The 46454-nt window shown below is 59.2% G+C and carries 41 protein-coding genes and 1 pseudogene (1 of these 42 cut by a window edge); 20 read left to right on the top strand and 22 right to left on the bottom strand.

Going from position 1 to position 46454, the window contains the following annotated elements:
* The 4 genes and pseudogenes from ACM6J5_RS11950 to ACM6J5_RS11935 form a co-directional block, all read left to right on the top strand.
* Nucleotides 1-96 (top strand): annotated as a pseudogene (locus tag ACM6J5_RS11950) (restriction endonuclease); the annotation flags it as partial.
* 140 nt (nucleotides 97-236) lie between these two features.
* Nucleotides 237-818 (top strand): DarT ssDNA thymidine ADP-ribosyltransferase family protein, encoded by a 582-nt coding sequence (locus ACM6J5_RS11945; protein WP_095941957.1) that lies wholly within the window; start codon nucleotides 237-239, stop codon nucleotides 816-818.
* On the top strand, nucleotides 815-1459 hold the full coding sequence (locus ACM6J5_RS11940) for a DUF4433 domain-containing protein (RefSeq protein ID WP_095941956.1): 645 nt from the start codon (nucleotides 815-817) through the stop codon (nucleotides 1457-1459). The genes ACM6J5_RS11945 and ACM6J5_RS11940 overlap by 4 nt, the downstream gene beginning before the upstream one ends.
* A complete protein-coding gene (locus ACM6J5_RS11935; RefSeq protein WP_095941955.1) occupies nucleotides 1456-2544 on the top strand; it encodes a macro domain-containing protein in 1089 nt (362 codons plus the stop codon). The genes ACM6J5_RS11940 and ACM6J5_RS11935 overlap by 4 nt, the downstream gene beginning before the upstream one ends.
* Nucleotides 2545-2606: 62 nt before the next feature.
* Here the strand turns inward: ACM6J5_RS11935 and ACM6J5_RS11930 are convergent, their stop codons facing one another.
* The 8 genes from ACM6J5_RS11930 to ACM6J5_RS11895 form a co-directional block, all read right to left on the bottom strand.
* Nucleotides 2607-3713, bottom strand: a complete 1107-nt coding sequence (locus tag ACM6J5_RS11930) for a DUF4236 domain-containing protein (RefSeq protein WP_095941954.1) — start codon at nucleotides 3711-3713, stop codon at nucleotides 2607-2609.
* A gap of 37 nt (nucleotides 3714-3750) precedes the next feature.
* The gene (hhe, locus tag ACM6J5_RS11925) at nucleotides 3751-9522 is read right to left on the bottom strand and encodes a DUF4011 domain-containing anti-phage protein Hhe (RefSeq protein ID WP_256588929.1); all 5772 of its coding nucleotides are present in this window, start codon (nucleotides 9520-9522) and stop codon (nucleotides 3751-3753) included.
* 310 nt (nucleotides 9523-9832) lie between these two features.
* Nucleotides 9833-10645 (bottom strand): YfaP family protein, encoded by an 813-nt coding sequence (locus tag ACM6J5_RS11920; protein WP_414928564.1) that lies wholly within the window; start codon nucleotides 10643-10645, stop codon nucleotides 9833-9835.
* A gap of 3 nt (nucleotides 10646-10648) precedes the next feature.
* Nucleotides 10649-12292: a DUF2300 domain-containing protein gene (locus ACM6J5_RS11915; protein ID WP_371918207.1), complete on the bottom strand. Its 1644-nt coding sequence runs from the start codon at nucleotides 12290-12292 to the stop codon at nucleotides 10649-10651.
* The gene (locus ACM6J5_RS11910) at nucleotides 12270-16829 is read right to left on the bottom strand and encodes an alpha-2-macroglobulin family protein (protein WP_414928563.1); all 4560 of its coding nucleotides are present in this window, start codon (nucleotides 16827-16829) and stop codon (nucleotides 12270-12272) included. Before ACM6J5_RS11910 ends, ACM6J5_RS11915 begins: the two co-directional genes overlap by 23 nt.
* Nucleotides 16826-17464: a DUF1175 domain-containing protein gene (locus tag ACM6J5_RS11905; RefSeq protein ID WP_057713137.1), complete on the bottom strand. Its 639-nt coding sequence runs from the start codon at nucleotides 17462-17464 to the stop codon at nucleotides 16826-16828. Before ACM6J5_RS11905 ends, ACM6J5_RS11910 begins: the two co-directional genes overlap by 4 nt.
* On the bottom strand, nucleotides 17461-19173 hold the full coding sequence (locus ACM6J5_RS11900) for a DUF2138 domain-containing protein (RefSeq protein ID WP_414928562.1): 1713 nt from the start codon (nucleotides 19171-19173) through the stop codon (nucleotides 17461-17463). The genes ACM6J5_RS11905 and ACM6J5_RS11900 overlap by 4 nt, the downstream gene beginning before the upstream one ends.
* A 39-nt stretch (nucleotides 19174-19212) precedes the next feature.
* Nucleotides 19213-20004, bottom strand: a complete 792-nt coding sequence (locus ACM6J5_RS11895; protein WP_414928561.1) for a YfaP family protein — start codon at nucleotides 20002-20004, stop codon at nucleotides 19213-19215.
* A 279-nt stretch (nucleotides 20005-20283) separates the two neighbouring features.
* Here ACM6J5_RS11895 and ACM6J5_RS11890 point away from each other — a divergent pair, with 279 nt between their 5' ends.
* From ACM6J5_RS11890 to ACM6J5_RS11860, 7 genes are all read left to right on the top strand, one after another.
* A complete protein-coding gene (locus tag ACM6J5_RS11890; RefSeq protein WP_414928565.1) occupies nucleotides 20284-21414 on the top strand; it encodes a Fic family protein in 1131 nt (376 codons plus the stop codon).
* Between the two features lie 122 nt (nucleotides 21415-21536).
* A complete protein-coding gene (locus tag ACM6J5_RS11885; RefSeq protein WP_414928560.1) occupies nucleotides 21537-22844 on the top strand; it encodes an AAA family ATPase in 1308 nt (435 codons plus the stop codon).
* Nucleotides 22837-23427 carry a retron system putative HNH endonuclease gene (locus ACM6J5_RS11880; protein ID WP_414928559.1) on the top strand — a complete coding sequence of 197 codons (591 nt, stop codon included), beginning with the start codon at nucleotides 22837-22839 and terminating at the stop codon, nucleotides 23425-23427. The genes ACM6J5_RS11885 and ACM6J5_RS11880 overlap by 8 nt, the downstream gene beginning before the upstream one ends.
* Nucleotides 23428-23528: 101 nt before the next feature.
* Entirely contained in the window at nucleotides 23529-23771 is a 243-nt protein-coding gene (locus tag ACM6J5_RS11875) for an exodeoxyribonuclease VII small subunit (RefSeq protein WP_007970180.1), read from the top strand.
* A complete protein-coding gene (locus ACM6J5_RS11870; RefSeq protein WP_095941948.1) occupies nucleotides 23768-24655 on the top strand; it encodes a polyprenyl synthetase family protein in 888 nt (295 codons plus the stop codon). The genes ACM6J5_RS11875 and ACM6J5_RS11870 overlap by 4 nt, the downstream gene beginning before the upstream one ends.
* A gap of 91 nt (nucleotides 24656-24746) precedes the next feature.
* Complete coding sequence (gene dxs / locus ACM6J5_RS11865) at nucleotides 24747-26645, top strand: 1-deoxy-D-xylulose-5-phosphate synthase (protein ID WP_095941947.1); 1899 nt, start codon at nucleotides 24747-24749, stop codon at nucleotides 26643-26645.
* Between the two features lie 152 nt (nucleotides 26646-26797).
* Nucleotides 26798-28681, top strand: coding sequence for a TonB-dependent receptor domain-containing protein (locus tag ACM6J5_RS11860; protein ID WP_414928558.1), 1884 nt, complete (start codon nucleotides 26798-26800; stop codon nucleotides 28679-28681).
* 136 nt (nucleotides 28682-28817) lie between these two features.
* Here ACM6J5_RS11860 and ACM6J5_RS11855 read toward each other — a convergent pair whose 3' ends face one another.
* The 11 genes from ACM6J5_RS11855 to nrdR form a co-directional block, all read right to left on the bottom strand.
* On the bottom strand, nucleotides 28818-29618 hold the full coding sequence (locus tag ACM6J5_RS11855; RefSeq protein ID WP_150673791.1) for a cobalamin-binding protein: 801 nt from the start codon (nucleotides 29616-29618) through the stop codon (nucleotides 28818-28820).
* Nucleotides 29618-30037 (bottom strand): MFS transporter, encoded by a 420-nt coding sequence (locus tag ACM6J5_RS11850; protein WP_095941944.1) that lies wholly within the window; start codon nucleotides 30035-30037, stop codon nucleotides 29618-29620. The genes ACM6J5_RS11855 and ACM6J5_RS11850 overlap by 1 nt, the downstream gene beginning before the upstream one ends.
* A complete protein-coding gene (gene ribA / locus ACM6J5_RS11845; RefSeq protein ID WP_056728926.1) occupies nucleotides 30034-30651 on the bottom strand; it encodes a GTP cyclohydrolase II in 618 nt (205 codons plus the stop codon). Before ribA ends, ACM6J5_RS11850 begins: the two co-directional genes overlap by 4 nt.
* Before the next feature lie 161 nt (nucleotides 30652-30812).
* Nucleotides 30813-31316, bottom strand: coding sequence for a phosphatidylglycerophosphatase A (locus tag ACM6J5_RS11840; protein WP_007970166.1), 504 nt, complete (start codon nucleotides 31314-31316; stop codon nucleotides 30813-30815).
* Complete coding sequence (thiL, locus tag ACM6J5_RS11835; protein WP_095941943.1) at nucleotides 31313-32278, bottom strand: thiamine-phosphate kinase; 966 nt, start codon at nucleotides 32276-32278, stop codon at nucleotides 31313-31315. Before thiL ends, ACM6J5_RS11840 begins: the two co-directional genes overlap by 4 nt.
* A gap of 28 nt (nucleotides 32279-32306) precedes the next feature.
* Nucleotides 32307-32807, bottom strand: coding sequence for a transcription antitermination factor NusB (gene nusB / locus ACM6J5_RS11830; RefSeq protein WP_003185935.1), 501 nt, complete (start codon nucleotides 32805-32807; stop codon nucleotides 32307-32309).
* Nucleotides 32804-33280, bottom strand: coding sequence for a 6,7-dimethyl-8-ribityllumazine synthase (gene ribE, locus ACM6J5_RS11825; RefSeq protein WP_003228649.1), 477 nt, complete (start codon nucleotides 33278-33280; stop codon nucleotides 32804-32806). Before ribE ends, nusB begins: the two co-directional genes overlap by 4 nt.
* A 91-nt stretch (nucleotides 33281-33371) precedes the next feature.
* A complete protein-coding gene (gene ribBA / locus ACM6J5_RS11820) occupies nucleotides 33372-34463 on the bottom strand; it encodes a bifunctional 3,4-dihydroxy-2-butanone-4-phosphate synthase/GTP cyclohydrolase II (protein WP_095941942.1) in 1092 nt (363 codons plus the stop codon).
* A gap of 16 nt (nucleotides 34464-34479) precedes the next feature.
* Entirely contained in the window at nucleotides 34480-35142 is a 663-nt protein-coding gene (locus ACM6J5_RS11815) for a riboflavin synthase (protein WP_414928557.1), read from the bottom strand.
* A gap of 47 nt (nucleotides 35143-35189) precedes the next feature.
* Complete coding sequence (gene ribD, locus ACM6J5_RS11810) at nucleotides 35190-36323, bottom strand: bifunctional diaminohydroxyphosphoribosylaminopyrimidine deaminase/5-amino-6-(5-phosphoribosylamino)uracil reductase RibD (RefSeq protein ID WP_414928556.1); 1134 nt, start codon at nucleotides 36321-36323, stop codon at nucleotides 35190-35192.
* The gene (gene nrdR / locus ACM6J5_RS11805; RefSeq protein ID WP_003228656.1) at nucleotides 36320-36784 is read right to left on the bottom strand and encodes a transcriptional regulator NrdR; all 465 of its coding nucleotides are present in this window, start codon (nucleotides 36782-36784) and stop codon (nucleotides 36320-36322) included. The genes ribD and nrdR overlap by 4 nt, the downstream gene beginning before the upstream one ends.
* 127 nt (nucleotides 36785-36911) lie before the next feature.
* Here nrdR and ACM6J5_RS11800 point away from each other — a divergent pair, with 127 nt between their 5' ends.
* The 3 genes from ACM6J5_RS11800 to trxA all read left to right on the top strand — a co-directional run bounded on the left by ACM6J5_RS11800 (nucleotide 36912) and on the right by trxA (nucleotide 39098).
* The gene (locus ACM6J5_RS11800) at nucleotides 36912-37376 is read left to right on the top strand and encodes a YbaY family lipoprotein (RefSeq protein ID WP_095941939.1); all 465 of its coding nucleotides are present in this window, start codon (nucleotides 36912-36914) and stop codon (nucleotides 37374-37376) included.
* Entirely contained in the window at nucleotides 37373-38026 is a 654-nt protein-coding gene (locus tag ACM6J5_RS11795) for a class I SAM-dependent methyltransferase (protein ID WP_095941938.1), read from the top strand. The genes ACM6J5_RS11800 and ACM6J5_RS11795 overlap by 4 nt, the downstream gene beginning before the upstream one ends.
* A gap of 199 nt (nucleotides 38027-38225) precedes the next feature.
* The gene (gene trxA / locus ACM6J5_RS11790; RefSeq protein ID WP_008053844.1) at nucleotides 38226-39098 is read left to right on the top strand and encodes a thioredoxin; all 873 of its coding nucleotides are present in this window, start codon (nucleotides 38226-38228) and stop codon (nucleotides 39096-39098) included.
* Between the two features lie 104 nt (nucleotides 39099-39202).
* Here trxA and ACM6J5_RS11785 read toward each other — a convergent pair whose 3' ends face one another.
* Nucleotides 39203-39541, bottom strand: coding sequence for a hypothetical protein (locus ACM6J5_RS11785; RefSeq protein WP_095941937.1), 339 nt, complete (start codon nucleotides 39539-39541; stop codon nucleotides 39203-39205).
* Nucleotides 39542-39676: 135 nt separating this feature from the next.
* Between ACM6J5_RS11785 and ACM6J5_RS11780 the strand changes: the two genes are divergently transcribed.
* From ACM6J5_RS11780 to ACM6J5_RS11760, 5 genes are all read left to right on the top strand, one after another.
* Nucleotides 39677-40267, top strand: coding sequence for a DUF2796 domain-containing protein (locus tag ACM6J5_RS11780; RefSeq protein ID WP_414928555.1), 591 nt, complete (start codon nucleotides 39677-39679; stop codon nucleotides 40265-40267).
* 129 nt (nucleotides 40268-40396) lie between these two features.
* Nucleotides 40397-41107, top strand: coding sequence for an ABC transporter ATP-binding protein (locus ACM6J5_RS11775; RefSeq protein WP_057713120.1), 711 nt, complete (start codon nucleotides 40397-40399; stop codon nucleotides 41105-41107).
* 1 nt (nucleotide 41108) lies between these two features.
* Nucleotides 41109-42374 (top strand): ABC transporter permease, encoded by a 1266-nt coding sequence (locus ACM6J5_RS11770; RefSeq protein ID WP_095941935.1) that lies wholly within the window; start codon nucleotides 41109-41111, stop codon nucleotides 42372-42374.
* Nucleotides 42375-42385: 11 nt separating this feature from the next.
* Complete coding sequence (locus ACM6J5_RS11765; protein WP_095941934.1) at nucleotides 42386-42904, top strand: DUF3299 domain-containing protein; 519 nt, start codon at nucleotides 42386-42388, stop codon at nucleotides 42902-42904.
* 220 nt (nucleotides 42905-43124) lie between these two features.
* On the top strand, nucleotides 43125-43823 hold the full coding sequence (locus tag ACM6J5_RS11760) for an OmpW/AlkL family protein (RefSeq protein WP_095941933.1): 699 nt from the start codon (nucleotides 43125-43127) through the stop codon (nucleotides 43821-43823).
* A gap of 183 nt (nucleotides 43824-44006) precedes the next feature.
* On the opposite strand, the gene ACM6J5_RS11755 is transcribed toward ACM6J5_RS11760, so the two are convergent.
* Together ACM6J5_RS11755 and ACM6J5_RS11750 are read right to left on the bottom strand one after the other, a co-directional pair.
* Nucleotides 44007-44936, bottom strand: coding sequence for an NAD-dependent epimerase/dehydratase family protein (locus ACM6J5_RS11755; RefSeq protein ID WP_150673788.1), 930 nt, complete (start codon nucleotides 44934-44936; stop codon nucleotides 44007-44009).
* Entirely contained in the window at nucleotides 44929-45813 is an 885-nt protein-coding gene (locus ACM6J5_RS11750) for a sugar nucleotide-binding protein (protein WP_095941931.1), read from the bottom strand. The genes ACM6J5_RS11755 and ACM6J5_RS11750 overlap by 8 nt, the downstream gene beginning before the upstream one ends.
* A gap of 306 nt (nucleotides 45814-46119) precedes the next feature.
* On the opposite strand from ACM6J5_RS11750, the gene ACM6J5_RS11745 reads away from it, so the two are divergent.
* A protein-coding gene (locus tag ACM6J5_RS11745) for a DEAD/DEAH box helicase (protein WP_414928554.1) crosses the window boundary here: on the top strand, nucleotides 46120-46454 show its 5' portion. Its footprint extends 3973 nt past the window's final position; 335 of the gene's 4308 nt are visible here — the first part of the coding sequence; its start codon is at nucleotides 46120-46122; the stop codon falls past the right edge of the window.

Genomic DNA, 46454 nt, shown 5'->3' with positions numbered 1-46454 from the left:
CGTCTGGTACATCTGATGATGGATTATGAGGTCGGTGTTACGTCGCGGTTGTTGCGGCTGCCTGCGCTAGATCGCGATTATTTTGATGAGGAGTGAAGAGTCGTTTTCTGTACATTGAGCTCAACTCGCAAAGGCAAAATAGTGGCACACTAAATCTCTCGCCCAGAGTGATCATTGTTGAAACGGAGAGGGCTCAGGGCTGAGCCAGACAAACGCAGAGGTCAAGGAGACTGAATATGCCGGACGTCAAAAACATCAAGGATCAAAAGCTTCTGTACCACCTGACCTCGGTAGAAAACCTGAGTGGCATTTTCAAGGAAGGCTTGAAGCCTCGCGCTGATCTCGCTGCCTTCAAAGACGTGGCAGACGGTGAAATCCTGAAAAAGCGACAAGCCCTTGAGCTTGACCGCTATGTGCCCTTTCACTGGTTTGCTGCAAATCCATTTGATGGAAGCGTGCAACGCAGCAGACCTGGCTCCAAATTCGTTCTGATCTCGGTTTATCGAACCGTTGCTAAACAAAACGGCTGGAAAATCATTCCACGCCACCCACTGGCCAGTGATTCGATCCAATTATTGGATTACGACGAGGGTTTCGAAGCCATCGAGTGGGAAGTCATGAGCACACGCGAGTATCAGGATCCTCATTGCAAAAGCATCTGCATGGCGGAATGCCTTGCGCCGGGTGTTGTTAAACCAGATACCTTCTTCAAAGTTTTCACTCCTGATGCAGAGGTGGAAGCACTCTGCGCGACTAAAATGCGCGAAGCCGGTGTTACTGTACTCATCGGCGTGAATCAGAGAATGTTTTATCAATGAATTACAGCAGACTGAATCCAGGGAAAGCTCTGATTTGGCGTATCGTCCATCGCGATAACCTGCCCTGGATTCTGGACAACGGTCTGCATTGCGCAAACTCGGATGTTCAGGCACCGCAGTACGTGAATATCGGCAACGTCGACTTGATCGACAAGCGCCGAACCCGCCGTGTGCCTATTGCTCCAGAAGGGGTTCTAGCCGACTACGTGCCCTTCTATTTCACGCCCTTCTCTGTGATGATGAAAAACATTCAGTCCGGACGGAGTGTTCAGCAGCGCAATAATGACGAAATCGTGATTCTCGTCTCCAGCCTTTATCGCGTTGAAGAGCTAGGCTTACCGTTTGTCTTCACAAATGCACATGCCTATCCGGATTGGACAGACTATTACAGCGATCTGGCGCGTCTGGGCGAAATCGATTGGCCGATCCTTCAACGGCGCGACTTCAAACGCGACCCTGATGACCCTCGAAAAATGGAGCGTTATCAGGCCGAAGCGCTGGTTCACAATCATCTACCGATTACAGGACTCCTGGGCATCATGTGCTACACCGATGCAATGAAAGAACGCATAGAACAAGAGGTGGCCGCCAGAGGCTTGGCCCTTTCCGTTCATGCACGTCCGGGATGGTACTTCCAATGATCCGATTTACCCAAGGCAACCTGCTGGAAGCCAGGACCGAAGCCCTCGTCAACACAGTGAATACTGTGGGTGTCATGGGCAAAGGCATCGCACTGATGTTCAAGGAGCGCTTTGCGGAGAACTACCGTCTGTACGCGGCGGCTTGCAAAGCAGGTGAAGTCGTTACCGGTAAGGTCCACGTCACTGCAGTTAATGAGCTGGACGGCCCTCGCTGGATCGTCAACTTCCCTACCAAACGTCATTGGCGATCTCCTTCGCAGATGGAGTGGGTGACGGAAGGTTTGCATGACTTACGTCGTTTCTTGATCGAAAACCATGTGAAGTCTGTAGCAGTCCCACCGCTAGGCGCGGGTAATGGGGGATTGAAGTGGCCTGACGTCCGGGAACAGATCGTTGATGTTTTGAGTGATCTGGATGTCGATGTATTGGTATTCGAACCTTCAAATCAATATTTGAATGTCGCTAAACGTAGCGGTGTAGAAAAGCTCACGCCTGCTCGTGCGCTCATTGCAGAATTAGTTAGACGCTACTGGATTCTAGGCATGGAATGTAGTCTGCTCGAGATTCAGAAGCTGGCTTGGTTCTTGGAGCGAGCAATAGAGAGGTTGCCGGGAACTGAGAACCCGTTGAACCTAAAGTTTGTGGCTCATAAATATGGACCGTATGCCAATCGATTGGAGCACCTGCTCAACAACCTTGATGGCAGCTACCTGCATTGCGATAAACGTATTAGCGATGCAGGCATCAGTGATGTGATTTGGTTTGATCAAGAGCGCAAGACCTTCCTGCAGACCTATCTCAATACAGAGGCCAAAGAGTACTCCGATGCCTTGGAGCGTACCGCCGAATTGATCGATGGCTTTGAATCACCTTTTGGTATGGAACTGCTCGCTACAGTGGACTGGCTGCTGAGTCAGGAAGGGGTACCACCGACTGTTCCTGCAGTGCACGATGCATTGAAACATTGGGATGGTGGAGCGGGTGCCGCGGCTCGCAAAAGCAAACTGTTTGACAATCAAGCGCTCGACATCGCAATCAAACGCCTTACCTCCAGTAGCTTCAGACCTGAAATGACTGCCCGTTAAGGAGTGTCACTTTCTATGCTGCCCGGTAACAGCCGGCCATGATAGAGATGCTCTTGCGTCTACTAACATGGCTCGGTCTTATCAGACTTCCGTTCAGTTGGCATCACTCGTGCAAGATTGAAAATAGCCTTGGCAAATGCCTCTCCAACACCGCTTCGTGAAACTTGCACAACCTCATTCAGGCCTGTCTCGCTAGATAGTTTCAACTCGTCGTAAAGACAAATAGGGAGTTCGCGATTGTTTTTGAATCTACGATCAGGTCCGCCCTTCTTGTTAACAAACTGCCATGTCCTGTCGACTACCGTGGCGTCCCTGGGAGGCGAAGCGCTCTCAATGAACCGTGTCGCATTAACCTGCAACTGCAGCTCTCGATAGCTAACCGAACCCACACCTTTCTCGTCATAAACCAGCACACGATCAGGGAAGAAATGCAGTGTCTGCCGCCCAACAACCACGGAAATTGTTTCGATATTGGTCTTTACATAGGGTGGCGAAGACCGGGCGATAGTGGTTTTTTTCCGACGCACAAGATTGCTTGCGCCAGCATGATACTTACGATCATAAACGGCACCCTCGGCCTCGATATGCCATGCCACATCCGCTGTGGAAACCCGCTGACCGCTACTGTGCAACGCCTCGTAAGCCTCCTCCATGTCGGCGTCAAAGTCGTAAAAAAGCACTACTGTCTTTGCAATCGAATCCCGAACCGCGGCGGCAATCGTCAGGACTAAGCCAAGGATAAATGCTCCCCCCACAACCCAACCGGGCAAACCATTACCCATAGTAAGAAAGACAATAACGATCCCCAAAGCACCAATCCACGGCCAAAGTCGCTTACGTGCCTGTTTTGCGCTCATTTCTTCAAGCAAATCTCGTGAAGATGAATCTACAATTTCCGACGCGTTCGCAGACTCGATCTCAACTAAAGGTGCGTGAGTCCCCTCGGGTATTACCCCATGCTCATCCCGGGGTAAAACCGGAGACTCATCACGCAACTTAGCTACGGTAGCGCGGTAGTACACGCCTCCTCGTCCCATATGAACATAATTTCCGCGCGGCCCAGTGCCGATGCGCAGGCCTTTCATCCCCACCGACACGCCCACACCCTGCTGGGACAAATTGAAACGAAACGGTCCGACCCTGACACTTTTGCGAATATAAAATCCCATCACTGTTCCTTGATATGGTTTTTCAACAGCCTGTCAATCACTGCTCACCAATCACAAGCAATACATCGTCGATATATCGCCCCTCTGCGCCGTGGGTGCCGTTACGCAAATAGCCAGGAATCATTTGCTGAAATTCAACGCGGTCGGCTGGAAGGAACTCAAGCAGTGCCTCCAACATCGCAGGCCTCAACAACCGTTGATTAGCTGGGATTTCTGGCAAGTTCGGCCGAATTACGTTTTCCTCCAACCAAATCAACTTCTCTCGCAGGCTGAAATTACCTTCAAGGGTAATTCGCTCAGCGTGTTCGCTCTGCTCATCGGCCACTTGTTGGATCGAAACTTCTTCAGATTCCGAGTTTATCTCCTTAATTTCCTCAACCGGCTCGGTTCGCAACCGCGCAAGTTCCTGAAGAATCGGCTCGATCTGCACGCGCGCATTACGGAACCAGTCCACCGACCAAATGCGGCGAATATTCCAGCCCAATTGCTCCAACACGCTTTGGCGTAAGCGATCACGGTCACGCGCCGACTTTGCCGAATGGTACGCAGCTCCGTCGCACTCGATCCCCATCAGGTAGCGGCCAGGTTGTCCAGGATCACGGACGGCCAGATCGATGAAGAAACCAGCCACGCCGACCTGGGGCTCGCACTGATAGCCATGGCGCGCCAACATCTCAATGACCGCTACCTCGAAGTCACTGTCCGGGGCTCGATCATTTTCTTTGATGTGAGGCATCCGGCCAGACTCGGCGAAGTGCAGAAAGTCGCGCAGTGCCTGCACGCCTCTGCTGGAGGTTCCGGTAACCAGGACATCGGTCGAACCAAACGAGGAGAAAACCTGCATACGTTTCTTCGAACGGGTATAGAGCACGTTCAAACGCCGCCATCCGCTGGCACCGTTGATGGGGCCGAAACGTTGAGGAACGCTACCACCCACCTCCATAGGACCGTAGGTCCCGGAGATGTAAATAACATCCCGCTCATCACCCTGGACATTTTCCAGGTTCTTGATGAACAACGGCTCGTCCTGACTTTGATTACGATCCAGCGCGACTTGTAGCTGCGGGCTCTGTTTAGCCAGATGCTCAAGCATCCGCTCGATCTGGTCAGCCTGTTTGACGTTCATAGCCACTACACCCAGCGATTCATCAGGACGATGAATAACGTGGTGTTCAATGGCTTTCGCGACAACTTCTGCCTCTTCCAGGTTGCGCTGTTCGACAAAACGCCCGCGCGGCACTCTGACAAACTTGACGCCGAACTCTGCGGACTCACGGTGCGGTGACGGGTACACCACCAGATTGCTTTCATAGAAGGCTTTGTTGGAGAAGGCGATCAGGCTCTCGTGGCGAGAACGGTAGTGCCAACGCAGTCGGCGCAGTTTGAACAGCGGCATGGCAGCTTCCAAAATGCTTTCCGAGTCCTCAGCTAACGAAGCATCGGTTTCGTCGGTATCCGAATCGCCGCCATTGCGGGAGAAGAAGTTCGTAGGTGGCAGCTGTTTCGGGTCTCCCACGACCACTAGCTGCTTGCCCCGGGCGATGCTCCCCAATGCTTCTTCCGGGCGCATTTGAGAAGCTTCGTCCATCACAATCAAATCGAAGTCGACGTGCCCTGCTGGCAAATATTGAGCGACGGCCATTGGTGACATCATGAAGCAGGGCTTGAGGCCCTGCAGGGCTTCAGCTGCACGATTCATCAAGCTACGGATCGGTACATGGCGTGTCTTTTTCTCGGCCTCACGCTGCAGTAGGGCCAATTGAGTGAAGTCTCTAACCGCTCCATGGCTATTTCCGACAGGGATATTGTTTTGACTGATACGTGAAGAAACCTGTTCGCGCTGAAGACGCTTGAGCTGCTCATCGATTTCTGCAAAACGAGCACGGATGGCCTCTTGCTCTTTGCCCGAAAACTGGCCCAGGGCGGGATCTAGCTCAAGGACTTTCAATGCCCAGCTATCAAGAAGTCCTAGCAGGCAGGCATCGACGCAGCGCTCAGACTCCAGTTTTTGCGTCTCGATTGCTTCGATGACTGTCTCAAACCCCAACTCAACCAGATGCAATCGCAAGCGACGGTACTCGAACCAATGGTCGAGCAAATCAGGATTTTGAGCTGCCCAGGCCAGACGGCCAGCCATTGGCTCGAAATCTTGTTTCTCAATGGACTGCCACCATTGACCAGCAATAACTGCAGCACTGTGGAAGAATGATGCGATCGACTGTTCCCAAGTCTCAACAGCGAGCGCGAGCGTTTTAGCGTGTTGATGCCAATGAAGAATTAGGGACTCGGCTTCTTTTGACGTGCATGCGGTCAATTGCGGAATGAGAATATCTCGAATCGGCAATGCCAGAATGGGCTGAACGAAGGCAACGGTATGCCGCCAACTCGTCAAACGAGGTCGTGCCGCGGAAAGATTGTCTATCCGAGGAAGCTCTTCACCTTGCAAGCACGTTTGTAGTACAGAGTCGTTCTGCAAGGCTGCCGAGCGGGCCTGCCAACTTTCCACCGACTGAATCAGCTGAAGCATTTGCCCCATGGTCGGCTGCTCTTCGCTGATTACGGGTAGCAAAGAACGCAGCGCAGTTCCAACGTCCTTGATCAAGCGAGCATATAAACCCTCTGAGGAGAGCAAGTCTTCTGAACGCAAATCATGACTGTCAAAAGGTAACAGCTCTTCCAGATTCAGCCGATGATCCAGAACATCCAGCAAGTAAGGTTCAAGCTGCGCACTATCAGTCGCAACTTTGACCAGATACTCGCTATCGGCCTTGAGCAGGTACTCCGCGATCCAAACCTTTGCACCAAATCCTCGTCCGCATTCGGCCCGCAGGAGCTTGTACCACCCCCGAATACGCTTGAGCGCATCGATGGGAGTATCAAGCCCTTTGAAGTGCTCACCCAGCTTTTCGGCGAACACTTTGCTTTCATTGAGTTGATTGTATTTTTTCAGATAAGCGATGACATCTGGCAAGTTCACCAGAAGCTGATTCAGCTTGAGCCCTGGTCGCGCCATCGTCAGAATTTCGGCCTTCGCAGAGCGCCATTGCCCCTTGAACCAACGGAACAGTGATTTGTCCGCCAGAACCCGGCTCAAATCTTCGAGCCGCGTATGGGTGGGCAATCGATCCAGTGTGAAATGATTCGCTGCCTGCTCCTGCAACTGTTTGATGGCCGGAATGTCGCTATCCAGCTCTGCGACCAACTCGTCCAAGCTCTCATCTTCGAAGCGTTTGTGGCGAAGAGGTGCCAAATCCTCGGGCATCGCCGCGAGCATTTGCAGAAATAACACCACTTGCTCAATACCGACAAAATCGCTTCGCAAACCCTGAACCGCAGACTCTTCCGATAACAGCCTGATCAGTATTTGGGCGCGCGGTGCCAGCTCCAGTAACTCCTCAGCCTCTTCGATCACATCGAGCAAAGCATTTAGGGACAGGCCCTCATCGCCGTTATGTAAACGAATGGCCGTGCAGGATTTTTTGATTGAAGCTATCGCTTGGCCAGAGCCAATGACATCAGCGCGCAGCGATCGAGCCAGGACAACTTGCTCGTCCAACAAGGAGTCCATACCTTGCAGCCAGAGCTTTAATGCCTCGCAAGACTCGATATCCAGTCGCCCCAACAGATCCCAATCCTCGTCACCTTTAGGTAACGCAAGCACCGGAATTGAAGCGGCCAAACCTCTTAGCTGATCTGGGTCGTAGGTTTTAAGAACGGCCACCTGCAACTGTTCCGCTAATTGAGGTCGAATAGCGGCAAGACGATTCAGTGCCTTCTTAGCAAGAGAAAGACTCTCTAGAAGTGCAGAACGCTCAGCGCCCGTCACGCGAGTTTTGGTGCTACCAAACCATGGGTGCGTCTCAAGCTTTCCAGCGTGGCCAGCTTCTTCAGCCGTCTTGCGATAGATGTGTGCATAGAAGCCGGCCTGTTCTTGCAGATGCCCTTTATCGATTCGCACTTCTGACTGCGGATGGAAATCCGCAGGTTTAATCGACAATGCTTCACGCAATCGAGTTGCTTGCATTAGCACTTCGTGAATGCTCATACCCGACTCTTCGAACTGGGCATGCAAGTGATGTACGTGCTTATTGAGTTGCTGCTTCAATCGCTCATAGTTGGCGATCAGATCCGACAACTGCTTGGGCGAGCGATAGCCGCCACTGTTCTGAATCCGCTGACGAATGCTATCGACAACAGCGCTTTTTTGACTCTTGTGGCTGTGCAACTCCAGACAAAAATCGCCCAGCCCTGCTCTCGTCAGTCGGGTCTTGACCACCTCAAGCGCCGCACGCTTTTCGGCAACGAACAATACTTTTTTACCTTGGGCAAGCGCGGCTGCAATCATGTTGGTGATGGTCTGAGACTTACCCGTGCCTGGTGGGCCCTCGATCACAAGATCATCACCGCGAATGACATCTATCAAGGCACTGTGCTGTGAGCTATCAGCATCATCGATCAGAGGAAACTGCAGATGCACCTGGTCGATATCGTCAATTGAATGCTCGACACAAAAAGCGCCTTGCTTTCCTGACGAGTCGGCCGGTAAGCCGTCCATCCCTGTAAGCCGTTTGACCAGGCCATGATCCAGTAACGATTGGTCTTTCCAACGACCGGGATCAAGGTCGAGATACATCATCAACTTACCAAATTCGAACAAGCCAAGCGAAGCGAAGCGATGAACCTTCCAGTCAGGTTTGACCTCCAGCACCGTTTCGACAATACGCTCGAAATACTCCTCCGGCGTGCTGTCGTCGGTTATGCGTGGGAGCGCGATTCCAAAATCGACACGAAGCTTTTCTCGCAATGACAGGTTGGTAAGAATGTCTTCGCCAGTAGGATGAACGCGGTATTCGAAAGTCGCGGTTTGAGGGTTGAGCTTGCCTTTCTCCAGGTTCACTGGCACCAACATCAGGGGCGCGAGACGGGTGCTGTCTTTCCCCGCGACTGACTCATCCCACTCCAGAAACCCGAGCGCAAGATAAAGAATGTTCGCCCCCGTCTCTTCAAGGGCTGATCGCGATTGGGTATACAAAACCTGTAACCGCGACTCCATCTCAGCGGGGTAATAAAGTGTCTGAATCGCATCGTCAGAGTGCTTGGCGGGTTGTCCGCTTTCAGGGGCGCGCGGCAGCTCATAGCTGGTCGCCATACCAAGTATCTGTGCCCAAACCTCCGCTGTAGGTTGTTTCTTTAACTCGACGACTGCACCAGTCTTCTCGTCCAGCTTTAAAAAACCATGGGTAAGAAGCTGCCTTTCCGTTGGCTCAGGTACGGCAGCAAACCGCATAGCTTTTTCGTCTGCCAGAGACTCGAACAAGTGGTCAGGCAGTTCATCAATGATCCGTACGAACCGCTTGGAGCGTGCGTGTGAAAAATTTAGCAGACGGTTGCGGGCACTGAGGTCAAGAAGCCTGCTTCTCAGTTTTTCCAGGCTATCCGGTATTTCGCTTGGAGGTGTATCAAGATCATCCCAATCGGTAAGCGGCTGAGGTTCAACGGACTTCGAATGTTTCTTGGCCTCTGTATCGAACCGATAAACCGATCCGCCACGACCAGCCCCTTTGTTGAGTAGACCCTGGATAATGAGCTCGTCGCGAAGGTTCCAGTACTCTTCCTCAGAAATGGAAAAACTCCGAAGCTCAGCTCGACGGTCAATCCTGTCACGGAGTGTTTTGTTGCCGACAGCAGTCCCGTCTGCCGGGACCAATTCCAGTATCCATTGCTGAACAAGTTGATATCGTTGGATAGCCAATGATTCAGGGCCTGAGTTCACGTCAATCACCGCTAATTTTTTTGGGGCATCTGCCAATTGAGGTTTCTGGGCACGATAAACCCATGCTCAGCTTCAGCTAGCCGCGACAAGAAGGGCTTTAAAGGAACGCTGCCGATACTTCGGTGCGCCAGATGCCATCCTTGGGAAACAGCGGCCTGCCTGGAATTTGATGGATATCACAATATCCAGCACACAGAGCCAGGTAAAGGCAAAGTGCCTTTACACTGCTTAAATCCATAGCCTTGTCGACAATTGGTCAATTAGCTGCTGACAAAATCGAATTGTCGCAGCACTGCTGCGACAACTAAAAAACGATTTGTGTCAGCACCGCTGTCACATTTATCCCTCACGGATAACTAAATGACTTCACCAGCGTCAGCTCCCCCACCGCACGCATCGGCACCAGGAACGTCTCCATCTTTTCGCTCGGCGTGCCTTCCTCGGTAATCACCGTCACTTGCGCCGTGGTCAGCGCTTGCACCGCGTCTTCCTGCCCCTCTTCATCACTGCTGTAGCCGCCACCGAAGTAGTTCACATACACCAGATATTGCCCCTTGATCGGTGCGGGCATGGCGAAGATTTCCGGGCCGTAGCCGGTGGTGACGTCGACGTCGAGCGCGGCGCCGTTGGGGGTGACGCGGTCGCCGTACCAGATGTGCGCGCCGTCGGGGGTGATCAGGTGCAGGTCGAGGTCGGTGTTGTCGCTGTCCCAGGACAACAAAACGCGCAATTTGGCCGGGGTCGCACCGCCGCTGCTGTTGAGAAATTGCGTGCGCTGACGTTGCTGGCCATCGGGGCTGCGAACCTCGACGCTGTTGCTGCCGTTGGGGAATGAGAACGGACGATCGAAGCGGCCAACCGGGTCGATTTTCAGCGGCATGCTGACCCCGTTGACGATCAGACGGCCGGGCTCTGTGGATTTGGCTGTGGCTTTGATCTGCCCGCTGATGCGCGCGGTGTTGGCCTGCCCTGCCGGGGTATTCACCGACGAGGCCGGGTAGTTGACGGTCTGCCGGAAGTTTTCCCCTTCGCCCTCGGGCGCGCCGGTGCGCCAGCCGCCTGCGGGGGTATCGAGTTTTACGCTGTCAGCCGCCATCACCGACGGCAACGCCAGCAGCGAGCAGAGCAACAGCAAGACCTGTGGATAACGGAGTTTCATGGACTATTCCAGCAAGAGGTGGCGGGCGAGCCCTTCGATGTAGGTTTCATCCTGGCCATTAGGGTGTGCTTCGAAGGCCAGGTGCAGGTATTCGTGGGTCAGGTCGAGGCGGTCTTGCAGTGTCTGCGCGCCACGCACGTAGATACGCTGACGTTCGCGGTCGACATAGGGGCGGCCGAAGGCCAGGCGGCACACGGCGAAGGTGCTGACTTCGTTGTAGCCGGTTTCGCTTTCAAGTTTCTGGCGCCAACCGCGCCGTTGTTTCTGCAGCCATTCGTGCGCGGCGGGCAACGCTTCGCAGGATGCGACCGGGTTGTCCCAGCGACTGAGACTGGCGCGTGGGTAGGCGTGCAGCAGGATGGCGTCGTAGCGCTGGCCGGCACGGGCCTGTTCGACGGCTTGCTGCCAGGACAGTTTGTCCGGGCCGGGTTGATCGGAATGGTAGGTGACGGTGCTGCCGGCCAGCACCAGGTCGCTGGTCCAGGCGGCGATGTCGCGAGCCTCGGACGACGCCGGACGCGGTGCGACCCGCTGACGGCTGCTGCTGTCATCGATGCTCAGGCAGTCACCGCTGCGCGTGGCGTTTTGCAGCAGGTACGTGCGGATGGCCACGGCCAGGGCTTTGGCGGCCTCGACCGGTTCGGCGCTGGCTTCGCGCTGGAGAACACGGGCAACGTATTCTTCGCGATCCAGACGCGCCACGAGTTTGTCGTTCAGCAGAAACAGTTCGCCGTCGCTGTGAATATCCAGCACATTGCCGTTGGCGAATTCGACACGGTAATCACCCTGCAATGCCCCGGAAGTAACTGCGGTGTCCCCTGCCAGCACGCGCCGAAGTGGATAGCGGGAGAACAGGTCGACCTCTACGCACTGCCCTGCATCCACAGGCCATGCAACAGGAGTCACCGTAGACAGTGCCTGCGCGTGATCTCGAAGAACCCGTTGACTGGTGCCGCGCCCGCCGGCCCAGACCGGTGTACCATCCGCTGTCCAACCGGCAAACCCGCCCTGTCGCGATGTTGCGTCCTGATCCGCCAACCAGCTCCAGGTCTTCACCCGCAGGCGGCTTCCGAGTTCGCCAACGACTTGGCCATCGGCGGCATTGAGCACCACATCGAGCAACACTCGCCGGGCTTGACCTTGCGCCGGCAGCACGGCCAACACCGTCAATAATTCCGCCACCGAAACCCGGGTAGCCGGTTGCAACGAAGGCAAATCCAGTAACCATTGCGGCGCCTGTCGCACCTGCCAATAGGCTCGCCAGTCGGCATCGCCGATGCCCAGCCGCGCGGGTTCGAAATACAGACCGCATGACCTGACCAACGCCTGATCACGCTCGATCTTGCCGCCCGCCGTGCAGCAATAAACTTCCTCCTTCGACTGGCCGCGGCATTCATAAGCCGGCTCACGCGCGCCGGTGTCCACCAGCCAGGCGTAGACGAACAACTTCCACACACTGCCCAGCGGCGTCTGCAAGGTCTGCGGCAACGGCTCGCGGGTGATCACCTGCGTTCGGCTGAGCGACAACAGATCGCCCTTGAAGGCCAGGCGCAAAGGTTCGTCCTGCGCCGTTGCCAGCACAGGGATCAAACACAGCAACCCACCTATCAGCAGCCTGTGCACGTCAGTGAACCGTGACCTGGCCAAGGGCTGCCTTTTGTTCCATCGCCTGATGCTGCGGTGCATAAACCTGAGTGAAACGCACCGGCGGCAAGTTGAACTGCCCCTTTTGCGAGAAACGCACCAAGTGCCGCAAGCGCAACTCGCCACTCAAGGCATCGACCGGAACGGCATAAGCCATTTGTCCCGATTCGAAACGCGCCTTTTCCAGCGATGTCGGTTCGGTGCCGGCCTTGCCCATGAGCTTGATGCCCCAGGTGGTGCGCTCGACATCGGCGCCCGGTGGCAGCGGCACCTCCAGCATGCCGTAACGCAACGGTTTGGCAGCTTTGCTGGTGACGATCACTTCATCGAGATAGAGGTTGTCGCTGGACAGCGGCGCGTTGCCGACCGCTTCGAGTTTGAAGGTGAAAGCCTCATCCCCCGGCGCCAGTCGCGACAGGCGACGGGTAATGGTCACGGTCATCGGATCGACCGCCGGCTGTTGGCTGCGGTAGCTCAATGCCGCGCGCAACGGACGCTCTTGCGCGCCGGTCAGCGTCAATACCGCCGGTACTGGCGCAGGCCCCTGCCACGTCCAATACATCTCACCAGAAACCCCGTACCGCTTCTTCCAGCCTTCACCCGGCGCCAACGCAATGGTGGGCGATGCCTGCTCGATGCTGCGTTGCAGCCAGGTCAACGCCAACGCACGTTCCAGGGTCGATTGCTGTGGCAGCAAACGTTGCAGCAAGGCCTGGGCGTGAGCCTGATCGAAGGGTTGCAGCGACAGGTTCAGCGCTTCGGCAAACGGCTGGGAACTGACCGCCAGACGTTGCTGCGCGTCGGCCAGTTGCCGATTGAACGCGTCCGGCAAAGCGACCTTCACCTGCCTGGCCAGCGATGCTGTCAGCACTCGCGCGGCAGCCAGCCCCAAGGCTGAATCCGGATCGCTCATGACGAGGCTGTCTTCGCCGTTCTCCATCAAGTTCGCGGCAGTGCCCTCACCCGCTTTCGCCAGGTCGTCCATCAAGCCACCGAGCAAGGTATTGACCGGTAACTGCATCTGTTTGGCGAACGACAGGATCAGCGCCCGCTGCAACAGCGGTGTGTTCTTCGCCTGCTTGGCGTAGACCTCCAGCACCCGCTGCCAATGTTCCGGCGGCAGGCTCAGTTCCAGCACCTGGCTGGCGTGCCAGTCGGCGTAATAGGCGTAGGCGGTGAGGAACGCATCCGGCTCGCCGTCCATGCCCCACCAGGTGAAGCTCGCCGAAGGGCCGGCCATTTGCACCAGGCGCAAGCGACTGTTTTGCATGATCAGGCGCAGGCTGTCGCGGATCTGCGGATTCGTCGCCAGCACCGGGTAGGCGATGCTCAACGGCAGCAGGCGGCTGGCGGTCTGCTCGACGCCACCGTAGGGATAGCTCAACAGATCGTCGAGTGCAGAACGGAACAACGCTTGCGGACTGTCGTCCAGGCGCAGGCGGATATCACTGGCGTCTGTCGGCAGCGTCAGCGGCGTATCGCCCTCAGCCACATCAAGGCTCTGGGTTTGAGTCACCTGCCAGCCTTCACCGGTCGCGCTCAGGCGCACCGCCAAGGCGTCAGCGGCTTTGCCATCCTGCACCAGCTCGGCGCTCCACTCGCCATTGACCAGCTCAAAGGCCGGCAACGGGATGTAGTTGATGCCGCTGTTCAGGGTCACAGGCATGCGCTGTTCGTTGCCCGCGTAACGGGTCACCAGTTCGGCCTTGACTGGTTTCTCGGCCTGACTAAAAGCAAATACGCCAAGGTCCGGTTTGTCGCCGGCGCGGAATCGAGTCGGGCCGCTCCACTTCAGGTACAGCGGTTTTTCCGAGCGCACGAATTGCTTCTTCTGCCCGACCTGCCCGCCATCGGCAATGGCCCTGGCGGTAATACGCCAGCGGGTCAGGGAGTCGGGCATCTTGAAGGTGAAGCGGGTTTTGCCATTGGCATCGGTCAGCAACTCAGGTTGCCACGCCGCTGTGTCGACGTCCTCGCGACGCGGTCGCTCCAGCACCTTCACGCCGCGCTCACTGCGATTGGCTTTGCCCGGCGCACCGGGGCTGCCCGGCAAGGCGACGTCATAACTGATGAACGACAAACTGGCGCTGGTGCGCACATTATTGCGCCGTGGGTGATAGAAGAACTGGTCGATGCTCGGCGCGACTTCCGGTTGCAGGGCGTAGACCATTTCATCGACCACACTGACCGTCAGGTGCGCGGGAATCGCTTTGCCGGCGAACTGGGTGGTCAGGTCCACCGAGACGGTTTCTCCCGGCTGATAGGTTTCCTTATCCGTGGTGATGGCCACGTCGATCTGTGGCGTGACCACCTTGATGCCGGCGTTCTGGAAACTGTACTGGCCACCCTTGGTGTACAGCACCGAGAAGGTCAGGTTCGGCGCGAAACCGTCCTTCACCGGGATGCGCGCGCGGTATTGGGTATCGCTGAGTTTTTCCATCTTCAGCCAGTCGCCGCCCCTGGACAGCAGCGCGGTCGCTTCGACCTTATCGCGCTCCAGAGAAAGCAGCGCATCGCTCACTGGCTCGGGGAAAGTGATCAGCGCCAGCGCTTCATCGCCTGCGATGTACTCGGACTTGTCGAGGACGATTTCCACGGTGCCGGGTACGGCTTTGACACCTTCGCCGGTAACCGAATGGCCGGTGGCGCCGACCACCCGGCCATGATCATCCTTGAGCGTCAGGTTGTAGGTGCCCGGCCGATCGAAGGCCAGGATGAACCCCTTGTCGGTTGCCGCAAGTTTGCCTTCGCCGGTGCTCTGGTCCTCCAAACGCACCCAGCCATAGCTGCCCGGCGTAACGGCGTCGACCTGCTCGCCTTCGCGGGCGTAGCTGAAGGCAACCTTGTCACCCACCGCGCTGAAGCGTTGAGGCGCGCTCAAGCGGAAATTCGCCGCGCCACGATCGATGAGGATTTCCTTGGTGGTCTTGACCCGATACGCCGCACCGTCGCTGGCAAACACCGTGAGCATGTAGCGACTCGGTTTGTCCGCTGCCGGCAAGTCGAGGGACGCGTTGCCCTTGGCGTCGGTGGTCAATTCGGTGCTGGTCAGCTCCACCGGAAATTGCCCGAGGTATTGCAGTTCGTTGTCGACCATCGACAGTTGTTGGGCGCGCAGGCTCAGGCTCAATTTCGCATTGGCCACCGGTTTTCCGTCCGGGTACAGCAGCACCAGGTTGCCCTTCACCGGCTCGCCAGTACGGTAATCCTGCTTGGCCAGACTGAGCGAAATCTCGAAGTGCGGCTTGATGTATTCAGCGACGCGAAAGGCGCTGCTGTAGGCCTGATCCTTGTAGTTGAAACGCAGTTCATATCCACCGGCCACGGCGTTATCGGGCAACTGGAATCGGCCCTGGGTGCCGGCCCTGGAATCGAGTTTCAACGCCAGACTTTGCAGTGCCGTTCCCGTCGCATCCAGCACGGTCACATTGACGTCGGCCGCGCTTGGCTGCACCGAGTCCCGCGCGTTCTTGAATTCACGCCCGACGATTTTCAGCGACACCCAATCCCCCGGCCGATACAGCGGCCGGTCGGTGAAGGCATAGAGTTTGGTGTCGTAGATTTCGCTGTCGTAGTAGAAATTCTCGGAGACGAACACCCCGCCCTCTTCGTCCTCGCCGATCACGAACGAACGCTCGGGGCTGACGTGTTTCAGGCGCAGCAAGCCGTCGGTGTCGGTGGCGCCGCTGCTCATGACGCCGAGGCCATCGGTCCACAACACGTTGACCTTCGGCACCGAACTGCCTTCGTGTTTGCGCGCGGCCCACACCAGCAATTCGTCACCGGCGATCTTGCTCACCGCCACGGTGTTGGAGACGAACACCATGGTGGTCGCGCGGTACTTGCCGATCAGCGCTTCCACCAGATACAGACCCGGCTTGAGATTACCCAACGGGATGTAGACGTTGCCCGGCGCGACGCTGACGAACTCGCTGGAAGACCCGGCCAGGTTCACCCCGGCTGGTGGCTGGATCGGCTTGGCCTGCCACAACGGATAACGGAACTGGCTGACTACCGGCAAACCCGGTATCAGTGCGAATTGCGGCTGCGCGTCGTAGGGCGTTGGCGCGGCCATCGCGTTACCCATCTTCAGTTCCGGCACTTCCTCGGTGACTTGTTTACGCGACTCGTAGGAAAACGCCCGCTGCATCACCCGACGGGATTTGCGATACCAGTTGTCCCACAGGTAAGCGAGGGTGTTGGACAGGCCTTCACCCTTGAACTGGCCACTGCTGACCACTCGATGCAGGTTCTTCTGGCGCTTGAGGAAATCCAGCGGTTTGTCGATGCGATACACACGAATATCGGCGCCGCCGTAGGGTTCCATGCGAAACCGGCGATAGTCGCGACCCGGCGCTTCGAGGCGCACCATCGCCGGTTCATCGCTGGCAAAACTGCTGTCGGCCAGCAGGAAAAAACTCTCGCCGGCCATCGGCGCATAACCGCTGGACGGGACCGAGTCTTCGGCGCAAGCCGCCGAGAACGGCAGCACCAATACCAACATCAGAGACAGAAAACGCAGCATGCGGGCACCGGTCATTGGGAAAGAAAATTCAGTCGATAGACGCCGATGAAGTTGGGGTTGGCTGCGTCGGGTATCCATCGGGTGTCCTTCCATGTCATGAGTTGCTGCAGGCTTGCCGAACGCATGCCGTTGTCGGTGGGTGTGCTGGTGCCGGTGTGATAGGCGATGTAGCGGCCCATCCAGATCATCAGGTGCTGGTCGTCGCCCTGATCGAAAAACATCAGGTCGCCAGGGCGTGCCTGAGACACATCGCGGCTGACCAGATGGCTGTTGAACTGGATCAATTTGATCGCATTGACGTATGGCCCGACCTTGCCGCCGCCCTGCTGCCATTGCTGGGCAAGACCGCGCTGGGCGTCGCTCAGTTGCAGCTCCGGCGGCAGGTAACGATTGGACAGGCCATTGCTGCGCAGCCATTTGTCGTCATGGACTTTCAGCGCTTCATTGGCGGCGAAGCGCACCAGTCCGGCGCAGTCTTGCTGATACCAACGAGGGCTCGGGCCCTGGCTCAGTTGCTCTTGGGCGATGCGCACGAACCAGGCGCGAAACACCTGGGATTGCTGTGGATCGAGCGATGGCGCCTCGACAGCCCGGGCACCCGCGCTCAGCAACAAGGCTAGCAGGCCGAGACTTCGGATCAATGCCGTCACAGGGCTTTCCACTCCAGCGGCAGCCACTGCCAGTGGCCGTCCGGCTCGCTGCCTTCGGGCAAGGTCAGGGCGTATTTGCCGTAGCCGCCGAGCTTGCGCAGTTTCGGGATCAGGTAGGTTTGCGCGGCGTTGTAGAACACCGGTTCCATGTCCTGGGGCAGGCTGTCGAGGGTTTCCTGCTGCATCAGTTGGGCCATGGAATCGGGGCCGAAATAGACCGGCATCAGCAGGTCCTTGGGCACCACGTCGGCCATCGGCGGGAAGCGTTTGTCGAGGGTGCCGAGGGCCTTATCGACGAGTTTGTCATCGAGGGAAAACAGCAAGGTTGAACCGTGCCGCGCCAGGCTCACACGCATGAACGCCTTGCCGCTGATCGCCTCCGGATTCTCGGCGTCCTTGGCTTTGTACGGGCCGAAACTGGAACTGACTTGCCGCTGCCACTGATGGCTCTGCCCTTCCTGTTTCTCCACCACCGGGAATGCGTGCTCGGCGACATTGCTTTCATAAGCGCCGACCATCGAGCCGAACAGCTTGCCCAGATCGTCATCGAGCGTGCCGCCATCCTCGTCGTTCAGACCGGCCACCAGCAACGGCGTGTACAGACGCGAATCAGCGTACCAGCAGAGCCCCGCCGCGCCGGCCATGTGTTCGGTCAACGCTTGTGCCACGCTATCTTCGGCACCGAGTTTCACCAGCAGCGGTGTCTGCTGTTCGGCAGCCAGCGGCAACGCCACGCAAGCGCTGGCGCCCATGGGCATGGCTTGCCAGATCGGCTTGAAATCGAAATCCGACTGATTCTCCAGTTCATCCATGGCCAGGAAGCTGTGCCAGCCCTTGTCGTCCATCTCGAAGCGCAGGCCGGCGAAGTTCGGGATGAAACGCTGGTAACCCATGGCCAGCACGCTGGCATTCACCGACAGGCGTTGTTTCACCTCTGGCGCACGAGGCGGCAGGCCGAAGGCTTCGGGAAACAGTTTGTCGCCGTTGAGCAGCGCGGCAATGGCTGTGGTCGACACGCTGCCCGACTCTTCCGTTGCGCCACTTTGCGGATCGTAGAGTTTCGCCGGATTGGACAGCACCACCAGTTTGTCGCCACGGGACGCGAACAGCAGCGCCTTGCTCGCGTTGTAACTGAGTTGATAGAGCGCCACGTCGTCGGTGCCGACCTTCACGTCAGCGACCTTGCTCAGCTGTGAGTCGTCCAGCGCCACTTTGGCCAGCGGTTCCAGCACCTTCGCCAGCCCGCCGCGATCCATTACCAGCAGGAAATCCTTGAGCCGCCCATCCGCCCCGCGCCACAACGCTACGTCGGCCGGTTGATCGAACAACTGCTCGATCAAGCTGTCCTGCAGTTTCAGGTCATGTTCGTAGATGATCCGCCGCAAGCTGCCGATCAACCCCAGGCGATCGGCGTGGGTTTCGTAATAGAAGACGAAATCTTCGGTCAGGGTTTCCTTGAGGAACGGCACCGCCAGCAAGTCCTTGGGCAACTGGCTCAGGGAATGGGTTTCCAGCAGGCCATCCGAGCGGCTCATGCCCAGTTTGTCACTGGCCAGCACAGGCGCCGGGGCCCTGGGCTTGTGCATGAACCACCCCAATCCGCCAGCCACGCCAACGACCAGGCAAATCCCGATCAGCAGCGTCGGCCAATGCAGGGGAGATTTGGCCGCTGGTGCGCCAGCGGCCGGAGTAACAGTGCTATCACTCATGTTCACAAAACCCGATGTTCATCCGTGGAGCGGGGATGCTTAGTAGTTGAAAGTCTTGACCAGCAGCAGGTCGCCGATTGCGCGCAGAGGCACGATGAACGTCTCGCGTTTTTCATCGACGGTGTTTTCGTTGAGCACCAGGTTGATCTGCGAAGTAATCACCTCGTTCTGGTTGCCGGACTCATCGAAGTTATAGCCGCCGCTGCCGAAGTTGCCCCAATAGTTCACGTAAACCAGATAAGTGCCACGCAGCGGCGCGGTCATGGTGAACATTTCCGGACCCGGGCCATCGACGCCGTCAGGGTCGAGGCCACCGCCATTGGTCAAGGCCGGGTGTGCCCAGAAAGCATGCTGGCCATCGGGCGTGACAATATGCAGGTCGAGTTCGGCCTTCGGATCATCCCAACCCAGCACCACGCGAATCCGCGCCGGAGTGCGCAAGTCGTTGGCTTCATAGAATTGAACACGCTTGAGGGACTGGCCTTCGGCGCTGCGCACTTCGACGCTGTTGGAGCCGGCACCAAACGCATAGGGCCGGGCAAAACGCCCTTGCTCGTCGGTATAGAGATTCAATGGATTGCCGTTGACCGCCAAGGTGTGCGGCCCGCGCTGGGTGCCGAGGGCCTTCAGTTGGCCTTCGATCATCGTGCGATTGCGCTGCACACCCCGGTCAATCGGCGGCGTGGGATAGGCGACTTGCGGGTTTTCGCTACGGTCCAGCAGACCGTTGTAACGCCAGCCGCCCACCGGTTCCGATAACTCGGCATTCGGCGCGGCCAGAATCACGGGCGCGAAAACCAGCCCTATCAGCAGCAAAAGAAATGAGCGCATGCGACGCCTCCTGCCATGCACGACGAAACCTTGCGCCTGATCCTGGGCGCGTTACAGATATGAGTACTGCGTTTCGTCTGAAAGACCCGTGAGAATCGGATCGTAGATGGGGGCGAAGATTAGCGATTGGGATGTTTTTTAACAATCGGCTGCATGTGAAAATGCGGTGGGATTCACCGTAGTGGCTGGACGATGAGCCGAATAGGCGTCATATTCGGCTCACTAAATGAGCCGAATATGTTTTCTAATCGGCTCACTCAATCCAAGAGCAGCGAATTCATGGCACCTCACTGGATCTGGCAACAGCCTGATTGGCCGAACTTCAGCTGGCATGTCGAACGCTTGACGCCGTTACTGCGCGAATGCGTTCAAGCGCAAGGGCGATTGATGGGCATGGCCAGTTCCGTGGGCAGCTCACTAAGTGCACGAAGTGAACTGGATGCATTGCTGCAGAACATCGTCACCTCGTCGGCGATTGAAGGCGAACAGCTGAATGTCGGCTCAGTTCGTTCTTCATTGGCGCGGCGATTGGGGTTGGAGCTCAATGATGGCGACTACGTCAGCAAGCGCAGTGAAGGGCTCGCGCAATTAATGCTCGATGCGACCCAGCACTTCGCCGAGCCGCTGACACTTGAACGATTGTTGAATTGGCATGAATGGCTGTTTCCGGCACAGGAAATCGGCTTGGCCGCGCAAAGCATTCGTGTAGGTGCTTTGCGTGGCGATGATCCAATGCAAGTGGTTTCCGGTCGTCTCGACAAACCGACCGTGCACTTCGAAGCACCACCTCGCCTGGGCCTTGAGCGCCAACTCGATACCTTCCTCGAATGGTTTGAAGTCAGCCGGAATCAGTCCGAGCTTGATCCTTTGCTACGAGCTGGCATCGCACACTTCTGGTTTGTCACGCTCCACCCGTTTGACGATGGCAACGGTCGCCTGACCAGGACGATCACCGACCTGGCATTGGCTCAAGGCGAGGCTCAGGCGATCCGTTTTTATGCCATGTCGGCGAGTATTCTTGAGGATCGATCTGGTTATTACCGGGTGTTGGAAACCTGCCAGAAATCCAACACGGACATTACGGTTTGGCTTGAATGGTTCCTGCAAACTCTATTGCGCAGCCTGCAACAGGCCATGGCACGGATCGAATCCGTGCTGGGCAAAGCGCGCTTCTGGCAGGCGCACCGGGAGTCCGGCTTGTCAGTCGAACAAACCAAGGTATTGAATCGTTTACTTGATGGTGGGGAGAGTGGATTTGAGAATGGGATCAGTGCCGCGCATTACCAAGCTGCGGCGAAAGTATCCAAAGCGACCGCGACCCGTCATCTGGCTGAGTTAATGATGAAGGGCTACCTGAAACGCTTGCCCGGTGGCGGGCGCAGTACTCGTTATCAAATTGATGATTCATAATTGACTTAATGGCCAGCAATCACTCAGCTCAACAAAGATTTTGACTGGAGATCAATGTCATCTCATGGTCAACTACGGCCAGAAAAACCGTCGGCAAGGACGGCAAATACAGAGGTAAGCCTGTGATACTGCGCAAACTGAAACTCAAGGATTTCCGTCGATTTGAAGACATTGAAGTCGACTTCCATCCTGAACTGACGGTAATTGCCGCACGTAACGGGCAAGGAAAAACCACAATTCTGGAAGCTATTGCCACCGCTCTCGGCCCCTTTGTAGGCGCATTCGACATGGGGAAATCCAAGCATATTGAGCGCACCGACGCTCGATACGTTCGATTGGGCAGCAGCTTTGAAAATGAACAAAAATTTCCTGTCATCATCGATGCCGCTCTGGATGTCCCGGACATCAAATGGCAACGGGCATTACATGGCCCAAAAAGTCGCACCACAATCAAAGAAGCGGCGCCATTGGCTGATTGGGGCAAGGCGCTTCAAGAGGCACTTCGCTCCCAGGTAGAAACAGCCTTGCCGCTAGTCAGCTATTACCCTGCTGGGCGACTCTGGATCACCCACAACAACAGCTCGCGAAAAGCTGTTGTGAGCGCCAGCCGCACCATGGGGTATGAAGACTGCTTATCCTCCGCATCCAATTTTGTGCAAATGCAGCAATGGATGAGAAAAGCGACTATGGCTCTGCTCCAGCAACAAGAGATGCCGGGTTATGAGCAATCAGATCTCAAACCTAGAATCGCCGGAATTCAAAACGCCGTAAATCTGGTGCTGGAGGATGAAGGCTGGAGTAACTTCCATTACAGCCTGAGTTATGAAGAGCTTGCGATGTCACATCCTGATCATGGGCTGCTCCCCATTAGCCTGCTGAGCGATGGTGTTCGAGCAATGATTTCGCTCACTGCCGACATGGCATTTCGTTGTGCGCGTTTGAATGGCCAGTTCCAGGAGCTAGCCTCATTGCGAACAAAAGGAATAGTTCTGATAGACGAAGTGGATCTGCACTTGCATCCCGCCTGGCAGCAACAAGTATTAGCCGCATTGCGCAAAGCATTTCCCAAGATCCAATTCATCGTCAGTACACATAGTCCACAAGTGTTAACCACTGTGAATCGTGAGCAGATCCGCGTGATTCACAAAGATGAGCAGGGCTGGATTTCTGAACAACCAGCGATAAGCCCTTTGGCACAAGAGTCAGGAGACGCGCTGGCAGGGGTAATGAATGTGAGCACCCGCCCCCCTATGGATATAGTCGAAACAGCTCACGCCTATGAACAATTAGTCCGGGACGGGTCGGGTACTAGCCTCCAAGCGCAAAAACTGAAAAAAGAAATGGACGATGCAGGCTATGAAATTTCAGAAGCCGACATGACGCTTTGGACATTTCTCGCAGCGCAGGTTAGGAAGACGCGTAATGATTGAACTGGTTCATAACCCGGTAACGCCACAAGCACTTTTGGATTTCGTCGCAGCCCATCCACACGCGGGGCCGAATGACTTTGATAGCGAAACCTTCCGTCCCGTAAAAAAACTCGTCAAGACAAGTCTCCATCATGATCAAGGGGGGTTGTGCGCTTATTGTGAAACACCACTTGAGGCTAATGCAGGACAGATTGACCATATCAAACCCAAAGGTGGGGCAGAAGCCCATCCTCAACTGACTTTCTCCTACACAAACTATGCACATGGATGCATCCGATCAAAAGGTTGCGGGCAGAGAAAGGGTGACCGACTCCTGCCAATTGAACCCGCTCCGGGTTGCAATGAGCGATTCTCACTGTCGCTGGATGGATCACTGGAAGCCATGCCCATGCTTTCCAGAGGAGAAAAACATGTAGTTCGCCAAACCAGAGATATGCTCGGCCTACAAAACCCCGCGCTCGTCCGTGAACGCGAAAAGTGGATCAAGGTATTAATCAGCCTGGTGAAGGAAAAACCTCTGATCGTGAATGACTTCCTGAAAGAAGCACCCTTTCGCCATATTTTGCTTCGCTTACTGAGCTAGCCCGGGTCGCATCCGAGAGTTCTTCCACACCCGCTCATTTGCCCATGCCCCCCCTATCTGCTAGTGTCGCGCCGGTTTAACGTCAACCGGAAATCGCCGCCATGGCCCGCAAAAAAGCTGCACTGGATTTCGAACAGTCCCTCGCTGACCTGCAAACGCTGGTAGAGCGTCTGGAGAATGGCGAATTGTCGCTGGAGGACTCGCTGGCTGCTTTCGAGCAAGGCATAGGTCTGACCCGCGATTGCCAGGCGGCGCTGGCCCAGGCCGAGCAAAAGGTTCAGGTGCTGCTCGAGCGTGATGGCGAGTTGGCCGAGGAACCCTTCGACGCAGATCAGCCAGAATGATTGCAGCGTACTCGGCAACCAGCCAGGCCCGCGTCAATGCGGCCCTGGAAACCCTGTTCACTGCACCAAGCCCCGAGCTGGCGCGACTGTACGAAGCCATGCGCTACAGCGTGATGAATGGCGGCAAACGCGTGCGTCCACTGTTGGCCTACGCCGCGTGCGAAGCGTTGGGCGGCAAGCCCGAGCAAGCCAACGGCGCAGCCTGTGCCGTGGAGTTGATCCACGCCTATTCGCTGGTGCATGACGATTTGCCGGCGATGGACGATGACGATCTGCGTCGCGGCCAGCCCACCACCCACAAGAAATTCGATGAAGCCTGCGCGATCCTCGCCGGCGACGGCTTGCAGAGTCTGGCCTTCAGCGCCCTGCTCGACCCGCGCCTGAGCACTTTGGACGCAGGGATCCACCTGCAAATGGTCAGCGCCCTGGCACTGGCCGCAGGCCCGGCGGGCATGGTCGGCGGTCAGGCCATCGACCTCGGCTCGGTCGGTCTGAAACTCGATCAGAAAGCCCTCGAATACATGCACCGGCACAAGACCGGCGCGTTGATCGAGGTCAGCGTCAAGCTCGGCGCCCTGGCCAGCGGCCGTGCCGAGAAAGACGAACTCAAGTCCCTGCAGACTTATGCACAGGCCATCGGCCTGGCATTCCAGGTGCAGGACGACATTCTCGACGTCGAAAGCGATACGGAAACCCTCGGCAAACGCCAGGGCGCCGACATTGCCCGGGACAAACCGACCTACCCGGCCCTGCTCGGCCTCGACGCCGCCAAGGCCTATGCTCTGGAGCTGCGCGACCAGGCCCTGCACGCACTGCGACCGTTTGACGCGGCGGCCGAGCCGTTGCGTGATCTGGCCCGGTATATCGTCGATCGCCGCAGCTGACGGCGATTGCGCCAAAAAAGACCAACGCGTGGGCAGGGGGCGATGCATCAGGTAAACTGCCGCATCTTTTATACCTATAACGATTCGCCTGATGCCCACGACGTTTCATGAGATTCCCCGCAAGCGCCCGACCACGCCCCTGCTCGACCGCGCGAACACGCCGGACGGCCTGCGCCGGTTAGGCGAAGCCGAGCTGGAAACCCTGGCCGATGAGTTGCGCCTGGAATTGCTCTACACGGTCGGCCAGACCGGTGGGCATTTCGGTGCCGGCCTGGGCGTGATCGAGCTGACCATCGCGCTGCATTACGTCTTCGACACCCCGGACGACCGGCTGGTGTGGGACGTGGGTCATCAGGCTTATCCACACAAGATCCTCACCGGTCGTCGCGAGCGCATGGGCACCCTGCGCCAGAAGGACGGCGTCGCTGCGTTCCCGCGCCGCTCCGAGAGTGAGTACGACACCTTTGGCGTCGGCCACTCGAGTACCTCGATCAGTGCCGCGCTGGGCATGGCGATTGCCGCCCGCCTGCAAAACAGCGAGCGCAAGGCGATCGCGGTGATCGGCGACGGCGCGTTGACCGCGGGCATGGCATTCGAGGCGTTGAACCATGCGCCGGAAGTGGACGCCAACATGCTGGTGATCCTCAACGACAACGACATGTCGATCTCGCGCAACGTCGGTGGCTTGTCGAACTATCTGGCGAAGATCCTTTCCAGCCGCACCTATGCGAGCATGCGCGAAGGCAGCAAGAAAGTGCTGTCGCGCCTGCCCGGGGCCTGGGAAATCGCTCGCCGGACCGAAGAGTATGCCAAAGGCATGCTGGTTCCCGGCACGCTGTTCGAAGAACTGGGCTGGAACTACATCGGCCCGATCGATGGCCACGACCTGCCGACCCTGATCGCCACCCTGCGCAACATGCGCGATCTGAAAGGCCCGCAGTTCCTGCACGTCGTCACCAAGAAAGGCAAAGGCTTCGCCCCGGCGGAAGTCGACCCGATCGGTTACCACGCCATCACCAAACTCGAACCGCTGGACGCCCCGGCCGCCGCGCCGAAGAAGGCCAGCGGGCCGAAGTACTCCGGTGTCTTCGGCGAATGGCTGTGCGACATGGCGGCTGCCGATCCGCGTCTGGTCGGAATTACCCCGGCGATGAAGGAAGGCTCGGACCTGGTCGCGTTCAGCGAACGCTTCCCGCTGCGCTACTTCGACGTCGCCATTGCCGAGCAGCACGCCGTCACCCTCGCGGCCGGCATGGCCTGCGAAGGCGCCAAACCGGTGGTGGCCATCTATTCGACCTTCCTGCAGCGCGGCTACGACCAGTTGGTGCATGACGTCGCGGTGCAGAATCTCGATGTACTGTTCGCTATCGACCGCGCAGGCCTGGTGGGCGAAGACGGCCCGACGCACGCCGGCAGCTTCGATCTGTCGTTCCTGCGCTGCATTCCCGGCATGCTGGTGATGACCCCGAGCGATGAAAACGAGCTGCGCAAGATGCTCACCACCGGCCACCTGTACGAAGGCCCGGCGGCGGTGCGTTACCCACGCGGTAACGGCCCGAACGCGACCATCGAGAAAGACCTCGAACCGATCGAGATCGGCAAGGGTGTGATTCGCCGCCAGGGCAGCAAAGTCGCCCTGCTGGTGTTCGGCGTGCAACTGGCCGAAGCCCTGAAAGTCGCCCAGACACTGGACGCGACCGTGGTCGACATGCGTTTCGTCAAACCGCTGGATGAAGCGCTGGTTCGCGAAATCGCCGGCAGCCACGAGCTGCTGGTGACCGTCGAAGAGAACGCGATCATGGGCGGCGCCGGTGGCGCGGTCAGCGAATTCCTCGCTCGCGAGAACATCCTCAAGTCGATGCTGCACCTGGGCTTGCCGGACATTTACGTCGAACACGCCAAACCTGCGCAAATGCTGGCTGAGTGTGGGCTGGATGAGGCCGGGATCGAGGCTTCGATCCGCGAGCGCCTGCAACTGCTCAACATCTAAATCCCTGGATACATGCAACACCCTGTGGGAGCGAGCCTGCTCGCGATAGCGGACTGTCAGTCGACTCAAATGTTGACTGATACACCGTCATCGCGAGCAGGCTCGCTCCCACATTTGATTTGTGTGCGTCACGAAATACCAACGGAATACCAATGAAGTTCTCCCGCCTCGCCCTGCCTCTGTTTCTGCTGCCCACCGCCAACGCCTATGCCGACACCTTCGAACGCGACCAGGCCTTGAAGCTGCCCGACGTGTTGATCAGCGCCAACCGCCAGATCGAAGCGCGCAACGACAGCAGCGCCGCCAACACCGTATTCACCCGCGACGACATAGATCGCCTGCAACCCGATAGCGTCACTGATCTGCTGCGGCGGGTGCCGGGTGTGCAAGTCTCGCAGGCCGGCGGGCGCGGAAGCATTCCGGGGGTCTACATCCGTGGCACCCAGTCAGCCCAGAGCCTGGTGCTGGTGGACGGCCAACGCATCGGCAGTTCAACCTCCGGCGACAGCAACCTGCAACACATCAATATCGAGCAGGTCGAGCGCGTGGAAGTGCTGCGCGGCTCCCGCTCGGTGATTTATGGCAGCGATGCGATTGGCGGGGTGATCCAGATCTTCACCCGTCGTAGTGGCAAACAGGGCCTGCAACCGCGCTTGCACATGGGGTTTGGCAGCAACCAGACCTGGGAGCGCAGCCTTGGCCTGTCCGGTGGTGATGAGCGAACCCGCTTCAACCTTGGCGCCAGCCTCGACGAAACCGCCGGGATCAATCGTACCCACGAGTCGTATCCTAGCGACGGCGACCATGACGAATACCGCAACAAGTCGTTCAGCCTGAGTATGAGTCACGCCCTGACGGAAGACATCGAGGTCGGCGCCAACGTGCTGGATAACCGCGGCAAGAGCGAGTTTGACAACCCGTTCGGGCGCTTCGACATGAATACGTTCGAGTCAGTTCAACAGCAGCCCTACAACGAATTCGATGTGAGCGGTGTCAGCAGTTACATCGACGCGCGCGTCAATGATCTGTGGAAAACCCGCATCGAGTTCGGCCACAGCGAAAACCGCGAGAAGACCCTGGACAAGCTCAGCGATGAGCGCAACGTGTTCAACACCTATCGCGATTCGGTGAACTGGCAGAACGACCTGACGCTCAACGAGCGCAACAGTTTGCTGCTCGGCGGTGACTGGTATGAAGACCGCATCAACAGCAGTACCGCGTTCGATGAGGACAGTCGCTGGAACCGAGCGGCGTACGTCCAGCACCGCTATCAGGCCGACAGCTTCTCCACGGAGTTGGGTCTGCGTCACGACGATAACCAACAGTTCGGCAGTCAGAACACCTGGAGCGGTACCTTTACCCTGCCGCTGAACCCGGACAACGAAGTGCTGCTGACCTACAGCGAAGGCTTCCGCGCGCCGACGTTCAACGACCTGTACTACCCCGACTTCAGCAACCCGGACCTGAAGCCTGAAACCTCGAAAAGCTATGAGCTGCAATGGCGCAGTCAACTGACCGAGAACAGTCGCCTGGAGACGTCGTTGTATCGCACCGACCTCGAAGACGCGATCATCTTCGGCAGCAACTCGCGCCCCGAGAACGTTGCCTCGGCCCGAATCAACGGCTTCGAAGCCGCACTGAAACAGGAACTGTTCGGCTGGCAGAGCAACCTTGGCGTGGCGATCATCGACCCGCGAGACCGTGACACGGGCCACACCCTGGCCCGTCGTGCGCGGCGCACTTTGAGCTGGGATCTGGACCGACAGTTCGATCGCCTGGGGCTCGGCGCCAGTTGGCAAGCGGTGAGCAGCAGCTATGACGACTTGAAAAATCAACAGCCGTTGGGTGGTTATGCCCTGTTGGGATTACGCAGCAGCTGGGAGCTCAATCGTGAAATCCAGCTGGAACTGAAGATCGATAACCTGCTGGACAAGGGTTACAGCCGGGCGCTGTACAGCTTTCAAGGTAGTCAGTACGGATATCGCGAGGAAGGTCGGGCGTGGATGTTCGGGGTGACGTGGACGCCGGAGATCTGATCTGAGGTTTGCAGTGCCTGGAAGGGCCTCATCGCGAGCAGGCTCGCTCCCACAGTTGATCGCGGCGGCCTACATTTTGTAAACAACATAGATCCATTGTGGGAGCGAGCTTGCTCGCGATGAAGGCACCTCGGTCTCAGCGGTCTGGCGCAATCAATTGGCAAAGCTTTGCAGTTGCCTCAATCATCTGCCCGCTCGGTCGCTCCAGGCCTTTATCTGTCACCAAACGCAATTGGCCCTGCTCCACCGCCGCCACCTGCGGCCAGGCTCTCCACGCATCAAGCTGCGCCTGATCGCTGGCCAGAATCACCTCGGGATTACGCTGCAACACGGCTTCCACGCTGACTTGTGGTGCCGGCAGTTTCAGGTCGGCAAACACGTTTTTCGCACCACAGACTTCCAGCGCATCGCTGATAATCTGCTCGCCGCCGACCGTATACAGCGGCCGATCCCAGACCTGATAAAACACTCGTAACGGCTTGTCCCGGCGATAGCGCAGGCGCAATTCATCCAGCCGCCGGCGTAAATCGCCGGCCAATGAAACTCCGCGTTCAGGCCGACCGAGCTGGGCGGCAATGGTCTCGATCTGTGCGGCGAGCTGGTTCAGGCTGTGGGGTTCGGCGACGTAGGTGGGAATATTCAGGCGCTTGAGCTGGTCACGCTGGGCCGGGCCAACACTACCGGGCCATAGCAGCAACAGATCGGGATTCAGGCTGAGCAACCGCTCCATGTCCAGCTGGCCATAGCGGCCAACGGAGGGCAGGCCCTTGAGTTCGGCAGGCCGTTCACCGGCGTCCAGCACACCGACCAGGAGGTCGGCGGAACCCAGTTCAACGACGATTTCAGAGAGCGACGGGGCGAGGCTGACAACCCGTTCGACCGCGACGGCCGAGCCACTGGCGACCGGCAGCAACACCGCCAGCCAGAGCGCGCGCATCAACCGAGTTGACGTGGAATACGGTAGAGGTAGAACAGCACCGCGGTCGACAGTGCCAGCAGCATCAGCGGCACGGCTTCGAGGCCGACGAACACCGCCAGGGCAGCGATCCAGGCCGGCAGCCCGGCGGCCAGGAATGCCGTGCGCCGCTTGGCTGCCAGACTGATCCAGGCGCCAGGTTCTTCAGGAGTATCGAGGGCTTTCTGGGTAGCGATCAGCGCGTGTTTGTAGGCGCCGAAAAACTTCAGGCTGACAAACATCGAGGCGACTCCGGCGATGAACAACGGCATCGCCAGCACCGGCAGAATGGCTTCGCTCTGGCCGAACAGCGCGTTGATCACAAACAATGGCAACAAGGCCAGTGCCAGATATTGCCACCAGTTGAAGGACAGTCGCCGCCGCACCTGACCGCGGGTCACGCCCGGTCTACCTCGCCCTGATGCTCATTGCCCATCATGTGGTCGAGCTTGCTGGCCTTGGTCGCCAGGTAGAGTCGGTTATGCGGGTTGTGGCCGGTGTGCAGCGGCACGCGCTCGGCGACCACGATACCCATGTCGGTCAAGGCCTTGACCTTGCGCGGGTTGTTGGTCATCAGGCGCAGGGACTTCACGCCCAGGTGCTCCAGCATTGGCAGGCACATGGCGTAGTCACGCTGGTCGGCGGCAAAACCCAGGCGTTCGTTGGCTTCGACGGTATCGGCGCCACCGTCCTGCAGCTCATAGGCTCGGATCTTGTTCAGCAGGCCAATGCCCCGGCCTTCCTGGCGCAGGTAGAGCAAGACGCCACGACCTTCGCGGGCGATGGCCTGCAAGGCGGCCTCCAGTTGCGAGCCACAGTCGCAACGCTGACTGAACAAGGCATCGCCCGTCAGGCATTCGGAGTGCAGCCGGCCGAGTACCGGGGCACCGTCGGCAATCTCACCCAGGCTCAGCACAACGTGCTCGCGGCCGGTGGCTTCATCGAGAAAGCCATGCATGGTGAATTGCGCAAAAGGCGTTGGCAGCTTGGAAGCGGCGACAAAAACGACAGGCACCGGTGTGCTCCTGATCTAAAAGTCTGAAGATTCGCAGAGCCGGCATTGTAACAGCAGGTTCCGGAGGACGCTTAGGCTGAATTATCGGCGATAACTATCAAAATGTTTGATATTCGCCCGCAAGACACTATCCCACAGGGTGACGTCGGCGTCCCTCCCGGTCAGGCGAAAAACCACACCAGTCCCTGCATCGCCAACCAGGCGAACACCCCGGCCAGGACATCATCGAGCATGATGCCGACACCGCCATGTACGTGCCGGTCAATCCAGCGGATCGGCCATGGCTTGAGAATGTCGAAGAAACGGAACATCAAGAAACCCGCCAGCAGCCACTGCCAGCCTTCCGGCACCAGCCACAGGGTGATCCACATCCCGACCATTTCGTCCCAGACGATGCCTTCATGGTCGTGTACCCGCAAATCGTCGGCCACTTTGCCGCACAGCCAGAAGCCGAACAGCATGGTGATGCCCAGCATCAGCCAGTAACCCCAGTCGGGCAGCATTTGCCACAACGGAATAAAGGGCAGCGCAACCAACGACCCCCAAGTGCCGGGCGCCTTTGGCAAGGTGCCCGAGCCGAAGCCGAACGCCAGGAAATGCCATGGATTGCGCCAGACCGACGGCGGTACGAATTCCGCCGGGACCTGTTTGGGATGATCTGTCACGGTGACTCCCGAAAATGTTGATAACCCCGGGTTTGCGGGGTGATGTCTTTGCCATCGGCGTCCAGCAGCCTCACGCCCTGCCCCGTCACCACCTGCCCGATTACATGGATCGGCCAGCCATCGGCCAGCAACAGCGGCAACTCGACGGACGGTAACGTGAAGGCCAGGACGTAATCGTCGCCGCCGCTCAGGGCCGCAACCTGTGCGTCCGATTGACCGAGAAAGTCGACCAGGCTCCGCGACAGCGGCAAACGATCCCGCTCGACTTCGACACCGACCTTCGAAGCCAGCGCGATATGCCCGCAATCAGCGAGCAGTCCGTCAGAGATATCCATCGCCGAAGTGGCCCTGCCCCGCAGCGCCTGACCCAAGCCGAGCTGCGGTTGCGGCGACCAGTAATGCGCCAGCAACGGCTCGGCGATGCTCGCTGGGGCCGTGCGCTGACCGAGCACCAATGGCAGGGCACCGGCGGCATTGCCCAGGTCACCGCCGACACACAGCAGGTCGCCCGGTTGTGCACCGCTGCGGGTCAACGCCTGGCCACCGGGTACGCGACCGAACACAGTCATGGTCATGCTTAGCGGCCCACGGGTGGTATCGCCCCCGACCAACGCCACACCGCAGCTTTGCGCCATGGCATTCAAACCACGGGCATAGTCCTGCAGCCAATCGGCAGTCACCGTCGGCAAGGTCAGGGCAAGGGTAAAGGCAACGGGGGTGGCGCCCATGGCAGCCAGGTCGCTGACGGCCACGGCCAACGAGCGCTGACCGAGCAGAAACGGATCGCAGGGATCGGCGAAGTGCACGCCGGCCACCAACGTATCGGTAGAAATTGCCAACTGCTCCCCGGGAGGAACAGCCAGCAAGGCGCAGTCATCGCCAATCCCGAGGGCAACGCCTTCGCCGCCCTGCGCACAAGGCGCGGCGGCGAAGAAATTGCGGATCAGCTCAAACTCGCCCATGACTTCGTGTCGACATTCCAAGCGCCAATCAGCGCTTGAACGCCTTCACTTCAGCTTCACGCAGACGCGGGGCCAGCTTGTCGAGCACACCGTTGACGAACTTGTGGCCGTCGGTGGAACCGAAGACCTTGGCCAGTTCGATACCCTCGTTGATCACAACGCGGTACGGCACGTCGACGCGCTTGAGCAGTTCCCAGGTGGACAGGCGCAGAACCGCCAGTTCAACCGGGTCCAGCTCTTCGATGGTCAAATCCAGGCATGGCGTGAGCGCGGTGTCGATTTCGGTCTTGAACTGCGGAACCCCGTGCAGGATTTCTCGGAAGTACGCGCCGTCGACATCGCTGAAATCGTTATCGACCCGGAACTGCGCTTCGATCTCGTTCAGCGATTGCTTGGCCATGTGCCATTGGTACAGCGCCTGGGTCGCGAGCTGACGGGCTTCGCGACGCTTGACGCTTTTCGATGGCTTGCCGGCATCCGCAGGCTTTGGATCGCGCGGGTTGAAACGATCGCTTTCGTCGCTAATCACTTGGCCTCCAACTGCGCCAGCAGGCTGACCATTTCCAGAGCGGACAGGGCAGCTTCAGCACCTTTGTTACCGGCCTTGGTGCCGGAACGTTCAATGGCTTGTTCGATGGAATCAACGGTCAGGACGCCGAAAGCGACCGGAACGCCAAACTCCATGGACACCTGGGCCAGGCCCTTGGTGCATTCGCCAGCCACGTATTCGAAGTGCGGAGTGCCGCCACGAATGACCGCGCCCAGGGCGATGATTGCCGCGAATTCGCCTTTCTGGGCGACTTTCTGCGCAACCAGCGGAATTTCGAAGGCGCCAGGCGCGCGGATGATGGTGATGTCGCTTTCGCTCACGCCGTGGCGAACCAGGGCATCAACTGCACCGCTGACCAGGCTTTCAACGACGAAGCTGTTGAAACGGCCCACTACCAGAGCGTAGCGGCCTTTAGGGGCGATGAAGGTACCTTCGATGGTCTTCAGGGTCATTCGATAGATCTCTTAAAGAGCCGGGACGCGTCTCGTACGCATCCCTCGGTGATATTTGAACCGCGAATTCAAGGCCGGAAACAACCGGTCATTATTCGGAGGGCACGTATTCTACAACTTCCAGATCGAAACCGGATATCGCATTAAATTTCATGGGTGCCGACATCAGGCGCATTTTGCGTACGCCCAGGTCACGCAGGATCTGCGAACCGGCACCGACAGTGCTGTAGGTGGTCGGTTTTTTCACCGCGGCGTGATCGGCGGTTTCGCGGATGTGCGCCAGCAACACATCGCCATCGAGCGGGTGACCGAGCAACAGCACCACGCCGCTGCCGGCCTCGGCAACCTTGGCCATGGCGGCGCGCAGGCTCCAGCGGCCCGGTTGCTTGACCATCAGCAGGTCGCGCAGCGGGTCCATGTTGTGCACGCGAACCAGGGTCGGTTCTTCGGCACACACGTTGCCCAGGGTCAGCGCCATGTGCACGTCGCCTTCCACGGAATCACGATAGGTCACCAGGTTGAATTGGCCCAGTTCGCTGTCCAGCGGCTGCTCGGCAATCCGCTGAACGGTACGTTCGTGGATCATCCGGTAGTGAATCAGGTCGGCAATGGTGCCGATCTTGATGTCGTGTTCGGCGGCAAAAGCTTCCAGTTCGGCGCGACGGGACATGGTGCCGTCGTCGTTCATCACTTCGCAGATCACGCCGCTCGGCTCGAAACCGGCCATGCGCGCCAGGTCGCACGCCGCTTCGGTGTGGCCGGCACGGGCCAGGGTACCGCCGGCCTGGGCCATCAGCGGGAAGATGTGGCCGGGGCTGACGATATCTTCAGCCTTGGCATCACGGGCGGCGGCAGCCTGCACGGTGCGCGCACGGTCGGCGGCGGAAATGCCGGTGGTCACGCCGGTGGCCGCTTCGATCGATACGGTGAACTTGGTGCCGAAACCGGAACCGTTGCGCGGCGCCATCAACGGCAGCTTGAGCAGTTCGCAGCGCTCGCGGCTCATCGGCATGCAGATCAGGCCCCGGGCATGCTTGGCCATAAAGTTGATGTGCTCGGGCTTGCAGCATTCGGCGGCCATGATCAGGTCGCCTTCGTTCTCGCGATCTTCGTCATCCATGAGGATGACCATCTTGCCTTGGCGGATGTCTTCAACCAGTTCTTCGATGCTATTGAGCGCCACAAGGCACCCCCTTGAGTCAGGATTTGAGGTAGCCGTTGGCGGCCAGAAAGCTTTCGGTGATGTTACTGGAGGCTGGCTCTGCGGCCTTGTCGCCCAGCAGCAAACGCTCCAGGTAACGGGCCAGCAAATCGACCTCAAGATTCACCCGGCGACCTGGCTGATACGACGCCATGATGGTTTCGCTCAGGGTGTGGGGAATGATGGTCAGCAGGAACTCGGCGCCATCGACTGAGTTCACGGTCAGGCTGGTGCCGTCGACGGTGATCGAGCCTTTATGGGCGATGTACCTGGCCAGGTCCTTCGGCGCACGGATGCGGAACTCCACGGCACGCGCGTTTTCGGTACGGGCAACCACTTCGCCCACGCCGTCGACGTGACCGCTGACCAGGTGCCCGCCGAGGCGAGTGGTCGGGGTCAGGGCTTTTTCCAGATTGACCGGGCTGCCGCTTTTCAGGTCATTCATGGCGGTGCAGTCAAGGGTTTCGCGACTGACGTCCGCCGCAAAGCCATTGCCCGGCAACTCGACGGCGGTCAGGCACACGCCGTTGACCGCGATGCTGTCGCCCAGTTTGACGTCGCTCAGGTCGAGCTTGCCGGTTTCGACATGAACCCGCACATCACCGCCCTTTGGGGTCAATGCACGAATACTGCCGATGGATTCGATGATGCCGGTAAACATGAGGTTCTCCTCGAGAACAAAGCCCGCGCTTGCGCGATGGCCGGAAATTATACGCCTGCTGCTGGCAAAGGAATGGCGATGACTCGCCAGTCATCGCCGATCGCACGAATTTCGATGATTTTAAGCTCGGGCGCATCCTTCATTTGCGCGAGCGGCCAGTCCAGCAGCGGCCGCGCCGAGGAACCCAAAAACTTGCCGGCAATGAAGATGTGGAACTCATCCACCAGACCGAGTTGGGCAAAGGCACCCGTCAGACGCGGGCCGGCCTCGACCAAAACCTCGTTGACGCCACGGACGGCGAGTTCAACCAGCAGCTGACGCAGATCGACCTGGCCATCGTAGCCCGGCACGATCAGGCATTCCGGACCGTTGGCGTATTGCTCTTCCACCGCCACGCAGGTGGCGACCAGCGCCGGGCCAGCCTTGAAGAACGGTGCATCCAGCGGTACCCGCAGGCGACCGTCAACCAGCACCCGCAGCGGCGGACGGCTCATGGCCAAGGCCGTTTGCTCTGCATCCAGCCCCAGCTCATCGGCGCGCACGGTCAACCGCGCGTTGTCCGCCAGCACTGTGTCGGCACCGGTCAATACCACACTGGCTTGCGCGCGCAGACGCTGAACGGCCGAGCGCGCCGCTGTACCTGTGATCCACTGGCTTTCGCCGCTTTCCATCGCCGTGCGCCCGTCCAGGCTCATGGCCAACTTGACCCGCACGAACGGCAAACCGTGCTCCATGCGTTTCAGAAAGCCCTGATTGAGCTTGCGCGCCTCGCCTTCCAGCACGCCGCTTTCGGTGGCGATGCCGGCTTGGGCCAAGCGTTGCAGACCGCGACCGGCGACTTCCGGGTTCGGGTCCTGCATCGCTGCGACCACGCGGGTCACACCGGCATTGACCAGTGCATCGGCGCAAGGTGGTGTGCGGCCGTGGTGGCTGCAAGGTTCAAGCGTCACATAAGCGGTGGCGCCACGAGCCTGCTCGCCGGCCGCGCGCAGGGCGTGGACTTCAGCGTGGGGCTCGCCGGCGCGCTCGTGCCAGCCTTCACCGACAATCTGCCCGCCCTGCACAATCACGCAACCGACCCGCGGATTGGGGTGCGTCGTGTAATGCCCCTTGCGCGCCAGTTCCAGGGCGCGGGCCATGAAATGAGCATCGAGGATGGCTTGTTCTGCGGGCGTGGTCATTCTTTCACCGGTTCACGGGCCAGGCGATCGATCTCTTCGCGGAACTCGTTGAGGTCCTGGAAGCGGCGATATACCGAAGCGAAGCGGATGTAGGCGACTTCGTCGAGCTTCTGCAGCTCGGCCATCACCAGTTCGCCGACCACGAGGGATTTGACCTCGCGTTCGCCGGTGGCGCGCAGCTTGTGTTTGATATGCACCAGCGACGACTCGAGGCGCTCGACACTCACCGGGCGCTTCTCCAGCGCTCGCTGCATGCCGGCGCGGAGTTTTTCTTCGTCGAACGGCTGGCGACTGCCGTCGGTTTTGATCAGGCGCGGCAACACCAGTTCAGCCGTCTCGAACGTCGTGAAGCGCTCGCCGCAGGCCAGGCATTCACGCCGGCGGCGCACCTGTTCGCCCTCGGCGACCAGACGCGAGTCGATGACCTTGGTGTCGTTGGCACCGCAGAAGGGACAGTGCATGGTGGCAGGCAACAAAAAAAGGGAGGGCCATGGTAGCGCATCCCCGTGGCAAGACAAGCCATAGGCTTTGCGGTATACAGACGGGATGATCACTTGATCCATGGAATTCAGGTTTACGGAGCCACCAATGTCGTTACGTCCACTCATTTTGCTCAGTGTTTTCAGCCTGCTGGTGGCTTGCGGCAGCGATGCTCCCAAGCCTCAGCCGCCAACGCCTGGCCCGGCGCCACAGCAAGCGCAGAAGAAAGCCCGCGAGGCTGCTGAACTCGGCCCGCTACCCGCCCATCAACGCGAACTGAGCGGCACCTTGCAAGGCGTTCCAGCCGGCGCTGAAGTCGAACTGGCGCTGCTGGTGATCGACGATAAGGACCGCCCGCAACAATTGCTCGCCAGTTCCAGCCTGATCGGCAACAACCAGGTGCTGGCGTTTCACCTGCGCTTCAATCCGCAATCCTTCCCGACCGGGGCCCGCGTTGAACTGCGAGGCCGTGCCAGTCAGTCCGGGCAGTTGATCCTGCACTTGCCGTCGCAGTTGATTACCCAGCCGACCACCCAGGCCCTGGGCCAACTGCAATTCGTCAAAGCCCCATGAGTGCACCGCTCGACCTGCAACGGGCCTTGGCTGAATTGCTCGGTGATGCGCAACTGGTGGCCTGCCCGCTGCCGGAAACCGACTTGCAGCTGTGGCTGATCGACGGCGACAACATGGACCGCGCCTTCAGCCCGGAAGAAACCCGGCGCATCCTGCATGAGCCGCCGTACTGGAGTTTCTGCTGGGCCAGCGGCCTGGCCGTGGCCCGTTATCTGGCCGCAAACCCGCATTGGGTCAAAGGTAAGCGGGTGCTGGATTTCGGTGCCGGTTCCGGGGTGGCGGGGATTGCCGCGGCCAAGGCCGGCGCGCTGGAGGTGCTGGCCTGCGACCTCGACCCGCTGGCGATTGCCGCGTGTCGGGCCAATGCCGAGCTCAATGACGTACAGCTCAATTACTCCACTGATTTTTTCGCCGAGGCCGATCGCTTCGATCTGATCCTGGTGGCGGATGTACTGTACGACCGGGCCAACCTGCCGCTGCTCGACCAGTTCCTCAGCCGCGGCCGAGAGGCACTGGTGGCGGATTCCCGAGTACGGGATTTTCGCCATCCGTTGTACCGGCGCATAGAGATGTTGGAGGCCATGACCCTGCCGGATCTGGCCGAGCCCCACGAGTTTCGGCATGTGAGCCTCTACCACGCACAACGCTAGATAAAAGCATCGCGAGCAGGCTCGCTCCTACAGTGGTTAGTGTGAACCACAAGTCTTGTGGCCGACTTCAATCCCTGTGGGAGCGAGCTTGCTCGCGATGACGTCTTGTCAGACGAAACATCTCTAACGGCCACCCCGCTTCCGGCGCGCCCCCACCAAGCCGTATAGTTGCCCCATTCACGCTTTTACGAGATTGCCCATGAGTCAGGAAACGCCGTACATCTTCGACGCCACGACTGCCGATTTCGACCAGTCGGTGATCGAGAACTCTTTCCACAAGCCGGTGCTGGTGGATTTCTGGGCCGAATGGTGCGCGCCCTGCAAAGTCCTGATGCCAATGTTGCAGAGCATTGCCGAGAGCTATCAGGGTGAATTGCTGTTGGCCAAGGTCAATTGCGACCTAGAACAAGACATCGTCGCCCGCTTCGGCATTCGCAGCCTGCCGACCGTGGTGCTGTTCAAGGACGGCCAGCCGGTAGACGGCTTTGCCGGTGCCCAGCCGGAATCCGCTGTGCGCGCCCTGCTCGAACCCCATGTGCAGATGCCGCCACCGGCCGCCGCCGACCCGTTCGAACAGGCCCAGGCGCTGTTCGATGACAGCCGCTTTGCCGATGCCGAAGCGCTGCTCAAAGTGATCCTGGGTGAAGACAACACCAACGCCAAGGCACTGATCCTCTACGCCCGCTGCTTGACCGAGCGCGGTGAACTGGGTGAAGCGCAAGCCGTGCTGGATGCGGTCAAGAGTGACGAGCACAAGGCCGCGCTGGCCGGCGCCAAGGCACAGATCAAGTTTCTCGGTTTGGCCAAGGACTTGCCGGATGCCGCCGACCTGAAAGCCCGACTGGCGAAAGACCCGCTGGACGATGAGGCGGTCTATCAACTGGCGATCCAGCAACTGGCCCGTCAGCAATACGACGCCGCGCTGGATGCATTGCTCAAGCTGTTCACCCGTAACCGCAGCTACAGCGAAGGCTTGCCGCACAAGACCTTGCTGCAGGTGTTCGAGTTGCTGGGCAATGATCATCCGCTGGTGAGCACCTACCGCCGCAAGTTGTTTGCGGCACTGTACTGATCACGCCCTTGTAGGAGCGAGCTTGCTCGCGATGGACGCCAACGATAACGATGGCTAGCTGTGTAACCGCGGCGCTTTGGCATCTCTCGCGAGCAAGCTCGCTCCTACAACCAGCTATAGATCGGTGTATCCCCGCCGCTCACCACCTTCACCTCGGGACTATGGCGCAAACGCACCAGCAGGCGCTTGCCCGCCGCCGCACTGCCGGTCAGGCCTTCGAGTTGATCGAGCAGGTCCGGCCCGCTGAGCTGCCCGGCCTTGCGCAGCAGATCCCTGGCGATCTGCCACAGCGCATCATCCTGATTCAGCGGTTTTGCCGCCGGCACGTTGGCCGGGGACTTTTCCACCTGCAACTGCGCCCCCAGTCGCGCCCAGTCCGCGTCGTCCATCTCCAGGGTCAGATCCACCGGCCAGTCGCCGATGCTTCCGCGAATTCGCAACATAGCTCTGCTCCCGCACATTTCTTCCCGACATGCTCCCATGGGACTTGTGCAACGCCAAGCAGGCAGTCAAACTCTCCACACTTACGTTATAAGATTACATAACATTTTCTTCATTTTACTTTTCGGAGACTCGCCATGCGTCGTCTGCTTCTCGCCCTGCCGTTTGCCATGTTGCCATTGGCTGTCGCCCATGCCGCCGACGAACACGATCATGAGCATGGCAGCCTGGATGCCCATGAACATGGCGTGGGACGCCTCAATGCGGCGCTGGACGGCAAGACCCTGGAGCTGGAGCTGGAAAGCCCGGCCATGAATCTGGTGGGTTTCGAGCACGTCGCCACCAGCGACGCAGACAAAGCCAAAGTCGCCGCCGCCCGCGCTCTGCTCGAGCAACCACTGGCCTTGTTCAACCTGCCGAAAGCCGCCGGTTGCGTGGTGGAGAACCAGGAACTGGAAAGCCCGCTGTTCGGCGACAAGCCCGATGCCGACGATGATCACGATGAAGACGCCAAAGACGAAGACGGCCACGAACATCACGATGATCACAGCGAAATCCACGCCCGCTATCAGTTCACCTGCGCCACGCCGGCGGCACTGAAGTCGCTGGACCTGGCGAATATTTTCACCCGCTTCCCGGCCACCCAGAAAATTCAGGTACAACTGATCGGCCCGAGCGGGCAGCAAGGGGTTGATGTGACGGCCAAGGCTGCCGCCCTGAAATTCTGAATCCACCGATGATCCCCTGTAGGAGCGAGCCTGCTCGCGAAGGAGTGTCAGATACATTGGTATCGACTGATACACCATCGCGAGCAGGCTCGCTCCCACAGGGTTCACCACCAACCAGACCGGTTTCACATGACCCAAGCACTCATCGAACTGTCCGACCTGGGCTTCAGTTGGCCCGGTCACCCGCCGCTGCTGGACATCCCGGCGTTTCGCCTGGAGCGCGGGGAAACCCTGTTCCTCAAAGGCCCCAGCGGCAGCGGCAAAACCACACTGCTCGGCCTGCTCGGCGGCGTGCAAAAGCCTGATCGCGGCAGCATCCGCCTGCTCGGCCAGGAACTGACGCAACTCTCGGCCGGTGCCCGCGACCACTTCCGCGTCGATCACACCGGCTACATCTTTCAGCAGTTCAACCTGCTGCCGTTTCTGTCGGTGCGTGAAAACGTCGAACTGCCCTGCCACTTCTCGAAACTGCGCGCCGAACGGGCGAAACAACGCCACGGCAGCGTCGACAAAGCCGCCGCCACGCTGCTCGCCCACCTGGGTTTGAAGGATGAAAACATCCTCGGTCGCCGCGCCGACTCGCTGTCCATCGGCCAGCAGCAACGGGTCGCCGCCGCCCGCGCGCTGATCGGTCAACCGGAACTGGTGATTGCCGACGAGCCGACCTCGGCCCTCGATTACGACGCCCGCGAGAACTTCATTCGCCTGCTGTTCGCCGAGTGCCGCGAAGCCGGGTCGAGCCTGTTGTTCGTCAGCCACGACCAGAGCCTGGCGCCGCTGTTCGACCACAACCTGTCGCTGGCCGAACTCAATCGCGCCGCTACCCCGTCCGAGGTCTGAGATGTATCTGTTTCGTCTAGCCATCGCCAGCCTGGCTAACCGCCGCTTCACCGCGATCCTCACCGCATTCGCCATTGCCCTGTCGGTGTGCCTGTTGCTGGCAGTGGAGCGCGTGCGCACCGAAGCCAAGGCCAGTTTCGCCAGCACCATCAGCGGCACCGACCTGATCGTCGGTGCCCGCTCAGGCTCGGTGAATCTGTTGCTGTACTCGGTGTTCCGCATCGGCAACGCCACCAACAACATCCGCTGGGACAGCTTCGAACACTTCGCCAGCAACCCGAAAGTGAAGTGGGCGATCCCGATGTCCCTTGGTGACTCCCATCGCGGTTACCGGGTGATGGGCACCACCGAAGCCTACTTCGAGCACTACCAGTACGGCCGCCAGCAACACCTGCAATTGAGCGATGGCCGCGCCTTCGAAACCGACCCGTTCGAAGTGGTGCTCGGTGCCGAAGTGGCCGATGCACTGCACTACAAACTCGGCGACAAACTGGTGCTGGCCCACGGCGTGGCGGCGATCAGCCTGGTCAAGCATGACGACAAACCGTTCACCGTGGTCGGCATTCTCAAGCGCACCGGCACGCCGGTGGACCGCACGCTGCACATCAGCCTCGGTGGCATGGAAGCGATTCACATCGACTGGCACAACGGCGTGCCGGCCCGGGGTGAGGGGCGCATCACCGCCGACCAGGCGCGCAACATGGACCTCACGCCGCAAGCGATCACCGCGTTCATGCTCGGCCTCAACAACAAGATTTCGACCTTTGCCCTGCAACGGGAAATCAACGAATTCCGTGGCGAGCCGATGTTGGCGATCCTGCCGGGCGTGGCGTTGCAAGAGCTGTGGAGTCTGATGGGCACCGCGGAAAAAGCGCTGTTCGTGGTCTCGCTGTTTGTGGTGCTGACCGGGTTGATCGGCATGCTCACGGCGATTCTTACCAGCCTCAACGAGCGCCGCCGGGAAATGGCGATCCTGCGCTCGGTGGGCGCGCGCCCCTGGCACATCGCGACGCTGTTGGTACTCGAAGCCTTTGCCCTGGCGCTGTCGGGCGTGATCGCCGGCGTGGCGTTGCTGTATGTGTGCATCGCCGCGGCCCAGGCCTATGTGCAAGCCAACTACGGCCTGTTCCTGCCGCTGTCCTGGCCGACCGAGTATGAATGGACGCTGCTCGGTGGCATCCTGATCGCCGCGCTGCTGATGGGCAGTGTGCCGGCCTGGCGCGCCTATCGCCAATCCCTGGCCGATGGCCTGTCGATCCGTTTATGAGGACATTGAAAATGCCCCGCGCTGTATTTGCGCTATTGATGCTGGTCGCCCTGCCCCTGTGGGCGGCACAGCCAAAAGACCTGACCTGGTCGGAGATGATCCCGCCCGACGCCCCGAAAGAAGTGCCGAACATGACGCCGCTGCACGATCTGTCGCAGATGAGCAGCACGCTCTCGGCAGAGTCGGCACCAGCAGCCAGGCAGGACCTGCCCAACGCACCGGTGGTCAAGGCCCTCGATGGCCAGAACATTCGCCTGCCAGGCTACATCGTGCCGCTGGAAGTGAGCGAGGAAGGCCGCACCACGGAGTTTCTGCTGGTGCCGTATTTCGGCGCCTGCATCCATGTGCCGCCACCGCCGTCGAACCAGATCGTGCACGTCAAGAGCGAAGTCGGCGTGAAACTCGACGAGTTGTATCAGCCTTACTGGATCGAAGGCGCGTTGCAGGTCAAGGCGTCCACCAGCGAGTTGGCGGATGCCGGGTATCAGATGGAGGCGGACAAGATTTACCTGTATGAATTGCCGGAGTGAGTCCGGTGGTCATGCGTTGCTTGATAGTCAGTATCGCGAGCAGGCTCGCTCCTACAGATGATCGCGTCCCCTTGTAGGAGCGAGCTTGCTCGCGATGAGGCCATCAAAAACACCAAAAAAATCACTCCCTTCCCACTTTCATTGAGCTGCATCAAAAGACCGGATAGTTAGCCGGCTTACCATTGGACATCGAACACTTTTAACGTCCTTTGGAGCCCCCATGAACAAGTCCATGCTCAGCGCTTCGCTGGTTGCCCTCGCGCTCGCAGCCCCGCTCGCCCATGCCTTTGAGGCCGGCGACATTCTCCTTCGCGCCGGTGCAATCACCGTCAACCCGCAAGCCGACAGCTCCAGCGTCAAGGTCGATCAAGGCCCGCTCGCAGGTGCCGACCTGGGTGGCAAGGCGACACTGAGCAGCGACACGCAACTGGGCTTGAACTTCGCCTACATGCTCACCAACCACCTGGGTATCGAGTTGCTGGCAGCCACACCGTTCGAGCATGACGTGAAACTCAAGGGCACGGCCCTGAGCGCGGCCAACGGCAAACTCGGCACCCTCAAGCACCTGCCGCCGACCTTGAGCCTGGTGTACTACCCGCTGGATCCGAAGTCGGCCTTCCAGCCGTACGTCGGCGGTGGCATCAACTACACCTATATCTACGACGAACACGTTGGCAGCCAGGCGCAGTCCGCCGGTTTCAGCAACTTCAAGGCGGAAAACTCCTGGGGCCTGGCGTGGCAGGTCGGTGCTGACTACATGTTGACCGACAACATCATGATCAACGCCCAGGTGCGCTACATCGACATCGATACCCGCGCCACCGTCGAGAACAACTCGATTGCCCCAGGTACCCGGGCACGTGTGGACGTCGATGTAGACCCGTTCATCTACATGGTGGGCCTGGGTTACAAGTTCTAAAGAACGTTCACGTGGTGGTGAATGAGGCTTGGTGGCGAACAGACTAAATACTGACGGCGACTGCTTTGTAGTCGAACGGGGGAAGCCCCCTCGCCACAGGGAATCTACCTGCATCAGGTAAATTCCGGCCGTGAAAAAGGCGCCTGTAAAAAGGCGCCTTTTTCATGTCCGCATGGAAGCGATCTATCGCCCCAGCAACCGCGCCAGCCCCACGCGCATCGATGTCTGCTCCGTGGTACTGAAGCGCTCCAACAGGCGCCGGTTATTCGCCCGGGAATGACGAATGTCACCGGAGCGCGCCGGGCCGTAGCTCACCGGTGGCAACTTGCCGACCACGGCTTCGAGCGCTTCGAGCATTTGCTTAAGGGTCGTCGCCTGGTTCCAGCCAACGTTGACCGCACCGACTTCGACCTGGGGCATTTCGATGGCCTGCACCAGCAAGTCGACCAGGTCTTCGACGTAGACAAAATCCCGGGTCTGCTCGCCATCGCCAAACACCGTGATCGGCAAGCCCTTGAGTGCGCGCTCGCTGAAAATGCTGATCACCCCGGAGTACGGCGAGGACGGATCCTGGCGCGGGCCGAAGATGTTGAAGAAGCGGAAAATCACCGGTTCCAGACCATGCTGGCGGCGATAAAAGTCGAAGTAATGCTCGCTGGCCAGCTTGTCCACCGCGTAAGGCGTCAGGGGCGCCTTGGGCGTGTCCTCGTCGATCGACTCACCTTCGCCATTGTTGCCATACACCGCCGCACTGGAGGCAAACAGCACGCGTTTGACCCCGGCCTGGCGCATGGCTTCGCAGACGTTCAGCGTGCCGATGAAGTTGCTCTGGTGTGTGCGCACCGGATCGTCCACCGAGGCCTGCACCGAAGCCACGGCGGCCAGATGCGCCACGGCGCTGCATCCGGACATCGCCCGGGCAACCAAAGCCGCATCGGCCACGTCGCCGACGATCAGTTCGACCCTGGGATTGTCCAGCGGCAGATTGCTGCGCTTGCCGGTGGACAGATCATCGAGAATCCGCACCGCATGGCCCTTGGCAAGCAGCGCGTCGGTCAGGTGCGAACCAATGAAACCGGCACCACCGGTGATCAAAACGGGGCCGTCAGCCATGGCGATAGAACCTGTCCAGTAGACCGGGAAGCGCCGCACGCCAGGCGCGCGGTTTGATCCCGAAGGTGTGCAGAATTTTCTTGCAGGCCAAGACCGCGTGTTGCGGTTCTTCGGCGGCATCCGGACGCGCGGCGTGAGCCTGGGCGGTCGGGGCTTCGATGGCCAGCGGATGCAGGCTGCGGGCTTCGGTCAGAATCGCCTGCCCCAGCGCCAGCGGCGTGGTCGCCTCATGCCCGGCGTAGTGGTAGGTGCCCCACAGCGGCGCGGCGCAATCGAGTTGTTTGAGCACAGAAATGATCACACGGGCGGCATCGTCGACCGGCGTCGGATTGCCGCGCCGGTCGTCGGCCATCAGCAATTCTTCAGGTTGTTCGGCACGGGCGAGGAAGCGGCCAAGGGTGCCATCCGGGCTGTCGTCCAGCAGCCAGCCGAAACGCAACAGCACGTGTTGCGGGCAGGTGGCGCGAACGCTTTGTTCGATTCGCCACAACGCCTGACCGCGCAGGCCCAAAGGCACCGGTTCGTCTTTTTCGCTGTAGGCGGTGGCACGGGAGCCGTCGAACACGCGATAGCTGGAAGGTTGCAGCAGCACGATGTTGTGGTGCTGGCACAGTTCCGCCAGACGCTCGATCGCACGCTCCTGGCTGGCCAGACGCTGTTCGCTCACCGCCTCGGCCTGAAACCAGTCGAAGTAATAGGCAAGGTTGATCAATGCATCGGGACGGGTGTCGTCGAGCAGTTGTGTCAGGCTCGCGGCATCCCAGCCGTCTTCGGGCGGGCGGGGGGCGAGGAAGCCGATGTCTTCCTCCGCACCGAGGCGAATCAGCGCCTGCCCAAGGGCATTTCCGCCGCCCAGTAACATAAGGCGCATTCGCATAGAGTCAGCAGGCCCAGTCTGATTGAAACAATGGCTTTATCGACATCGCCCCCAGGCGATGTCGTTGGTAATTGCCGGAATCGTTGCATTTTGCGGGTTTAGTGCGCAACCGTCACCCGTAAAGTGTAGATGCCCTGGATTTGTGGTGCTGTCTCTGGCCTCTTCGCGAGCAGGCTCGCTCCCACAAAGGATTTGTGTTCACCACCCCTCTGTGGGAGCGAGCCTGCTCGCGAAGAGGCCCTGAAGACCAGCGAAGGTCTTGAGCGGTACTTGCAACTTCCCGTTCCCACCCGCATAAATTGCTGCATGAACCTGCCCATCCCCGCAGACAGTGCCCTGAGCGGCTTCCACCCTGCCGTCAGCGCCTGGTTCAGCCACACGTTCCCGGCGGTCACCGCCGCCCAGGCCCGGGCGTGGCCGTTGATCCGCCAGCGCCGCTCGACCCTGGTCGCCGCGCCCACCGGTTCCGGCAAGACCCTCACCGCCTTTCTCGCTGTCATCGACGACCTGGTGCATCGCGGCCTGGAAAGCCCGGAAGGCTTGCCCGACGCCACCCTGGTGGTCTACGTCTCGCCGCTCAAGGCGCTGTCCAACGACATCCGGATCAACCTGCAAAACCCGCTGGCCGGCATTACCGAGCA

The organism is Pseudomonas sp. IT-P74 (assembly GCF_949768175.1).
Taxonomy (GTDB): domain Bacteria; phylum Pseudomonadota; class Gammaproteobacteria; order Pseudomonadales; family Pseudomonadaceae; genus Aquipseudomonas.
The sequence above is the reverse complement of the archived record's forward strand: the minus strand, read 5'-3'. Positions and strand labels throughout refer to the sequence as shown.

Bases quoted from the DNA above. Each gene is read 5' to 3' on its own strand.
- dxs (WP_095941947.1), top strand. From the start codon at position 24,747: ATGCCCACGACGTTTCATGAGATTCCCCGCAAGCGCCCGACCACGCCC.
- ACM6J5_RS11765 (WP_095941934.1), top strand. From the start codon at position 42,386: ATGCCCCGCGCTGTATTTGCGCTATTGATGCTGGTCGCCCTGCCCCTG.
- ribD (WP_414928556.1), bottom strand. From the start codon at position 36,323: ATGACCACGCCCGCAGAACAAGCCATCCTCGATGCTCATTTCATGGCC.
- ACM6J5_RS11855 (WP_150673791.1), bottom strand. From the start codon at position 29,618: ATGCGCGCGCTCTGGCTGGCGGTGTTGCTGCCGGTCGCCAGTGGCTCG.
- ACM6J5_RS11860 (WP_414928558.1), top strand. From the start codon at position 26,798: ATGAAGTTCTCCCGCCTCGCCCTGCCTCTGTTTCTGCTGCCCACCGCC.
- ACM6J5_RS11875 (WP_007970180.1), top strand. From the start codon at position 23,529: ATGGCCCGCAAAAAAGCTGCACTGGATTTCGAACAGTCCCTCGCTGAC.
- ACM6J5_RS11815 (WP_414928557.1), bottom strand. From the start codon at position 35,142: ATGTTTACCGGCATCATCGAATCCATCGGCAGTATTCGTGCATTGACC.
- ACM6J5_RS11785 (WP_095941937.1), bottom strand. From the start codon at position 39,541: ATGTTGCGAATTCGCGGAAGCATCGGCGACTGGCCGGTGGATCTGACC.
- thiL (WP_095941943.1), bottom strand. From the start codon at position 32,278: ATGGGCGAGTTTGAGCTGATCCGCAATTTCTTCGCCGCCGCGCCTTGT.
- ACM6J5_RS11945 (WP_095941957.1), top strand. From the start codon at position 237: ATGCCGGACGTCAAAAACATCAAGGATCAAAAGCTTCTGTACCACCTG.
- ACM6J5_RS11795 (WP_095941938.1), top strand. From the start codon at position 37,373: ATGAGTGCACCGCTCGACCTGCAACGGGCCTTGGCTGAATTGCTCGGT.
- ACM6J5_RS11770 (WP_095941935.1), top strand. From the start codon at position 41,109: ATGTATCTGTTTCGTCTAGCCATCGCCAGCCTGGCTAACCGCCGCTTC.
- ACM6J5_RS11880 (WP_414928559.1), top strand. From the start codon at position 22,837: ATGATTGAACTGGTTCATAACCCGGTAACGCCACAAGCACTTTTGGAT.
- ACM6J5_RS11930 (WP_095941954.1), bottom strand. From the start codon at position 3,713: ATGGGATTTTATATTCGCAAAAGTGTCAGGGTCGGACCGTTTCGTTTC.
- ACM6J5_RS11800 (WP_095941939.1), top strand. From the start codon at position 36,912: ATGTCGTTACGTCCACTCATTTTGCTCAGTGTTTTCAGCCTGCTGGTG.
- ACM6J5_RS11935 (WP_095941955.1), top strand. From the start codon at position 1,456: ATGATCCGATTTACCCAAGGCAACCTGCTGGAAGCCAGGACCGAAGCC.
- ACM6J5_RS11750 (WP_095941931.1), bottom strand. From the start codon at position 45,813: ATGCGAATGCGCCTTATGTTACTGGGCGGCGGAAATGCCCTTGGGCAG.
- ACM6J5_RS11775 (WP_057713120.1), top strand. From the start codon at position 40,397: ATGACCCAAGCACTCATCGAACTGTCCGACCTGGGCTTCAGTTGGCCC.
- ACM6J5_RS11910 (WP_414928563.1), bottom strand. From the start codon at position 16,829: ATGACCGGTGCCCGCATGCTGCGTTTTCTGTCTCTGATGTTGGTATTG.
- ACM6J5_RS11760 (WP_095941933.1), top strand. From the start codon at position 43,125: ATGAACAAGTCCATGCTCAGCGCTTCGCTGGTTGCCCTCGCGCTCGCA.
- ACM6J5_RS11890 (WP_414928565.1), top strand. From the start codon at position 20,284: ATGGCACCTCACTGGATCTGGCAACAGCCTGATTGGCCGAACTTCAGC.
- ribE (WP_003228649.1), bottom strand. From the start codon at position 33,280: ATGACCCTGAAGACCATCGAAGGTACCTTCATCGCCCCTAAAGGCCGC.
- ACM6J5_RS11900 (WP_414928562.1), bottom strand. From the start codon at position 19,173: ATGAGTGATAGCACTGTTACTCCGGCCGCTGGCGCACCAGCGGCCAAA.
- ACM6J5_RS11870 (WP_095941948.1), top strand. From the start codon at position 23,768: ATGATTGCAGCGTACTCGGCAACCAGCCAGGCCCGCGTCAATGCGGCC.
- ACM6J5_RS11755 (WP_150673788.1), bottom strand. From the start codon at position 44,936: ATGGCTGACGGCCCCGTTTTGATCACCGGTGGTGCCGGTTTCATTGGT.
- trxA (WP_008053844.1), top strand. From the start codon at position 38,226: ATGAGTCAGGAAACGCCGTACATCTTCGACGCCACGACTGCCGATTTC.
- nrdR (WP_003228656.1), bottom strand. From the start codon at position 36,784: ATGCACTGTCCCTTCTGCGGTGCCAACGACACCAAGGTCATCGACTCG.
- ACM6J5_RS11940 (WP_095941956.1), top strand. From the start codon at position 815: ATGAATTACAGCAGACTGAATCCAGGGAAAGCTCTGATTTGGCGTATC.
- ACM6J5_RS11780 (WP_414928555.1), top strand. From the start codon at position 39,677: ATGCGTCGTCTGCTTCTCGCCCTGCCGTTTGCCATGTTGCCATTGGCT.
- ACM6J5_RS11920 (WP_414928564.1), bottom strand. From the start codon at position 10,645: ATGAAACTCCGTTATCCACAGGTCTTGCTGTTGCTCTGCTCGCTGCTG.
- ACM6J5_RS11895 (WP_414928561.1), bottom strand. From the start codon at position 20,004: ATGCGCTCATTTCTTTTGCTGCTGATAGGGCTGGTTTTCGCGCCCGTG.